Here is a 44,685-nt window from a genome sequence, read left to right as displayed (position 1 = left end):
TGGACGAGTTCGGGGGCGCCGACGACGTCCCAGGTCAGTGGGTCCTGGCCGGGGGTCCAGCGGGTGAGGCGGCGGGCGGTGGTGTCGCGTTTGGCGGCGCGCAGGGTGGCGGCCTGGGCTTTGCCGCGGCCTTCGGCGACGGCTTCGGCGAGGTTGGCGAACAGCACGGTCAGCCACAGCCACACCACGATCGCCCAGGCGAACAACGACGGGCCGGTCACCGCCAGCACGGTGGTGAACACCGCCCCGGCCTCCACGATGAACATCACCGGGTTACGCCACAACGTCACCGGATTCAGCTTGCGCACCGCGTCCGGCAGCGCCGCCACCAGGCGCCGGGGGTCGAACGGGCCGCCGCCGGATCGGCCGTTCCCTGGGGAGCGGCGCGGACGGACCGGGCTGCCGAGCGTGCGATCGGACATGTCAGGACAGCCCTTCCGCGAGCGGCCCGAGCGCCAGGGCGGGCAGGAAGGTGAGCGCGACCAGGACGATCGTCACGCCGACGACCATGCCGACGAACTGCGGCCGGTGGGTGGGCAGCGTGCCCGCCGACGCCGGCACCGGCGCCTGCCCGGCCAGCGACCCCGCCAGGGCCAGCACGAAGACGATCGGCAGGAACCGGCCGAACGCCATGCACAACCCGAGGACGGTGTCGTACCAGGGGGTGTTCACCGTGATGCCGGCGAACGCCGAGCCGTTGTTGCTGGAGGCGCTGGTGAACGCGTAGAGCACCTCCGACAGGCCGTGGGGACCGGAGTTGAGCATGCTCGCCCGCTCGGCCGGCGATCCCATCGCCAGGGCGGTGCCGACGAGCACCAGCACCGGCGTGGTCAGGAAGTACATCGAGGCCAGCTTGACCTCGCGGGAGCCGATCTTCTTGCCCAGGTACTCCGGAGTGCGGCCGACCATCAGCCCGGCCACGAACACCGTGATCACCGCCAGCACCAGCATGCCGTACAGGCCCGCGCCGACGCCGCCGGGCGCGACCTCGCCCAGCATCATGTTCAGCATCGTCATCATCCCGCCCAGCGGCGTGAACGAGTCGTGCGCCGAGTCGACGGCTCCCGTGCTGGTCAGGGTGGTCGCGGAGGCGAAGGTCGCCGAGTCCGGCACGCCGAACCTCACCTCCTTGCCCTCCAGGGCCGCGCCCACCGCCCGGGGCACGGTCGCGCCCCCGGCCAGTTCGAACGCGGTGGTCAGCGCGACGCTCGCCAGCGCGATCACGGCCATCACGGCGAGGATCGCCCGCCCCTGGCGGACCTGGCCGACCATCCGGCCGAACGTGCGCGGCAGCGCGAACGGGATCAGCAGGAGTAGCAGGATCTCGACCCAGTTCGTCCAGCTCGTGGGGTTCTCGAACGGGTGCGCGGAGTTGACGTTGAAGAAGCCGCCGCCGTTGGTGCCGAGCTCCTTGATCGCCTCCTGGCTCGCCACCGGCCCACCCGGGATGAGCTGCGCGCCGCCGGCGAGCGTGGCGATCTCGTGCGGGCCGGCCAGGTTCTGCACCACGCCGCCCGCCGCGAGGACGAGCGCGCCGGCGAAGGCGATCGGCAGCAGGACGCGCATCGTGCCGCGCACCAGGTCCACCCAGAAGTTGCCCACGTGTTCGGTGCGGCTGCGCGCGAACCCGCGCACCAGGGCCATCGCCACGGCCATCCCGACCGCCGCCGACCCGAAGTTCTGCACCGCCAGCCCGGCCATCTGCACCAGATGGCCCATCGTCGACTCACCCGAGTACGCCTGCCAGTCGGTGTTGGTGACGAAGCTGACCGCCGTGTTCCAGGCGACGTGATCGGGCACCGGTGGCCGGCCCAGGCTGAGCAGCAGCCTGTCCTGGAGACGCTGGAAGGCGTACAGGAACAGGACCGACACCGCCGAGAACGCCAGCACGGCGCGGGCGTAGCCGGTCCAGTTCTGCTCGGAGCCGGGGCGCACGCCGATCAGCCGGTACACCCCGCGCTCGGCTGCGCTGTGCCTGGACCCGGTGTAGACGCGGTACATGTAGTCGCCCAGCGGGCGGTGTGTCAGCGCGAGGGCGACGGCGAGGGAGCAGACGAACACGGCGCCCGCCGTCGCGGTGCCCATCAGAACCGCTCCGGGAACAGCAGGGCGGCGACCATGAACAGCACCAGGACGGCGGCCACCGCCAGTCCGGCGGCGTTCACGGCGTTCACAGCCGCTCCACCCCGCGCACGACCAGTCCGACGATCGCGAACACCACGATCGTCAGGGCCACGAAGCCGACGTCGGCCATCGCCACTCCTCGCAATCCCGCAAGACGCCTCCCAGGGCCCGGCAGGGGCCGCAGGACGAGACAATCGCGATGCTTGGCGTGGTTGACGCGTTTTGACGGATTCCATACGCGGTCAGGCCGAGTATTGGCGCCCGCCATACGCCTCCATCGCCGACCCGCACCTGAGCCGGTGGGCGCGGGGCCCGCCGGCTCAGGGCTTCGAGTGAGGCGCTTCGGCTCGGCCTCGTTTCAGAAGCGCCGATTCAGGAGCGTCGTTCCCAGGGCGTCGTTACCGGGGCGTCGTTCCCGGGGGTCGGTTCCGGGGCGTCGGGTTCAGAAGCCGAAGGAGCGGCCGATGATCTCCTTCATGATCTCGGTGGTGCCGCCGTAGATGGTCTGGACACGGCTGTCCATCCACGCCTTGGCCACCGGGTACTCGACCATGTAGCCGTAGCCGCCGTGCAGTTGCAGGCAGCGGTCGATGACCTTGTGCTGGAGCTCGGTCGTCCACCACTTGGCCTTGGCCGCGTCCACGACCGTGAGCTCTTTGGCGTTCAGCGCGCGGATGCACTTGTCCACGTAGTGCCGGGCGATCTCCACCTCGGTGGACAGCTCGGCGATGACGAAGCGGGTGTTCTGGAACTTGCCGATGTTCCGGCCGAACGCCTGGCGGGACTTGCAGTACTCGATGGTGGTCTCCAGCACCGCCTCCGCCGCCGCTACCGCCGCCACCGCGATCGACAGGCGTTCCTGCGGGAGGTTCACCATGAGCTGGATGAAGCCCTGACCCTCCTCCTCGCCGAGCCGGTTGGCCACAGGGACGCGGACGTTCTCGAAGAACAGCTCGGCGGTGTCCTGGGCGTGCATGCCGATCTTCTCCAGGTTGCGCCCCCGGGAGAAGCCCTCCATGCCGCGTTCGACGACCATCAGGGTGGTGCCGCGCGCCCCCGCCGCCGGGTCGGTCTTGGTGACCACGACGACCAGGTCGGAGTTGACGCCGTTGGTGATGAACGTCTTCTGGCCGTTGACGATGTAGTGGTCGCCGTCGCGGACCGCCGTCGTCTTGATGCCCTGCAGGTCGCTCCCCGCGCCCGGCTCGGTCATGCCGATGGCGGTGATCAGCTCGCCGGAGGCGAAGCCGGGGAGCCAGCGCTGCTTCTGCTCGTCGTTGGTGAGATCGACCATGTACGGCGCCATGATGTCGTTGTGCAGGCCGAACCCGAGCCCGGTCGCGCCGAACCTCATGATCTCTTCGACGATGACCGCGTTGAAGCGGAAGTCGGAGATGCCCGAGCCTCCGTACTCCTCGGGGACCGAGAAGCCGAACATGCCGAGCTCGCCGGCCTTCTTCCACACCTCTCGCGGGACGATGCCGTCCTTCTCCCACTGCTCATGGTGGGGGACGACCTCGCGCGTCATGAACTCGCGCACGGTCTCACGGAAGAGCAGATGCTCCTCCTCGAAGAGGTCTCGCTGCATTCGCTTCCTCCTTGGGGTTACCGCACCAGAATACGATTCTGGTCATCGCCGGACCCGGGGGACCCCGCACGGTCGAGGGGCGTTCCCCTACGTCACAAATCAGCCACTTTCTGCAGTGTTACTCCTGCATAAGCCCGCCGTAAGCCCGCAGAGTCATACGATCTACCTCCGGCTGCCTGTCGGCCCGGACGCGTGATCGGAGGCGATCGTGAACGGCTGGGCTCCCAAGCTCCGCAGATCCCTGGCAGCGGCGGTGCTAGGTGCCTGTGCCACCACGGTCCTACTGAGTCCCGCACCCAGTGCCGCAGACACCACCGCTTATCGGTTCCAGTACCTCTGTAGGAACGGCGCCCTTCTGCCGGGCGTTCAGCCGCAGAAGATTGAGGTCCAGGTTTCGATTCCCACTTCCGTGCGGGTGGGGGAGCGTATTCCCCTGGAATGGAAGGTTCTGACCGAATCTCCGCTTTTCTCGTCTGCCAAGTTCCCCTCGGGTGGTCGGCTCTCGATCACCGGGAGAGTCAACGTGACGGGTCTCTTGCAGGGAGACTTGGACTCGACGGGCAGCAAGGATGAGGGGGAACTCGCGCCCGGAGCCAGGTTGGAACTACCGGCCGGGCTTTCCGGCTCCGTCGCCACGTCCAAAGAGGGCAAGCTGTCCATCACACCGGGCGACCTGCTGTTCGACTTCACTCCGCCTGCGGAGAATGTCCTCGTCAACGACGCGACGAACCTGAAGCAGCCAAGCGATCGCGTACAGGGGCCGACCGAGTACTTCGGTGGCGGCTGGGTGTACTCCGGCAAGGATGTGCGTGCGGGTTGGGGAGATCTCAACGAAGACGTACATGCCACAACCGTGGTCGGTGACACGGCAGTGGTCGATTTCGTTGGCACGGGGATCGAGTTCTGGTCAGAGCGATCTGAGGATACGGGCAACATTGAGATTTATGTTGACGCCGCGCCAGGTGGTGCAACTCCACCGATCGAGGTGCATCCGTACGAGGCAGGCGTTCCGCGGACGCAACCTCTGACGCAGGAGCTCCTGTGGTCGAAGCGGGACCTGACATATGGCGATCATCGGGTCACGTTCAGGAAGTCCGCCGATGAGGGTGACCAGCAACGCTACTTGGTCATGGACCGCCTGAACCTGATCACCGGTGCCCTGCCAACTCCTCCGAAGTACTTCAGGACCACGTGTAAATACCAAGGAACAGCATTGCCGACCGTGGTTCAGGTGCTGCCGGCAGCCTCCAGCGGGTCGAACGGGGGCAACAACGGCAACAACAACGACGAGAACCAGCAGGTCAGCGATGGGGATGACTCGGCGCGCGGGGTGATCGTGCTTTCGGGGGGCGGCTCGGGGCACGGAGCGCCGACCGAGACGGCGAGTCCAACGCCCAAGGCGTCCAAGACCTCCAAGGCCCGCTCGACTCCCCAGGTGCGGGTGACCCCCAGAGGTGGTGCGCACACTGGTGAGGCCCCGGAACAGGATCCGAGGCCCGGTGCCTTCATCGCATACGGCTCCGTGCTGCTGCTCGGCAGTGTGGCGGGCGGTCTCGTGCTGAGACGCCGCCGGGGAAGGGCGGCTTGAGCGGGACGTTACCGCCGGCGCCGGACGGCGAGGAGCCTCGGCGCGGGCGGTGGAAGGGCATGCTGGCGCCGCTCCTGGTGACGGCCGGTTCCCTGGCGGGCATCGGGGCCGTGATGGCCGGCCTGCTGGCGTACCTGTCGCCTACGGAGAACGCCGCGTCCGACTCCGGGCCGACGCCGGTCGTGGCTCAGATGTTCCCGGCCGACGATGCCAACGGCGCGCCCGGCTCTGATGCAGGGCAGCAGGCCACGGCCGGGACGTCCACGATGGACGAAACCTCTACAGGAACTCCGACAGGAACCTCGACGGGTGTCTCAGCGGTGGACGCGGCGTCCACGGCGGTGGGTACGGCGACGGTCGGCCCCGGTGGAGTGAACGCGCCTCTGGTCGAGGCCGCGCCGGCCGCCTCGCCGCCGGCTCCGGTGGCCGCGCCGGTGAAGGCGTTGCGCAAGTCGGTGCCGACCCGGGTCCGCGTCCCGAGCATCGGCGTGGACGCGGCGCTCGTGTCCGTCGGGGTGGACAGGAACGGTGAGATCGAGGTGCCCCCGCTGAGCAGGCCGAAGCTGGCGGGCTGGTACCGGCTGGGACCGGCTCCGGGCGAGATGGGCCCGGCGGTGATCCTCGGCCATGTGAACACCCGCGGCGGCCCCGCGGTGTTCAGCCGCCTGCGCGAGCTGAAACGCGGCGACATGATCACGGTGGTCCGCGCGGACGGCTCGACGGCGCGGTTCACGGTGGACGGGGCCGAGCAGGCGAGCAAGAACCGGTTCCCGACCAAGCGCGTCTACGGGCACGTGGACCGCCCGAGCCTGCGCCTGATCACCTGCGGCGGCGTGTTCAACGCCAAGGCGCACAGCTACACCGACAACATCATCGTCTACGCCACCCTCTCCGCCGCCACCCGCCGCTGAGCGGCGAGGCGCCGGCGCCCGGCCCTCAGCGAGCGGCCCGCTACCAGGTGGGCGAGAGCAGGCGGTCGAGGACCGTCCGGCCGCCGGCCCGCAGGCCGTCGTGCTCGTACTCGTTGGTGATCCACGGCCGCAGGCCCTTGATCGTGCGGGCCGTGTCCAGGGACAGCTCCCGGGCGACGTACATGTCGTTGTAGTAGACCGCCGCCGAGACCGGCACGGTGTTGGCCTCCAGGCGGGCGACGTCGTACAGCGCCGGCCACGACGGGCGCTCGGCGAGCAGGTGCGCCGTCTCGCGCAGCGGCCGCAGGATGGGATCGGTGTCGAACATCCAGGGGTAGATCGTCTCCCCGGTGAACAGCAGGGGCCCGTCACCGTCGAGGGCGGCGGCGGGAGCGAATCCGGGGAACTCGTCGCGGACGCGCTGTGCCGACCAGCCGGTGGCGCCCTCGCCCTGCGCGTAGGTCGCCTCGTGGATGAGCGCGTACAGCGGGGCTCCCGCGGTCCAGGCCAGCTCGGCCTCCACCTCGACCAGGAAACCGTCCCTCAGATCATCGCCGCCGGCGAAGGGGTCCTCCAGCAGGTAGTGCAGGCGCCGGCTGCCGGTGCCGCCGCCGAGCAGGTTGCCCAGCGTCTGGAACAGTTCCACGGTCAGGGGCCGGCCGTTCGAGAGCAGCACCTCGCCGTCGCGCAGGTGCCTCGCGACGCGCACGGCGCGTTCGACGTCCTCGGGGTAGCGTTCGTAGTGCGCGGCGTTCTTGGCCTCCACCTGCGGATACAGGGCGCGGTACACCTCGTCGGCCCGGGCTCCCAGGCCGGGCAGGCCGCCGGTGACGAACGCCTCCGCCAGGCCCTGCGGGGCGAAGGACAGATAGGTCACCGTGCAGAATCCGCCGAAGCTCTGACCCAGGACGCTCCACGGCTGGTCGCCGATGAGCGTACGGCGGATCAGTTCGGCGTCCCGGACGATGGAGTCGGCGCGAAAGTGCGTCAGGTGCTCCGCCTGGACGCTCGGCGAGCCCAGGCGCGGCAGGCTGCGCCGGTCGAGCGGCGTGGAGCGGCCGGTGCCCCGCTGGTCGAGCAGCAGCACGCGGTAGTCCTCCATGGCGCGCTCCAGCCAGCCCTCCCCGCCGAGTGGACGCGGGGAGGAGAAGCCGGGACCGCCGTTCAGGTACAGCAGCCACGGCAGGTCCTCGGCCCGCCTGCCGCCCGCCCGCACCTCCCGCGCGTACACCTGGATCCGCTCGCCCTCGGGACGGTCGTGGTCCAGGGGGACGGTGAAGACGTGGTCGGCGAACACCGTGTCAGAGCGGTGGGGCGAGATCATGACGTCGATCCTATTCAGGCCGTTCGCCCTGGACGCAGGGCGTTCGGTTCGGCGTCCCCCGCTCCGCCTGAGCGGGTTCGTGTCGTGCTCCGGCGCGACCCTCTGTTCGCGGCTGAGTAGAAACTCGTTCCAATCGCATCGAACCACTCACGCGAACCGCCCGTAGCTCCGCATGAACGGCCACCGTCGTTGTGACGATGGATCGCAATTCCCCAGGGGGAGAAGGGATCGGGTACAGATGCGACGCGCACGTATCGCCTCGGTCGCCACCGTGGTTCTCAGCCTCGTCGTTCTTCAGACGACCACGGCCTGCTCCAGGATCTTCGGCGAGCCGATCGCGGGCGCCACGGATCCCGCGCCCAGCGCCGTGCCGGCAGAGGAGTTGGCGAGAGGGCTTCTCGCGTCGGCGGCGGCCGCCGAGCCCGACGCCGACGCTTCCGGCTCCTCGGCGCAGGCGACCAATGACGGCGCGGCCCCGGCGGGCGCGGCCGTTCCGACGGACGGGGCGGCGCCCACGGACGCGGCGCCTACGGACGCGGCGCCCACGGACGCGGCAGCGCAGGACGCGGCGGCGCAGGACGCGGCGGCGCAGGGGACGGTGTCGACGCCGTGGGGTCCGTTGAGTCCGGCGGACCGCGATCTGGTGGTCAAGGTACGTCTGGCCGGCCTCTGGGAGATCCCGACGGGAAGGCAGGCCGCGAAACGCGCTTTCCGGGCCGTCACCAGGAAGAACCTGGGGGAGATCGCCCGGCAGCACGAACTTCTGGACGCCGAGGTCCGGGAGGTGGCGGAGGAACTGCGTGTGCCGCTGCCCGATGAGCCCAACGACGACCAGAAGGGATGGATGGCCGAGATCTCCGCCAAGAAGGGACTCGCCTACGACCAGACGGCCGTCATGCGTCTGCGGATGGCGCACGGGAAGATCTTTCCCGCCATCGGCGCGGTCCGGGCCTCCACCCGTAACACGCTGATCCGCGGCTTCGCCGAGAGCGCGGCGAAGTTCGTGAACACCCACATGGGCCTGCTGGAGGGCACGGGCCTGGCAGGAGACCACGCCCTTCCCCCCGCCCCCACGCCGAGCCCGGCTCCTCCTCTCACGGTCCCCGAGGACGAACCCGCCCCGAGCGCGCCCCCCGCGACCTCCTTGCTCGACGGCACGAAGCAGAGCCACCACTCCACCGGCGGCTGATGACCGTCCTCGGCGCGACGACGGTCAGCGCGGACGCTCCGGCGGGCGCTCGGCGTCCGCCAGCCGCTGGCGATAATGCGGTGGGGCGCTGATCCGGGGGAGTGCGCTTCCCCCGGATCAGCGCTCACTCAGACGGCGGCCAGGCTGAACCGCTGGTTGTCGGTGTCGATCGCGAGGATCCGGACCGAGACGCGGGTGCCGACGGGCCACGATCGCCCATGGGCGAGACCGGTGAAGCCGTCGGACTCGACGAACGAACCGAACGGCACTTCCTTGGTCACCACGCCTTCGATGATGTCACCGACCTGGTGACCGGCGAGGAAGGACTGCCAGCTCATGTATGTCACCTCCTTTCGTCACGAGTGGCCGTGCGCGCTTCTCGTGACGCGGCGGGCCTCTCGCCCGCGGGGTGATCAAGCGGCGGCCGGGCGTCCGTCCTGTGTGCGGCGCGTGGCCGACCCGGCAGTCATGGATCGATGGTAGCGACTCAGGGGTGACTCCGGAACCTCGCGGCAGGCTCCGTTCCAGGACGAGCGCGAGCCCTTGACGGTCCGGGAAAAGCTCATGGACGGTCCGCGTGCGACGCCGTCATTCCCTCCGTGCCGGGGGTCGGCGCCGAATGGTTGACTGGGCCGATGCAGCCCGAGGAGATCCACCGCATCGCCACCGCGCTGGGCGGCGCGGTGGCCGGCACGTCCAACCTGGCCGGAGGGTTCTCCCACGAGACGACCCTGCTCACGCTGGCCGACCGCCAGGTCGTCGCCCGTCTCGGCGGGCCGGACCCCGCCATCGAGGCCGCCGTCATGGCCGCGGCCCGCCGTCACGTCCCGGTTCCCGAGGTGCTGCTCGTCCTGCCCGCCGAGGACGGCGACCAGGGCGCCCGCCCCGCCATGGTGCTGGAACACGTGCCCGGCACGCCGCTCGACCACGTTCTCTCCGGCGGCGAGCACGACCGGGCCGCCCTGGGTGACCTCGGCGCCGAGGTCGGACGCGTCGTGGCCGCCGTCAGCGCCGTGAGGTTCGAGCGCCCGGGCTTCTTCGCCGACGAGCACCTCACCGTCCGTCCCGGGAGCCCGTGGTCGCAGCAGCTCCCCGAGTTCGCCGAGACGTGCATGGCCGCCACCCCCGACGCCCGCCTCGACCTGGCCATCCGGCGGGACTGGGCCGACCTGTGCGCCGCCCACGCGCCCGCGCTCGCCGGCGTCGACGGGCAGGCCCGGCTGGTGCACGCCGACGTCAATCCCAAGAACATCTTGGTCACCCGTACACGATCCGGCGGCTGGCGCGTGGACGCCCTGCTGGACTGGGAGTTCGGCTACTCCGGATGCCCGTACGGCGACGCCGCCAACATGGTCCGGTTCGGCGCCGGCTATCCGGTCGGTTTCCTCGACGGCTTCCGTGCGGCCTTCGCCCGTCACCAGCCCGCCGATCTTCCGCTCGTCGAGGACTGGCTCTACCTTGGACGGGTCCTGGACATGTTCGCGCTGAGCGACCTGGTCACCCGCCCTGCCGGGCATCCCGTCGCGGACCAGGCGGCGGAGCGCGTCAGGCGCTGGGTCCGCGAAGGCGTACCCACCTCCGCCTGAGCGCGGTATCGCGGCTGCCCCCGGCATCGCGGCCGCCCCCGGTATCGCGGCCCGGAGGCTGACGGCCGGCGGACCACGTGACGAGGGACCGAAGAGATGGTCGATCGGAGTCGGGGCCACCACCTTGGCTCGGGTCGTGGGCGGGTGCGGTCACCAGGGGTCTCCGGAGGCGCCGGCGGCGAGGTGCTTCTCGTAGCTCGCCACCTTGGTGTCGATGAGGTCGAGGCAGTCGTGCAGCCGCGCGAGTTGCTCGGCGACGCGGAGCCGGTGCGCGCGGAGCAGCTCAAGCCGTTCCGCCTCGTTGCCGCTGCCGGCACGGACGAGTTCGGCCAGGCGGCCGATCGTGGCCAGGGGCATGCCGGAGGCCCGGAACTTGACGCAGTTGGCCAGCCACTCGACGTCCCAGTCGCTGTAGACCCGCCGGCCCCTGTCGTCGCGCCGCACCTCGCCGGCGAGCAGGCCTTCACGCTCGTACAGCCGCAGGGCGTGGACGCTGAGCCCGATGCGCTTCGCCACCTCGCCGATGCTCAGATCGTTCCGCATGGTGCCGAACGTATCCCGTTGACCTATACCTCGGTCCAGCATCTAGCGTTCGCGGCATGAGCAGTCACGAGACCGTCGGCGTGACCCGCCGTCCATCCGGCGCGGCCGGCACCGCTGACGACGTCCTCTCCGGAATCGATCTCAGCGGCAGGACGGCGGTGGTCACGGGCGGTCACTCCGGTCTGGGGCTGGCCGCCACCCGCGCGCTCGCCCGCGCCGGGGCCTCGGTCGTGGTCCCGGCCCGCGATCCCGAGCAGGCGCGACAGGCGCTGACCGATGTGGAGGGAGTCGAGGTCGGCCAGGTCGACCTCGCCGACCTCGCCTCCGTCCGGGCCTTCGCGGAACGCTTCCGGCGCGGCCATGACTCGCTGGACATGCTGATCGCCAACGCCGGGATCATGGCCTGTCCGCAGACCCGGGTGGGGCCCGGCTGGGAGGCGCAGTTCGCCACCAACCACCTGGGCCATTACGCGCTGACCAACCTGCTGTGGCCCGTGCTCAAGGCGGCCGGCACGGCCCGCGTCGTCGCGGTCTCCTCGGGATACGACCCCGGCTGGCGCATCCGCTGGGAGGACGTGCAGTTCGCGCACGGCTACGACAAGTGGGCGGCCTACGCCCAGTCCAAGCTCGCGAACATCCTGTTCGCGCGCCACCTCGATCGGCTGGGCGGACCGCACGGCGTCCGGGCCTTCTCGGTGAACCCGGGATGGATCCGCACCTCCCTGCAACGACACCTCACCGTCGAGGAGATGGTCGCGGCCGGCTGGATCGACGCCGACGGTGATCCGGCGCCGGGCCTGTTCACGACACCCGAGCGAGGTGCGGCGACCATGGTGTGGGCCGCTGCTTCGCCCGAGCTCGACGGGCACGGCGGTGACTACTGCGCCGGTTGCCGCATCGTCGAAGGCGGTCCGGCGGACAGGGATGAGGCGAGCGAGGAGCCGGGCGATGAGGCGGCGCGTCTCTGGGTGCTCTCGGCCGGCCTCACCGGTCTGGATCTCATCTCCTGAGCCATCGCCGCGCGGGAGAGGTCGGACAGCGGCCCGCTACCAGGTAGGCAGGAGCAGCAGGCGTCCGGGACCCGGTAACCGGCTTCGTGTCGTTGCTCGTGTTCCGCGTTCGTCGATGGCTCACGTTTGCGGAAGGGCGTGCCCGAGTTCGGCCGTCAAGTTCTGCTCGATGAGCTTCCAGGCATGCTCGGCGGCGGCCGCGTGGAAGGTGGGCGCGCTCGGGGACAGGAACGCGTGCGAGGCGCCGGGGAGCACGGCCATCTCGTACCGGACACCCTCGGCCCGCAGACGCGCCTCGATGATCGCGCGCTGCTCCTCGGTGATCAGATGGTCGTCCGCGCCGAGGATGACGACGATCCGCCCGGTGATGCCGCCGCTGAGCGCGACGGTCGGTTCGGGCCTGCTGATCGGGATGTCGGTGCCGGTCAGCCAGCCCGCGTACAGCACGACGGTGACGGTCAGGGGGAGCTGGGTGGCCGCGTAGTAGGCCAGGTGACCTCCCATGCTGAGCCCGACCATGCCGGCCGGGCCCGCGGCGCCCGCGTGCCGGCGCAGGTACTGCTCGGCAGCGCGCACGTCGTCGAGCACGCCGGCGCGGGTCAGCTCGCCCATCAGCGCGAAGCCGCGCGCACGGCCCTCCTCGTCGGCGTTCAGCTCCACCCCTGTCTCCTCCGATCGGTGGAAGAAGTCGGGGGCGATCACGGCGTACCCGAGGGCGGCGATCCGGTCGGCGACCGCGCGGATGTCCGGGGTCACTCCGAACAGTTGATGGGCCACGATGACTCCCGGGTGAGCGCCCGGTGAGCGCGGGAGGGTGAGGTAGGCGCCCATGACGCCGTCTCCGACCCGCAGCTCGACGCGCCTGCCGTGGGTCTGCTCCATGTACTCCGACATCCGCCGGTACCTGCTTCCTTGGTCCGATGCCCCCGTGCCGTTGCGCGGGACGACGCGTAGATCGTCACCCACTGCCGACATCGGCATCCAATAGGAAGACCACCCTGCCGGTATCAGAATGCTGATACGTGTGGGTGCTGTGAGCGTCTCTCTCGATCTGCTGCGGACCTTCCTCGCCGTGTACCGGTCAGGTTCGGTGACCCGCGCCGCCGGGTTGCTCGGCCTTTCGCAACCGGCCGTCACCGGGCACATCAAGGCGCTGGAGCAGGCGCTGGAACGGCCGCTGTTCGACCGCGTGGCACGCGGCATGGCCCCGACCGCCGCGGCCGACCGGCTCGCCCGCCGCGTCGCCGTCCCCCTCGACTCGCTGGAGGAGCTGGTGCTGGGCGATCCCGGCGGCCCGGCCGAGGTGTTCGGTCGCGTCGTCCACCTCGGAGGTCCGGCCGAGCTGACCTGTGCCCGCGTGCTCCCCTGCCTCGCCCCGATGATCACGTCGGGGCTGCAACTGCGCGTCACCCTCGGCCTGCCCGACAGGTTGCTGAGCGAGCTGGCCGAAGGCGCCCTCGACCTGGTCGTCTCCACCCTGCGGCCCCGCCGCCGGGGCCTGGTCGTCGAGCCGCTGTGCGACGAGGACTTCGTCCTGGTCGCGGCGGCAGGCTGGGAGGGGGAGGGGCTGGATCGGGCGCCCCTCATCGCCTACGGCGAGAACCTGCCGATCCTGCGCCGCTACTGGCGTACCGTCTTCGACACCCGTCTCACCCGCGCCCCCGCGGTGGTCGTCCCCGACCTGCGCGGCGTGCTGGCCGCCGTCGTGGCCGGAGCGGGCGTCACCGTCCTGCCCCGCTATCTGTGCGCGGACGAGCTCGCCGACGGCCGCCTCCGGTTGCTCCTCGACCCCGAGCTCGCGCCGATCAACACGTTGTTCCTGGTCTCCCGCGCCGGCACCGCGAACCCGGCCGGCACCGCCGTGCGCCGTCATCTCCTCCTCCAGGCCCGCAACTGGTGAGGGACGACTGCTTGCGGCTCGGAGACGACCCTGAGCGCGAAGCGCCGGCCGCGCCGAAGAACTCGATGTGACCGTGCATGAACTACTCAGGGCCGCCAGACCTGGTGGTCTGACGGCCCTGTTCGGCCGGTTCATCGATCAGGCCTTGTTGAAGGTCTTCTTGGCCCAGAGGTAGGAGAGTGCGGCGATGCCGGCGCACCAGGCGGTGGCGATGGCGCCGCTGTTGCCGATAGGGGTGCCGAGGAGGAGGCCGCGGACGGTCTCCATGATCGGGGTGAAGGGCTGGTACTCGGCGAACCAGCGCAGGACGGTGGGCATGGAGTCGGTGGGGACGAAGCCGCTGCCGAGGAAGGGCAGCAGGATCAGCGGCATCGGGGCGTTGCTGGCGGCCTCGGGGGTCGGGGACCGCAGGCCCAGGGCGACCGCCAGCCAGGTGACGGCCACCACGAACAGGGTGAGGATCCCGATGGCGGCCAGCCACTCGGCGGCGCCGGCGGTCGGGCGGAAGCCGATCGCCAGGGCGATGCCGATGAGGACGGCCATGCCGAGGAGCTGCTGGACGACGCTGCCGACGACGTGGCCGGTGAGCACCGACGCCCGGGAGATCCGCATGGTGCGGAAGCGGGCGATGATGCCCTCGGTCATGTCGGTGGCGACCATGACGGCGGTGCCGGTCGCGGCCGTTGCCGCCGCCATGAGCAGGATGCCGGGGACGACGTAGTTGACGTAGGCGTCACGGCCGCCGCCGAGTCCCGCGCCGAGGGTGCCGCCGAGGACGTACACGAACAGGAGCAGCAGGATGACGGGCGTGACGATCAGCTGCACGGTCATGGACGGGTAGCGGAGCAGGCGCTTGAGCTGACGCCGGATCATGGTGGAGGAGTCGCGCATGGCGAAGGTGAGGGTGCTCATCGGGTGGCTTCTTTCTTCTGGCCGGTGAGGGTGAGGAAGACGTCGTCGAGGTCGGGGGTGTGGACGCTCATGTCGGCGATGTCGATCGAGCCTTCGTCCAGGACGACGAGCAGTTCGCGGATCGCGCGGACGCCGCCGTCGCTCGGCACCTGCAAGGTGAGCGCCTCGGGGTCGGTGATCCCCGTGCCGATGAGCCGGCGAGCGGTGTCGAGCTGGTGGGTGTCGGCGAAGGTGAGCGCGATGTGGCCGCCGGGGATGCGCCGCTTGAGCTCGTCGGCGGTGCCTTCGGCGATCAGCCGTCCGTGGTCGAGCAGGGCGATGCGGTCGGCGAGCTCGTCGGCCTCCTCCAGGTACTGGGTGGTGAGGAAGATGGTGACGCCGCTCGCGACGAGTTCGCGCACGATCTGCCACATGGAGCGGCGGCTGCGCGGGTCGAGGCCGGTGGTGGGCTCGTCCAGGAAGATCAGGCGGGGGTCGCCGACCAGGGTCATCGCCAGGTCGAGCCGGCGTTGCATGCCGCCGGAGTAGGTTCCGGCCGGTTTGCGCGCCGCCTCGACCAGGTCGAAGCGGTCGAGCAGTTCGGCGGCCCTGCGCTTGCCGTCCCCGCGGGACAGGTGCTTGAGGTCGGCCATGAGGAGCAGGTTCTCCTCGCCGGTGAGCAGCTTGTCGACGGCCGAGTACTGGCCGGTGACGCCGATCGCCCCGCGCACGTCGTCGGGCCTGCGGGCCAGGTCGTGGCCGGCGACCTGGACGGTGCCGCCGTCGGCCGGGACCAGGGTGGACAGGATCTGGACGGTGGTGGTCTTGCCCGCGCCGTTCGGGCCGAGCAGGGAGAAGATCGTCGCTTCGGGGACGGTCAGGTCGACGCCGTCGAGGACGACCTTGTCGCCGTAGGACTTGCGCAGCCCGTTCGCCGCGATGGCCAGGTTGGTCATGATGGGAGCTCCTCGGAGGCCGTGGGTCACAGGCTGCGGGCGACGATGTCGCCGTAGGCGGTGGTCGCGTGGATGGTGAGCTGGGCGGCGGCACCTTCGGTGTTCATGAGGGAGTTGTGGACGCGGCCGAAGGAGGTGCCGGCGTCCAGGGAGGCCGACACTCCGGCGGCGGCGCCGACCGAAACCTCGCCAGCCTCGGTGCGCAGCACGACGGCGCCGCGCACGGCCTCGGCGACGCGGATGTCGCCCTTGCTGGTGCGGATCTCCGCCGGACCGTTGAGCCGGCCGACCGTAATGTCGCCGGCCAGGGTGGTGAGGCGGGCGCTCGCGGCCTCGTCGAGCTTGATCGAGGCGTGCGGGCCGTCGAAGGCGACGTCGCCCAGGCGGCCGACGCCCCGCAGCTCGACGCTCGCGGCCTTGACCTCGACCTGGGAACCGGCGGGCAGTTGGACGGTCACCTCGATGGAGCCGGAGTGGCCGAGGAACTGGTTCTTGGCCGAGGCCTCGATCCGCAGGACGCCGTCGCGGTACTCGACCTTGGTCTGCTCGGCCACCTTCACGTCGCGGCGGTCGGAGGCGTCCGCGGGCAGGACCTCCACCGCGGTGTCGGCCCGGTCGGCGGCGATGAACCGGACGCGCCCGGCGGGGATGTCAAGGACGGCGGAGATCGGGGCGGGGGTGTCGAAGGTCTGCATCGTGTGCTCCTGTGCTCGTTGTTTCTGACACCGGAAACGCTACGTTGCTTTCCAATTCGCTGCAAGATACTTGTTGCGAACAGAAGGTGTATCTGCAGGTAGCAGCCATAGAATCGTTGCAGTGGTCTTGCAAGGTAACGCAACAGCGGGCTTTCGCATGTTGCAATGGCTTGAGGGTGAACGCTATGGTGGAGGCATCCGGGAACACGAAGGAGATCACGATGCCGGGAGGCAGGCTCACTCAGCAGGACCGTCAGCAGATCGCGCTGGGGCTGGCCGACGGCCTCGCCTACGCGGAGATCGCCAGGGGTCTCGACCGTCCCACCTCCACGATCACGCGTGAGGTGATGCGCAACGGCGGTCCGACCGCCTACCGCGCAGAGCTGGCCCACCGCGCCACCGAGCGCCGCGCCCACCGGCGCACGCAGACCCCGCCTCCCGGGTCGCAGGCGCCCGCGCAGCCGCACGGACGCGAGGCCGAGGCCGTGCGCGAGTACGAGGAGACGCTCACCACCGTCTTCATGCAGTCGGGCCTGCCCAAGATGATGGCCCGGGTGCTGGCCTGCCTCTACACCACCGACGCCGGCAGCCTCACCACCGCGGAGCTCGTCCAGCGCCTCCAGGTCAGCCCGGCGTCCATCTCCAAGGCGATCACGTTCCTGGAGAGCCAGGACCTGGTCCGTCGCCGCCGTGACGAACGCCGCCGCGAACGGTACGTCGTCGACGACGAGCTCTGGTACCAGTCGATGATCGCCAGCGCCCAGGCCAACAACCGGGTCGTGGAGACCGCACGGCAGGGCGTCGGCGTCCTGGGCCCCGGCAGCCCGGCCGCCACCCGCCTGGAGAACATCGCCCGGTTCCTGGACTTCGTCACCGAGACCCTCATCCGCGCCGCCGACCAGGCCCGCGAGGTCCTCCACACGAAGGTCGAAGCACGCGAGCCCGACGACCGGTGAAAATCCCGCGTGCTCTGTTGCCTGACGAGAACCGATCAGTCGCCAGGCAGGATCACGGCTGGGAGGGGGAGGGTCTGGATCGGGCGCCCCTCATCGCCTACGGCGAGAACCTGCTCCAGGCCCGCACTTGGTGGGGGACGATCGCCCGCGCCGCGCCTGACGGTCCGGTGTCCTCTCGCCGGCCGGGCGGTGAGCTGGAACCCCTGCGACGGCTCGCAACCAGTCCCCGCGTGCGTCATCCGCGCGATGGCCGAGAGCGGGACCGCCGGCCGACCGGCCGCCTGGCGGCGATTCCGTCCAGCAGGCAGTCCAGGCCGAGCTCGAAGCGTGCGTCCGCGGTGAGGGGCGGCATGTCCTGGAGCCAGGAGTCGAGCGAGTCGTTCGCCATCTCGCCCGCATACGCCTGCAGATCCTGCGTCGTGCCGATGCCGAACCGCTCGAGCATCGCGATCTCTCTGCTGACGCTCATCGCGGTGCCGGTCACGTAGTTGTCCAGCAGCGATACGTAGGTGACGGCCGGTGTGAGCCCGGCGTTGTCCAGCACGGCCAGCATGAAGGCCGCCCGCCGCATGGTCGTCGGCCCGAACGGTGGCCGGCTGTCCACCAGTTCGGCGTACCAGCGATGCCGGCCGATCATCCGCCACAGACTGGAGGCGACGCCGCGCAGGTCGTCGCGCCAGTCGTCGCCCGGTTCGGCGGGGACGTCGACCTCGTCCGACACCTCGTCCAGCATCAGGTCGACCAGGCCGTCCTTGTTGAGGACGTAGCGGTACAGCGACATCGGAGTCGACACGCCGAGCGCGCCGGCGACGGCGCGCATGGTCAGCCCCGAGACCCCTTCGGTGTCGGCGAGGGCGATGCCCGCGCGCACGATCTCCGCGCGGGTCAGCGCGTGCTTGCGGCCGGGCGGCTCGGGGTGGTGCCAGATCAGCCGTTCCGGGGAAGTGCTTGGCATCCTTGGAGTGTACTACGTATAGTCTCGTGTACAACGTACATTCTGGAGGCGTCGATGCAGCTCAGAGGGATCAACTACGACACGGGGTTCGGCGGCGCGGTCGGCGACCGGTCGCGGGTCGACTTCGACCCCGATGTGGTGCGGCGCGAACTGGAGATCATCGCGACGGACCTGCACTGCGACGCGGTCCGCATCAGCGGGGACGACCCTGACCGCATCGCGCTGGCCGCGCACGCCGCCGTCGACGCGGGGCTGCGGGTGTGGTTCGCGCCGTTCCCGGCCGACCTGACGCCCGCGCAGTTGCCGGCCTACTTTGAAGGCTGTGCCACCAGGGCCGAGGAGATCCGGGCGCGCGACCCCGAGACCGTGCTCGTGCTGGGCTGTGAGATGTCGCTGTTCTGCGCCGGCTTCATGCCCGGCGCGTACCTGATGGAACGCATCCAGAACGCGATGAACCCGCAGGCATGGTCCGGCTTCTCGCCCGATGCCGACTTCGCCGAGGTGCTGCGCGGCGTCGCCGAGGTCGCGCGGGCACGCTTCGGCGGCGAGATCACCTACGCCTCGGGGGAGTGGGAGGACATCGACTGGTCGCCTTTCGACTTCGCCGCGGTCGACCTGTACCGCTCGGCGGACAACGCCGCCGACTTCGCCGAACGCGTGCGGGCCTACCGTGCCCACGGGAAGCCCCTGGTGATCACCGAGTTCGGCTGCTGCACCTACCGCGGCGCGGCCGAGGCCGGCGGAATGGGCTGGGCCATCGTCGACTACGCGGCCACACCCCGGGTGCTGAACGGCGAGTACGTCCGCGACGAGTCCGTCCAGGTGGCCTACTTCCACGAGCTGATGGACGTCTTCGAGGCCGAGGACGTGCACGGCGCCTTCTGGTTCACCTTCGCCGGCTACGAGGCCCGGTACGACCCCGACCCCAGGCGCGATCTCGACATGGCCGGCTACGGCACCGTCAAAGTCCTCAAAGAGCACAAAGGTGGCCGCTATCCCGACATGACGTGGGAGCCGAAGGAGGTCTTCGACGCCATCGCGACCCGGTACGGCGCGCGGCCCGCTTCGCCGCCGGCGGGAGCGGCCGGCGCGCGTGGTTGACCGGGCCGCGCTGGGCGTGGTCTCAGTCCCGCGGCGGCGAGGTGCCCGCGGTCGCCCGCTCGCGGACGAGCGCGGCCCTGCGCTCAAGGGCGGTGTCGCCGCTGTGGTGGAGGATCTGCGCGGCGTAGTCGCCCGCTTCGGCGGCTTCGGGCAGTTCGCCGGTCCGCAATAGTGCCGTCGCGAGGCCGAGGACCGCGATGCCCTCGGAGCGGCGATCACCAGCCATGCTCCACGCCTGGTACGCGATGCGGAACTCGCGGATCGCCGCGGTGGGCCCGCCGGCCGCCAGATGCCTGATCCCGCGGACGGTGCGGGCGCGCGCGTAGCACCGTACCAGCGCCCGGACGACGCCACCGAGCCGAAGTCGCGCTCTCCTGGTCATCGCGAGGTTCTTCCTGGTCAGCCGCAACTTGTCCCGGGCGCTGGCCTGCCGGTGGATGGCGGCCGCCCGGCGCAGCACCGAGGCGGACTCGCGGTAACGTCCGGCGTGGCGCAACGTGGTGCCGAGATCGTGCAGTGCGTCGGCCATCAGCTCGGGGGCGTCGAGGTCACGGGCGAGCCCGATCTCCTCGCGGTGCACCGTGAGCGCCTCGTCGAGGTGGTTCAAGTAGCGCAGGGCGAGGGCCAGGGCGTTGACCGCGCGGCGTTCGCCGTCTCGATCGCCGGTCTCGCGGCAGATCCGCGACGCCTCCTGGCTGGTGGCGAGCGCCGCCTCGTAGAGGTCGTCCTGTAGTTGCGCGACGGCGAGCTCGACGAGCACGACGCCTTCGTCCTCCGGCCTGCCGGCGTCTCGCAGGATGTCCGCCGACTGACGCAGCGCCGTGGCGGCCGGGCCCGGCTGACCGTCGGCCCGCAGGACCTCGCCGAGGTGGCGCAGGGCCGTGGCCATGGCATGCCGCTCGCCGAGGGTTTCGTAGACGTCGGCGGCCGACCGCAGATTGTAGGCCGCCGGCTGAAGCTCGCCGGCGAGACGGTGGGCCATGCCGAGGTTGAGAGCCGACTCGGCGAAGCCTTCCCGGTCGCCCAGATCGTTGAAGGAGCGGGCCGACGTGTAGTAGGCCCCCGCGGCCTCGCCGTACCTGTCCATGTGCCAGAGGGTGTCACCGGCGGCGCGGAGCACCTGGGCGAAGCGGTGCTGGTCGTGGATCTCCTCGCAGAGCTCGCGGTTGCCCATGTGGACGGCTATGGACTCCTCGTACCGCCCCTGCTTTTGGAGCGCTTCGCCGAGGGTGAGCGTCGCCTCGGCCTCGTGACGCCGGTCGCCGAGGTCACGGAAGATCTCGACGGCCCTCCTCGCGGCGGGCTCGGCGTCGTCGGGGTTCTCCACGTCGAGGTAGGTGTGCGCGAGGTTGTTCAGGGCGATCCCCGCGTCCGTCCACTCTTCGAGCGCGGTGAAGTCGGCCACGGCCGCGCGCAGGGTGTCGGCCGCCTCCGCGAGGCGGCCGCCGTCCCGCAGGGCGCTGCCGAGATTGCCCCGCGCCTGGGCGAGCCCGGCGGGATCCCCCAGGTCCTGGAGCAGAGCGACCCCTTGGGCGCACGCCGCGATGGCTTCCTCGCCGCGGCCGAGCCGCCGCAGGACGCTGCCGAGGTTGACCAGGCACGCGGCCTCGTTGCCCGGGTGACGGCGCTGTCTCGCGATGGCCAGGGCCCGCTCGTAGACCACCACCGCCACGTCGTCGGCCGTCCGGCCCGGCGTCTCGCGCACCGTGTCCACCGCGGCGAGCAGGCTCGTCGGCTCGCTCCGCCGGTCCCGCGGCGCCGGCCAGGCGGCTCGCGCCTCCTGGACACGGTCCAGGAGGTCCTGCGACCGGTCGAGTTCGGGCCGGTACACGGCCGGGTTGACGGCCGCGACGCGGCGCCATATCGCCACCGACTCGGTGACCAGCTCGTGCGCCTCGTCGAGGATGCCGACGTTGTGCAGCCAAAGACCGGTGTTGTGCAGCGAGACCGCCAGCCAGGGAAGGTAGGCGTCCGGGTCGTCCTGGGCGAGGCGACGGCGGATCGCCAGCGCCTCCGCGGCGGGCACGACGGCGTCCGCCGGCCGTCCGTGCGCGCCGAGACGCATGCCGAGGTTGTCGAGCGACCTGGTCAGATAGGTGAGCTCGTCGCCGAGATTGGCGGTGTCCATGTTGATGTTCGCGACCCGGAAGCCGTCGACCTCCTGGATCCGCGGCGCGGGGGCCGCGGTGAGCTGCCGCCGGATCGCGACGGCCTCCTGGGTGACGGCGAGCGCCTCGCCGTGCCGGTCGGCGAGGTCCAGGAGGTTGCCGAAGTCGTCCAGCGCGGGCGCGAGCGCGCGCAGGTACTGGTAGCTGGACTGGCTGTGCCGGCGCATGATCGCGACGGCCTCCTCCACGGCGGCGACCGCCTCCGCGGTACGGTCCGACGCGTTGAGCGCCATGCCGAGTTCGTTCAGCGCGGCGGCCAGGCTGAACAGGTGCGTCTCCGGGTCCTCGGCGCTCAACCGGCGCAGGATCCCCACCGCCTTCTCCGCCTCGCGCGCCGCCTCCGTTCGCCGGCCGGTCCGGGCGTAGGCGGTGACCAGGTCGCGATGGGCCTCGGCGAGCGCCGGCGGGTCGTCCGCCGAGGCCAGGACGCGGCCCGCGAGACGGATCGCGACCTCCGCCGCGGGGATGTCGAGGGTGACGTGCTCCTGGCGGGGGAGGTCGTCGTGCAGGGACTGCAGGACGTCGAGCACGTGCGGCCAGCGTTCGGCGGCGGCGTTCAGGAAGGTCAGGACGCGGGGCGCGTGCCCCGGGTAGGGCTCCCCGAACGGCGGCCGGAACAGGGTCTCCGGCACGTCGTTGGACCAGGGATCGGGCTGGAAGTCGGGATGGCCGTGGCCGTCGAGCGTCAGCGCGAGGAAGTCCTCCGCCAGCCGGTCCGGCATGAGCGGCTCCAGGACGTTGACCCGTTCGGAGTCGGTCGGCGGGTAGCACACGCCGTGCTCGGCCAGCGCCCGCTCGGCCGGGACCTCCGGTAACACCCGGTCCAGGATCTGGACGGCCTGCTCCCGCCGCGCCGGGCCCACCAGGGTGGCGGTGAAGACCAGGCGCGACATCACCCGGTCGGAGGTCGCGAACCAGAGCCCGGCGGAGGAGTTCTCGTGGAGCTGGCGCCAGTTCTCGTGTTCGCGGTCCAGCAGGTAGACGGTCAGCCCCAGCACGTCCTCCGGCAGGCCGCGGCCTCGCGCGCGGGCGTCCACGGCGGCCAGGGCGGCCATGTGCACGGCCAGCGTCAGCCCGAAGTCCGGATGGCTCAACGTCCGGGGCGGCCGGATGCCCTGGAGTTCCTCCGCCGTGACGGCCTCGTAGTGCGCCCCGAAGTCGTCCCTGGCCACCCTGAACATGTCGGCGCGAACGTCGCCTCCCGCCGAAAGGCTCGCCAGGGAATGGGTGGACGTCTCGATGCCGGAGCGAAGCTTGGCGATCTTTCCGCGGACGGCCGGCCACGCCTGGGCCGAACGCGCCAGCAGGAGCACGCGCACCGGCACGTCCTGCCGCAACAACCGGTTCTGGAACAGCCAGCTCAGGTAGCTCATCGGCCATCTGTCGGCGTAGTCGACGACCAGGAGGACGCCCTGACGATCCGCCAGGCGCAGATCCTGGCCGCCGGCCGTGGGCGGGTGGGCGTCGGTGCCCTGGACGGCGTCGACCACCAGCCAGCCCTGGGCGTCGCTGAGCGCGGCGAAATGCCTGGCGAGCCGGGTCTTGCCCTGGCCGCCTGGGGCGTGCAGCCAGCGGACCGCCGTCTTCGGCGCCGCCTCCCGCCACGCGAGGAGGGCCGCGACGTCGTCCTGCCTCCCGGAGAACGCGACGACCTCCGCGCGTGCGTCGAGCAGGCGGCTGGGTTGAGCGACCGGCGAACCCGGCGCGTACCCCTGCGAGGGCCGGTACCGGAACAGCAGATACACCGGGGTGCCGTTGCCGAAGATGTGGATGTCGGCGCCGATCGCACCGTAGGCGTTGCCGGCCACCGCGTGGATGTGCTGCTGGACGTCTTCAGGTCCGGGCTGGAAGTCTCCTGCGGCGGTCATCGCCGTGGCTCACCGCTGGGCCGGGGGAGGGCCGGTCACAGGAGCGTGGAAGTGGACGTCGCCACCCATCGCGCCCGCCGCGACCGATCCCGGCCCGGACGCGGTGATCGTCTGAACCCAGGTGCGCTGGGCCGCCGGCAACGCCGCCTGCGCCCGCGTCACCAGACTCCGCAGCTCGTCGGCGGCGTCGGGCCTGTCGGCCAGAAGATCCTCCAGGATCTGCTCCCATCCGCCGCGCAACCGGGTGCGCGCCTTCTCGGGGTCCTTGGCCCGCTCGATCTGGGCCGCGTTGCCGGCTAGCAGGGCCTCCGCCTCGTCGGCCTGTTCCTCGGGCCGAAAGCGCCGAACGAACTCCGCGACCTGGAGGCGGACGGTGTCCCAGGCGGATGTCGCCATCGCCGCCACGATCGTCGTCCCGGCGGTGGTGACCAGTTCCTCGAGCATCCGCGTCTCTCCGATCGTCTGCTGTCGAACGCGCGCGAGTAGTACATCGGCCGGCGGGCCGAAATCGTGACAACCGGGCGGAGCGGATCAGGCGGGTCCTGTTCGCGCTTCGCCGCTCCAGACCGGTGCCGTCATCCCGTGGGCCAGGCGGTGAGCTGGAACCAGACGGATTTGCCGTAGGGGTGGAGGTTCCAGCCCCATTTGTGGGACAGGCTCTCCACGATCGCGAGCCCCCGGCCGGAGGTCTCCATGGAGCCGGCGCTTCTCAGCTCCGGAATCGCGATGCACGAGTCGTACACGTCCACGGTCATCAGCTCGCCGTCCCGGCCGACGGCGATTCGCACGGTGGACGATGTGGCGGCCGGTGCGGCGAGATTCACCGCGCCGTGCGTGAGCGCGTTGGTGACGACCTCGGACGCCAGCAGTTCCGCGATTTCCGGCGTCTCTTCGGCCGCGCACCAGTCGAGGGCGACGTCCCGGACGAACCGTCGTGCGGAGGCGACGCATTTACGGTCGCGCGGTATCCATTTCTGCCCCAGCAGGGCCACCGGACCGCCGGGCCCGTGAGCGTATTCACATGACGTTCTGCCGGCCTCTACCGCCCCTGACATGATCTTTCTCCTCGCTGCGGAATTCGTATGCCAAGGGTGCCGAATGGTGACTACGCTCGGTAGGCGAACGGTTACCAGTCCGCCGGTTTGAAGGTCGGCGGCCGTTCCTTGAATCTTCGCGATTGGGGGCACGATGGTGGATCGGTACACACCTCAGGCCATCTGGGGCAGAGAGCTACGGCACTACCGTCAGGCGGCGGGGCTCACCCAGGCCCAGCTCTCCCAGAAGATCCATTTCAGCGAGTCGCTCATCAGCGGCGTAGAGACCGGCCAACTCCCCGCCAGCCCCGAGTTCGCCCAGTCCTGCGACACCACCCTCACCACCGACGGCGCCCTGTTTCGCCTCCTGGACTGGAGAAAGGGCCAGGTCTTCCCTGCATGGTTCGGACAGTGGCATGACAAGGAGCGAGTCGCCACTGCTCTGCATGCGTATGAGCCGATCCTGATCCCCGGCCTGCTGCAAACCCCCGAGTACGCCTTCGAGGTGCTCTGTGGTGATGAAGCAGCTGTGCGGGCTCGCATTGAGCGTCAGGAGATTCTCACGCGGGAGGATCCCCCGCCCCCTCTATATCGGTGCATCATCGACGAGGGAGTGCTGCACCGACTGATCGGCTCTCCCAAGCTCATGCGCGACCAACTTCAATACCTGGCCTCAATGGTTACATCTCGTATCAGTGTCCAGGTCGTACCGCTCGGTGGTATGAATGCTGGGCTGCTCGCTGGGTTCATGCTCGCTACTTTGCAAGGAGCAGACGAGGTAGCTTATTTGGACACCGCTGTGCGCGGAGTGGTGACCGCCGATCCGGACGACGTTGCGGCCGCCGTCCGAAAGTTCGAGGCCATTCGGATCGAAGCACTGCCGCTGCAGATGTCGATTGATCTCATCAAGAGAACAGCGGAGGAACAATGGACCTAGATCACGTCAAATGGCAGAAGTCCAGCTACACGGGTAACAACGGAGGTAACTGCGTTGAGGTCGCGCAGTCGCTGAAACTGATCGCTGTCCGAGACTCCAAGCGTCCCGATGGTCCTAGGCTGTTCTTCACGCCCGGTGAGTGGAACACCTTCATCGGGGATGTCAAGGCTGGGCGATTCGATCGGGCGTAGTCACAGGTGACTTGGTCGCCTGAGATCATGCTCGGGCGACCAAGATCTCAATTGGGCGCAACCACTTCAGTATCGCCGGTCACAACCACAACACGGCAACTCACGTTCAGTGACGGGCCCTTGAGGCGAGCGAAGGATCTTACAGCTGAAAGTTGACTGGCAGTGAGGTCTCTGACCTGCGGCGACGAGTTAACGATTCGAGAAGACCAGTCAAACCGCACCACGGCGGCACGAACCCTCCGTAGGATCAGTACCGAACTGTGACCACAGACTGGAATCCTGATACGCCCTGGTACACCGGTCGCCGCCGCCGCTGGAATGGAGAAGTACGTGCTGAAGTCGCAAGCACGCCGCCGCATCGCCACCAAGGCTGCCATAGCGGGAGTTGCCGGCACGGGCGTCCTGTTCATCGGTCTTCCCCAAATGTCGGCCATTGGGGCCACGCCCGTGACCTATAGCTGCACCGGTGGGAGCGGCGCGACAGGCAACATCTCCGTCGATGTGGTGGCCGCGAGGCCAACTCCTACTCCCAGTGAGCCCGTCGACGTCACGGTCAGCGTCGGAACCGCGCCTACGCCATTGACCGTTGGAGCTCAAGCCGTCCCTGCTGGAGAGTACGTCTGGGTCGAAGGCCAGGTCGCTGTCACACCGATGGCAGGTAACCCGATCACGGCGCAGACTCCTACTGCGACGTCGTCCATCTCGGTCTCTCCGACGGCGACTCCCAGCGCGACGCTCCCCTTGCCACTCACCGGTGGAGTGGTCACTGTCACCCCCACGGCGACCGGAACTGTCGGCGTGGCGGCTCAGAAGGTCGTGGTGAAAGTCGGCCCCACGGGTGCCAACGGTTCGCCGAGTCCGACCATCAGTTTCACTTGCACGGCTCCGCCAGCGGCCACGCCCGCAAGGCTTTCTCTGGTCGTGAAGACGGCCAGTGCTTACACGGATCCCTACAACACGCCGACTCCCACTCCCACGCCTACTCCGACTCCCACGCGGGCGACTCCCACTCCTCGGCAGACGCACACTGTGTTCGAGACGGTGACGCACTCGCCGAGGAATCCTCAGCAGGTGACCAAGAAGCCGGTGGCCGGGGCGGCGACCGGTGGGGGCGGGGACGCCGGGCCTGACGGGCGGACGTTCGTGCTGGTGGGCACCTCGCTGGTCGCGGCGGCCGGAGTGGGCGGGTTGTTCCTGCGGCGGCGTCGTCCGCAGCACAACTGATCGGAGGCGCTCGGGGTGACGATGCCTCCGGAATACCCGTACCAGGACGGTCAGGGCGTCCAGCAGCCCGGCCACCCGTACGCCCAGCAGGTCTACTACCAGTACGCCGGGCCCGGCGGCGCGTACCAGGAGCCCGAGCGGGCCGATCGCGGGCAGATGATGCGGGCCGTGCTCATCCTGGCCGCCGTCGCCGGAGTGGTGACGGTGGTGGCCGGCCTGCTGCTGATGATCAGCTCGCCGGAGGAGTACAACCTCACGGACGCGCGCACCCCCCTGAAGCTCCAGGCGCAGCCTCCGGCCGGGGCGTTCGCCCCCTCGGTCGGCCCGGGCGGTCCCGGGCAGCCGTTGACACAGGCGGACCCGACCGCGCCGCCTCCCGCTCCGCCGCTGCCGGCGGCCCCGGCGATGCAGCCGTCCACGCCCAGGCGCCTGATCATCAAGAAGCTCGGCATCAACGCGCCCATCCAGTCGGTGGGCACGGACAAGAAGGGCGCCATCCAGACGCCGCCGATCAACAACCCGAACCTGGTCGGCTGGTACCGGTACGGGCCGACGCCGGGTCAGGCGGGCCCCGCCGTGATGCTGGGCCACAAGGACACGGTGTCGCGCAGCGCCGTGTTCGCCCGGCTGCGTGAGCTCCAGTACGGGGACACGATCGAGGTCACCCGCATGGACGGCACGGTCGCGATCTTCACCGTCGGCGGCATCGAGCAGGCCGCGAAGGAGACCTTCCCCACCAACCGCGTGTACGGGAACGCCGACGCGGCGGAACTGCGGCTGATCACCTGCGGCGGAAGCTACAACCACATCACCGGCCACTATGTGGACAACGTCATCGTGTACGCCAGGATGACCAGCACGCGCAAGGCGTCTTCGCGCGGCTGACCTGCGCGTCCGTCCGCTCCGGGCCACGGCCGAGGAGGGCGGGCGGTGACCTGGCCCTCCCGTCCACGGAGGATTATTCTGTTGTAACCTCGGATAGACCGAACATTGCTCGGTTTCATGTGGTGGGACGGAACCCAGGAGGCACTGTGGCAGAGGCGTACATCGTCGGGGCGGTCCGTACCCCGGTCGGCAAGAAGAAGGGCGGCCTGTCCACCGTCCACCCCGTCGACCTGGCCGCCCACACCCTCAAGGCCCTGGTCGAGCGCACGGGCGTGGATCCCTCCGCCGTCGAAGACGTGATCATGGGCTGCGTCATGCAGTTCGGCCCGCAGAGCATGGACATCGCCCGCAACGCGTGGCTGTCGGCCGGCCTGCCCGAGAGCGTCGCGGGCGTCACGATCGACCGGCAGTGCGGCTCCTCGCAGCAGTCGATCCACTTCGCCGCCCAGGGCGTCATGTCCGGCACCCAGGACCTGGTCGTCGCCGCCGGCGTCGAGTCCATGAGCATCGTCCCCATGGGGTCGAGCATCACCGCCGCGCTGGAGAAGGGCATGCCCTTCCCGTTCGGCGAGATGTGGGTCGAGCGGTACGGCAAGCAGGAGATCTCGCAGTTCCGCGGCGCCGAGCTGATGTGCGAGAAGTGGGGCCTCAAGCGCGACGAGCTCGAACGGTACGCCTACGAGAGCCACCAGCGCGCCGCCAAGGCCATCGCCAACGGCCACTTCAAGGACCAGATCGTCCCGATCAACGGCGTCGAGGACGACGAGGGGCCGCGGCCGGACACCACGCTGGAGAAGATGGCGGGGCTCAAGACGCTGCGCGACGGCGGCCAGATCACCGCGGCCACCTCCTCGCAGATCTCCGACGGCTCGGGCGCGGTGCTCGTCGCCTCCGAGCAGGCGGTCAGGGACCACGGCCTGACGCCCCGGGCGCGCATCACGACGCTGGCGCTCACCGGCGACGACCCGGTCTACATGCTCACCGCGCCGATCCCGGCGACGCGCAGGGCGCTGGAGAAGGCCGGCCTGTCGATCGACGACATCGACGTCATCGAGATCAACGAGGCGTTCGCCCCGGTGCCGCTGGCGTGGCTCAAGGAGATCGGCGCCGACCCGGCCAGGACGAACCCCAACGGCGGCGCCATCGCCCTCGGCCACCCGCTCGGCGGCACCGGCGCCATCCTGATGACCAAGCTGCTGCACGAGCTGGAGCGCACGGGCGGGCGCTACGGCCTGCAGACCATGTGCGAGGGCGGCGGCCAGGCCAACGTCACCATCATCGAACGGCTCTGAGCGCACCCGCGCGAGACGACGGCGGTGTGCCGCTTCCGGTGACACGGACGCGGGACACCGCCGTTTCGGGTTTCTCCGGGGAAGACGCATCGGCTTCCACATCCGGCACGGCGCTGGTACGGCCCGGCCCCCGTGGCCGGGCCGTACCAGGTGGTCTCAGGCCGGGATCAACTGCCACTGCTGGTTGACGCCGCCGTTGGCCGTCCATTGCACGACCTGGGCGCCGTCGGAGGTCGACGCGCCGTACACGTCCGCCAGCAGCCCGCTGCCGTAGTTGACGATCGTGTAATAGCCGTCGCCGGTGGACCGCAGGTACCACAGTTGGTTGGTGCCGCCGTTGGCGGTCCACTGCTGCAGTTGCAGCCCCTGGGTCGTGCTGCCGCCGTTGACGTCGAGGACCTTGCCGGTGGGGACGTAGCGCAGGGTGTACGCGCCGCCCTGACCGCTGGTGACGGTCCATGCGGCGGAGCCGGTCTGCTGCACGGCCTTGGCGCCGTCGGCGGACGAGTTACCGGCCACGGCGAGCGGCTTGCCGCTGTTGCGGTTGACGATGCGGTAGGTCGCGCCGGACACCGGGCCGCTAGAACCGGATCCGAGGTTGAAGTACTCGATCGCGTCGGTGAACGTCGTGGCGCCCGACTTGGTGGTCGTCAGCACCAGGTACACCCGTGAGCCGCTCGCCGGTGTGGTGAAGGTGACCGGTTGGGTGACCCGCGAGCCGAGCGGGATGTTCAGCGTGGTCTGCCCCGACGCGATCACGGTGCCGTCGGGGCGGTCGAGCCGTGCGGACCAGGAGAATGCGACGGAGGTGTCGCGCAGGTCGTCGTTGAAGACGGTGATGTCGCGGGTCACGGAGGCGTTGGAGGCGTAGGTGTTCACGGCCTGCGGCAGCGGAAAGGTCCCGTTGGAGTCGGAGGCCCCGGACGCCGACCAGTAGGGAAGGTCGATCGCGGCGACCGGGTTGAACGCGGCTTGGACGCGCTGGACCTGGGGGTTGCTCCACGGGTCGGACAGGTTGTCCGCGCCGTAGAGCGGATGGCCGCCTTCCTCGGGCACGAAGTCCGTGGTGCGCACGCCGGGCACGAAACCGGCCCATGCCGACAGCAGGGTGTACGGGCGCAGGTCGGCGGCGTCCTTGCCGCGCTTGGCGGCCGTCGCCGTGGCGAACCACATGAAGCCCTGCTTGGTGTTGCACTTGTTCCAGACGTACTCGCCCTCACCGTCGGGCCGGCCCGTCACGGTGGCCACCCGCTCGCCGTACTGTCCGACGCCGTCGAGGTAGTGCGCGAAGACCGCGAAGTTGGCGTACCTCATGTTCGGGTACCGACTGGGCGAGTCGGCGCCGGGCGCGGCGTCGAGGCTGACCGGGCGGGTGCCGTCGTTGCCGTTCATCGCCGCGTAGAGATCCTGCTCGAACTGCTCGGAGTCATTGCCGAAGGTCGGTTCGTTGGCCTGGCTCCAGCGGATGACGGCGGGATGGTCGCGGTCCCGCAGCGTGAGTGCGCGGGCGTGGGCCACCATGTTGTCGTGCCCCGCGACGAAGTCCTGCGCGCTGCCGCGGATGCCGGTCTCGTCGATGATCATCAGACCCATCTCGTCGGCCACGTCGAGCATGTAGGGGCTGGCCGGTTCCTGGTGGATGCGCGCCACGTTGTAGTTGAGCCGCTGGTAGTTGTCCACGGCCTGCGGCCAGCCGCCGTTGCCCGCCGAAGGCGGGAGGAAGCCGGGCAAGGTGTCGTAGGCGTCGCCCTTGCCTCCGTTATTGACCCGGTCGTAGTCCGCACCCTGCAGATTGTCACCGCGGAAGTTCACCCGGACGCCGTTGATGTAGTAGTACTCACCGCTCTGGGTGGTCTCCCGGAACCCGAACCGGTAGGTCGCGTCACTCGTCCGGCCGTCGTCGGCCGCCGCGTGAACCTTGAGGCGGTGAAGCTGGGCTCGGTACCCCGACCGATAGGGGACGTTCGGCCACCAGTAGGAGGTGGTGCCGAGGTTCCACGCGACGGAGTCGACCGTGACCTTGGCCGTCGACCGCGCCCCCACGGTCACGGTGCGGGCCGGCGGCGCCGGGTAACTGAAGGTCCCGCCACCGTCCGACGACAACTCGCCGGTCACCGTCACCGATCGGGCGCTGCTCGAGGTGTTGGTCACCCACACGTCGTAGCCGAGTGTCTGGTTCGCCACCGACGTGCGGATGAAGGTGTCACTGACGTACACGGCCGGATACACCCGCAGGAAGGCGGAGCGGTAGATGCCCTGAGGGACCGCCTCGGACCAGTCGGCGGCCACGGGTACGACGTACTTGCCGTTCGCCGAGTTCTTCAGCGCGCCGCGGCCCTTCACGTCAACGGTGATCGTGTGAGTGGTCCCCGGGGCGGCGTAGGCGCTGATGTCGAACTTCGACGGGGTGAAGGCCGTGGTCTGCGTCGCGACCACCCGGCCGTCCACCGACAAGGTCGCCTGGTGGTTCACGGCGCCGAACTCGATCCACGCCGACTGCGGCTGTCCCGAGTCCGGCACCGTCACCGTCCGCGAGTACACCGCCTGGGACACATCGGTGAACCCCTGCTTGTACCAGCCGCCTCCGGGCACCTTGATCGATGTCGTCGACCGGCCCGCCGGGGTGAAGCTCCACGTCCCGGCGAGATCGACCGAGGCGACCGCGGCATTGCCCGCGGTGAAGCCGTCGATGTCCCCGGGGGCGGCGGCGACCGTCGCGCCGGGCTCCGACGGCGCGGACCGCTGTGCCGCCACAGCCGGCTGAGCTCCCATCATCGCGACCAGGAGCCCCGCCATCACGGCCGGCCACCTGCCCGCCGGACGTCGAGGACGGGAGGAGGGATCGCTCCGCTTCATGGGTGATCCTTTCGGGGGGATGTCCGTGCGGCGCAGCTCTCGGTCCGCCCGCCGCCCGCGACGCCACATGGCCGCGGCGTGGTAGGACATCACACGTAATACCTAAGATTCCTCCCGTCAAGGCTTATGGTCGCACTTAGATGGGATGTCTCCGGTCGTGTGGCTTCACCATGGCGACCTCAGATGCCGCAACCCCGGCATGATGCAACTTTCAGATCGCATCGGATGCCCCGACATGGGATGTATCCGCGAGTTCGCGATTGGCGCGGTTGAGACGGCGGTGTCCCGCCCCCGGGAAGGTGAGGGCGGGACACCGCCGTTTTCCGGGGCTCCGGGAAGGGGAGACCCCGGCGAGCCGCCGCCTGGCGGCGTCAGCGGCCCTTCGGCTGTCGCCGGGGCGGCGTGACGCGCCGTACGGGCGCCGGCGGCACCGGAATCCGGCGTGGGGCCGGAGGCAGGTGCCGTTCGGGCTGCGAGGAGCCCGGCTGGGCGTCCGGCAGGATCAGCGGCGGAGGAAAGATCGGCTGATGAAGGTCCGGCGTCACGGGCGGCAGGTCGCTCGCCGTGAGCAGGATCTTCGAGGTCGTGGCGGCCTTGCCGCTCTTGGGGTGGCCATTGCGCGCGGGCATGCACGTCTCCTTACGAATGACGACGCGGCAGGGATTCATGCCGGTCGGAGCCTCAGCCGCCGCGTCAGGATGGACGGGACCAGAGAGCTGAGTGCGGAGCGATCAGGCAACGTGCCCGATCGGCGCCGTCAGTAAGGAAAAATGCGCATACCTCGACAGTACGGACCCGCCGTACGCCCCACAACCGATTTATGACCTGGCACGCAGCGTCCGGGGAGTCAGCCCGGTGGCTCCGATCACAGCCACGAGGCGGCCTGGTGCGATGACGGCGCCCGAGGATCACCGTCCGGCGATCGCGAGGGAATGAAGTCCCGGCACCCTTGACCGCCGGGCTGACGGCAGGGCGCACGGTGGCGAACCACCGTGCGCCCCTTGGGCTTCACATCAGCCGGGAAGCAGAACCTGGCTGCGGAAGATGTAGTGGTCCGAACACGGGTGGTTGTCGTCGCCGCACGTGCCGACGTCGGTCAGGTGCTGGGCCCGACCGGGAGGCACGTAGAGGTGCCATCGACTGGCGAACACGTAGTCGATCTTCTGCGGCAAGTTGCCGCTCAGTTTGTTGCCCCAGTGCGTGGGGTTGCCACTCTGGCGGGGGACGCATGAGCCGTTCTCGCCGCAGTCGCGTTCCTGGTCGACCTCGTTGAACTCGCCGGTGCCCGCGGGGTCGGCGTAGATCGTGCCGAGGGCGCCGTTGGAGGGTGGCACCCGGATGTTGAAGTCGCCGGCCAGGATCAAGGGCATCGTTCTCGCCTCGGGACCGAAGACGCGCGCCATCTCGCGGACCTGCTTCTCCGCGACCTCGTACGGGTTGGGCGCGGTGTCGTCGTCCTGCTGCAGGTGCGTGGAGCACGCCTTGAGGTCGCGCCCGGCGCCCGGCAGCCGGGCGACCACGCAGGCCACGCTGCGGTCGACGCCCAGGAGGGCCTCGCCCGGTTGGGCGATGCGCTCCTCCAGTTCGTCGTCGGCGTTGAAGACCCATCCCTGGTGGCTGACCATCGACCCCTTCACCAGCACGGCGTTCCCCGCTGACACCCGCGTGTCCGGTGAGACGGTACAGTCCGGCACGATGAAGTTGCTGGCGTGGTAGTAGCCCGACATCTCGTACCCGATCTCACGGAGTCGGACGTTGAGGTGGTCGAACTGGCGCAGGCAGACCTCGTTCAGCGAGATGACGTCCGGGTTGCGGACCTGCACCTCCTGCACCAACCGCTCCACGACGTCGTAGCGGCCCTTGTTCTTGTTCCCTCCGGCGAGATTCCAATGCAGCACGTCGACCGACGTCAGTGTGTCGCTGGGAACGGGGACGAAGGCGACGGCGTCGAAGGCGATGTCCTGGGTGCCGTCGCCGTCCGGGGTGACAGAGGACAGCTGGACGTCGGGCTGGTTGTTGAACCTGAACGTCCCGAGCGAGGCCCAGCGGTTGCCGTTGCCAGGTTGGCTCAGCGTGCTGACCCGTTCGCCGTTCGCGGTGCGGACGACGTACCGGGCCTTGGTGGTGTGGGCGCCGTGGTCGGGCAGCGCGACGAGCACCTTCCACAGTCCGGTGATCGACTGGTTGAGTCGCCACGTGGCGTCGACGCGCAACCTGCCGCCTTCGTCCTGTGCCGTGCGGGTGTGGGTGAACCAGAAGTGTCCCCCGAACCCGCCGCCGATCTGGTGGGTGTCGGCCTTACCGGGATAGTTGCCGTTCGAGTCGGGATGGAACTGGAACGTGAACGTGCCCTGGTTGGTCCAGGTCCTGTCGCAGTTAGGCCGGATCGACGGCGTCCCGTCCGGCAGGTCGTCGATGATCTTGGCGCCGGACGGCAGCCCGCTGAGCGAGCAGTTCGGCGGGTACGCTGTGCCGTCGTCCTGGTAGGCGTAGCCGGGGTCGAAGCGCAGCAGTTCGTTGCCGCAGGTTTCGGGACAGTCGCTCTTCCACGTGGAGGGTTGGTGGTACCAGCACCTGAGGTCGCGCTGGCCGGCCGCGTTCTTGTGATCGCACGGCCCGGCCGGCTCGCCGATCACGTCGGGATCGGTGGGCGGGTAGGTGGCGCCCGGGACGCAGTTGTTGCTGGCGTCGCAGAACTGGTGCGGGGGCGGCTTGACTTCCGAGCGGTTCTTGGGGGCGGTGGTCTCGTCGCCGTTCCACCACGCGGGGCGGTAACCGGACACCAGGACGTCGGGCGACTCGAGCACCTCGACCGGATGACCGGCCCAGCCCAGCACCTTCTCCGGATACGGCCAGTGCTGCGGGTGCGCCGCGTCCTGGTAGGTGCGGTCGAGGAAGGCGTCGCGGTTGGCGGGGTACTTGGGGTTGTCCGGGTTGTTGGCCCACCCGACACCCCACGCGCCGCCGTTCTGCCCCGCCTGGGACTGCGGGTAGAACCCGGAGTTGTACGCCCACACCGCGAAGAACCAGTTTTCGATTTTGGAGACGTCACCGTTGTTGACCACCAGGCCCGCCGAGCGGGTCTGATTCCACTTGTCCTGCAGGATCCGCAACCCAGCGGCCACGTTCGCCGCGAAGTCCAACGCGACGGCGCGCTGGGTCTGGTACGGCATCGCGGTCTCGCCGGGCTTCTCCTTCCCCGCGAGCCGCATGCCGTCGGTGACCTGGGTGACGCCGTAGCCGCAGTCGGCGTCCGACCAGCGAATGGTCCAGTCGTCAGAGGTGTCCGCGTCGTAGATGTCGAGCCCGTAGTAGTTGCCGATCAACGGGTTCGCGGTCACTCCGGGCACCGCGAAGCGCGCCGCCTGCCACAGGTTGGACTCCTGCGCGGCGATTCCGAGCATGATCTGCGCGGGCACCGCGCCGCCGCCGACCAGCGCCCGCGGCGGGAACAGGCCCTGCGGGGTGTAGGCCGGCATGCCGAGGTTCTTCCAGTTCGCCGGCCGTGACACGTTCAGTACCCCGCGCACGGCCTGGTCGACCGCCCATTCGACCTGGCGCGGCTTGGGCTGCATCACCTGGTTGCGCGGGTCGTTGCGGGGCACCGAGCAGTACCGCTCGGCGAAGTCGGCCGGGTCGGTCGGACTCGCCAGCAGAGCGGCCTGCCGTCGACTCTCGCCGACCGGCGCGGCGCCGGCCTCGGGCGTCACGGTGAACGCGGTGGCGGTCCTGGTCTTCGTCGCGGTCGCCTTGACCGCCAGCCGCTGCGGCCCGGGCAGGCCGGCCACCGCCGGGCCGGTCGCCGGACTCGTCGTCGGCAGCACGGAGGTGACCACGAGCTCACCATCGAGGGAGGGCCGCGATCCGGGGGGCGCGTCCAGCCCCGAAACGCCGCGCGAGCCCGTCGCGAACGCCCCGGCACCCAGCACGAACACCCGGCCACCCCGCCCGGAGGTGACGTCGAGCCCGGTCAGCGAATTCGAGGCGAGCGTGGCGGGGACGGCACGCCCCTTCGCCGGCACGGACACCCGGCGGGCCCGCGCCCGGTCGGCGCCCGACCGCTCAAGGTAGACCACGCCGCCGGCGGCGTCGGCGGCCACGTCGAACGCCACGCCCTGTGTCGCGGCGAGCACCCGTCGCGATCCGTCGCCGGCGACCCGGACGAGTGCGCCGCTGTCGGCCGCGACGATCCCGTCCGCCACCGGCACCGCCGACGTCAACTGGCCGGGGACCTCGATCCGCGCGTCGATCCGGGCCTTCTCCGCGTCCACCCGGATCAGCCGCGTGCGGCCCAGGTCGGTGTCCCCGCCCTGTGTCAGCACGGTCTGCTCACCCGCGCCGCACGCCGGCGTGAAGTACGCGAGGCTCGATCGCACCGGCAGCCGGGTGACGTCGCCGGTGGTCAGGTCCACCACCGCAGTGAAGCCGCCCCGATCGAACAGCCGCTCGTCGTTGGTGAAGGTCCGTGGCGCGTACACGACGACGGCGCGCCGGCCGGAGGCCGTCACGCACATGTTCCCGATCCACCGGTCGGTCTCCACGCCCGGTTCGCTAAGCGTGGAGACGGTCTTCCAGGCGTATCCCGTCATGGCGTCGGCGGCCAGGATGTGGAAACCGCCGGCATCCCCTGTCGCCAGCAACGCCCGGTCGGTGGAGTCCCGCCATCGTTCGCCCAGAACCCGGGCCCGGTCGGCTGCCGGTACGGCGGCGGGTGCGGTCGCCGCCACCGGTCGTGCACGCACGTCTTCCTCCGGGCTCGGGCCTGGGACCGCGGCGAGGGCCACGGGCTGCACGCCGAGCAGGCCTGCGAGCAGGCCGACCATCGTCATACCTCTCGATAATCTCGCTCTCATGCCCGCAATGTGCTCGATTGCAAGCGGAACGAAAACAGGTTTGCGGCACAACGCAAACCGCCGCTTTCCCGTCATACTGGACGTGATGTCGCATAGGACGGGGACGCATTGCTACGAATACACTTCACCACCGATGACCTCGCGCGAACCAGCCTGAGCTCGATGGTCGACCCGTTATGGGAGGTTCTGTTAAGCCACTTCTTACTGGGTGACCGCAACAGGCCGGTGTACTTCCAGCCGTGGCTGGCGCGGCTCCGCAGGCGCTCCGACCTGCTGGCCATGATGCGGCCGGCGGGGACGCTCCTCTCCGCCCTCGCCCCGCCTGGCCCTTACTTTCCCGACTTCCTCACCCCACCCGAGTCGGCGGCCGGGCTCGACGCCGGCATCGACGCCGTGAGCGCCACTGGCCGGCGACGGCTGGGGGATGAGCTGAACCTGCTGCACCAGACCAACCAGCGCCGCGGCCGCGCCACTCCGGGCTGGCTCGCCGGTCTCACCGACTCGCAGAGCGGCGCGCTGATCTCCCTGACGACCGCGCTGCGCGATTATCACCGGGCCGTGGTGGGTTCCCACGACGACCTGATCCGCGCGAGCGTCGAGGCCGACGTCGCGCTGCGGGTGAGAGTGCTGCTCGCCGGCGGCGTCGAGGCGCTGTTCCGCAGCTTCGAGCCGCTGATGCGCTGGCGCCGGCCGGTACTGGAGGTGCGCTACGACGTCGAGCAGGACCTGTACCTGCAGGGGCGGGGTCTGCGGCTCGTGCCGTCGTTCTTCTGCCACGGGTCGGCCGTGTCGCTCGCCGACCAGGACCTGCCGCCGGTCCTCGTCTACCCGATCACGCCGGAACACCGCTGGGACACGATCACCGCTGTCGATCCGGGCCCACTGTCCGAACTCATGGGCGCGACCCGCGCCGCCGTGCTCGTCGCGCTGCGGCACAGCGCCTCCACGACAGAACTGGCCGCGACTCTGTACACGTCACTGGCGTCGATGAGCCGCCACACCAAGACGCTCCGGCAGGCGGGGCTGATCACCAGTGAACGGCGCGGGCCCGCCATCCTGCACACCCTCACCCCGTTGGGCTGGAGGCTCCTGGACGGCGCCAAGGTCCGGGCCTGACCCTTGCACCGCGACGTCAAGGTCTTGTCCGGCGCCCCGGCACCTCACACAGGATGCGGCTACGAAACTCACACGATCAGTACGGCGACATCAGCACGCATCGGCGCCACTGCTCACGGAGGCGGGGGCTCGTACACGGGCGACAGGTCGGGGAGCACCACGCGGACGAGCGTGCCCTGGCCGGGGAGCGAGCGCAGCGTCGCCTGGCCGCCGTGGGCGGTGGCGATGGCCTGCACGATGGCCAGGCCCAGCCCGCTGCCCTCGCTGCGGGCCGAGTGGTGGAACCGGTCGAAGGCGAGCGCAGCGTGCTCCGGAGACATCCCAGGACCGTCGTCGCCTACCTCCAGCACCGCGGGGGGCGTCAGCCGTACGGTTGCGACCGTCCCGGGCGGGGTGTGCGCGCGGACGTTCGCCAGCAGGTTGACCAGCACCTGGCGGATCCGCGCCTCATCCACGACGGCGACCAGCCGGCCCGGCGCCTCGACGGTCACCGGGTGGTCGGGGTCCAGCGCGGTGAAGTCGTCGGCCACCTCGGCGGCGACCGCGGTCAGGTCCACCGGCGCCATGGTCAGCGGCGCGCCCTTGTCCAGGCGGGCCAGTTCCAGCAACTCGGAGACCAGCCGGGTCATGCGCGCCGCCTCGTCCTCGATGCGGCGCATCACCTGCGGCACCTCCTCCGCGGGGATGGCGCCCTGCCGATACAGCTCGGCGTACCCGTGGATGGTGGTCAGCGGGTTGCGCAACTCGTGCGAGGCGTCGGCGGCGAAGCGCCGCACCCGCTCCTCCGAGGCCCAGCGCGCCGCGAACGCGTCCTGGATGCGGGTCAGCATGAGGTTGATGGTCGAGCCGAGCCGCCCGGCCTCCGACCGGCCCTCGGGCATGCGCGCCGACAGGTCGCCGCCCTCGGCGACGAGCTGCGCCGTCGTGGCCATGCGGGACAACGGCGCGAGCCCCCTGCCGATCAGTGACCTGCCGAGCAGGGCGAGCAGCGCGATCAGCACGACCCCGGTGACCAGCTCGGTCACCACCAGGCGGCGGACCGCGTCCTCAACCTCGTCCAGCGGCACGGCGACGACCACGACCCGGTTGCCGACCGTCATCCGCGCCGCCGCGGCGCGCAGCCGGTCGGTCAGGGCGAACGGACGGCCACTGTCGGCCAACCGCTGCAACCGGGCCCCGCCCATCCGTTCCAGCATCTCGGGGACGTGCACCGCCTCCGGGTCGTCGCCGGCCAGCAGCCGCCCCCGGTCGGTGGTGAGGTTCAGCAGGGCCACCGCGGAGGTCGGACTGGCGTTGACCAGCGCGATGTTGGACGCCCGCACCAGGCGGGCGGCCGAGGCCGTGGCGGCGGCGGCGAGCGTCGCGTCCGTGCGGTCGAGCAGGTGGCCGCGCAGCACCAGCACACTGACGACCGACAGCGCCGCCAGCCCCACCGCGGTCACCGACAGCAGCCCGGCGAGGAGCCGTCCCCGCAGCGTCTCGGCCCGCCACCTCACCGGCCGGCGGGAGGAGGAGGCTTCGCGGGCGGGCGCCGGGCGCGGGCTCACCGGCTCAGCCGTCGGAGGCCGGACGCAGCGCGTAGCCCACGCCCCGCTGGGTGTGGATCAGCGGCGGGCCCAGCGGGTCGAGCTTGCGCCGCAGGTAGGAGACGTAGGTCTCCACCACCTGCGACTGGGTGCCGAACCCCCACACGTTCTCCAGCAACTGCGCCTTGGTGAGCACCTGGCCGGGGTGGCGCATCAGGAACGCGAGGAGGCGGAACTCGGTGGGGGACAGCTCGACCAGCGTGCCACCCCGCCGGACCTCCCAGCGCGCCTCGTCCAGCTCCACATCGGCCACGGTCAGGACGGCGTGCTCGGCCGTCAGGGACCCGGACCCGGACCCGCCGCGGCCGCCGCCCCGCCGCAACACCGCGCGCGCCCGGGCCACCAGCGCCTCCACCGAGAACGGCTTGGTGACGTAGTCGTCGCCGCCCAGCGTGAGACCGTGAACGGTGTCGGCCGGGGCGTCGCGCGCCGTCAGGAAGATGACCGGGACGTCATCGCCCTCGGCGCGCAACCGCCGGCACAGCTCGAAACCATCCAGATCGGGCAGCATCACGTCCAGCACGAGCAGGTCGGGCATGCCGGAGCGGGCGATCTCCAGCGCCTCGTGACCCCGGGCCGCGCTGACCACCTCGAACCCGTGGAAGCGCAGCGCCATGCCCACCAGGTCGCGGATGTTGCGCTCGTCGTCCACGACGAGGACCCGGGGCTTGTTCGTCTGGTCGCTCATCCGTCCTTCGGTCACTCCTGCGTCGGTCCGTCCTCGGTCCTTGGCCGGCCGGTGTGTGGTCGGGCGGACCTCGGCAGGTCCGTCCCCGGCCGGTCCGTCCGTGGTCGGGCGGTCCTTGGTCGGTCAGTTTCTGGTCTTCTTGGGCACCACCACTCCCTGCGCCGTCCGGGCGTCGCCGTCGGGCCGGCCCAGGACGAAGACGCCGTCACCCGACGTCAGAGCGGAGGAAGCGGACTTCGCGCCATTCTTGCGAACTTTAGTATCCGTGGTCAGCGCCCACGTCCAGCTCGTCCCGTCGGCGCTCTTGACGGTGACCGAGCTCGCGGACGCCGCGGTGACCTCGCCCCGCTGCCAGGCGTAGGTGGCGTAGCCGCCACCGCGGGCGCGGACGGTGGCCTCGCCGTGCACGCCGATCAGGCCGCGGCGCAGGGCGGCGCGGAGCCGGGGGTGGTCCTTCGGGTCCTTGGCCAGGCCGGCGGCCTCGTCCGCGGCCGAGTCGGCCGACAGCAGCTCGTAGGGGACGCCCGTGCGCGCCTCGCTCGTCTGCGCGCCGCCCGCCTGCGCGTTGCCCGCCTGCCGCGCGAGGGCGACGCCGCCGAGCGCTCCGACCGACAGCGCGCCGGCCACCGCTCCGGCGACCAGTGTTCCGGTGAGATTCCTCATGATCCCAAGGACACCGGACACGGCTAGGAGAACGGCGAGGAATCCCTGGGATATCCCGGTGAACGGACACCGCCGCCACCGGGACCGGCGGGCTACTTCTGCGGGACGCGGGCCACGCAGAAGACCGTCTGGCCGAACGGCGGGCGGATGAAACGCTCGATGAAACGGGTCGTCGGCACCACGGTGCGGTCGTAGATCTTGACCAGCCGCGGGTCGGGATAGCCGACGCCGCCGCGTCGCACGGCCGCCCACCAGGCCAGGCCGCCGAGGAAGTTGATCGGCTTGAGCACCTCGGCCTTCAGCCCGGCCTCGGCGACCGTCTTGCCCAGCGTCGCCGGGGTGTACCGGGTGATGTGGCCGACCTTGCGGTCGAAGTCTCCATAAAGCTGCATGTAGCCGGGCACCCAGATGACGATGCGGCCGCCCGGCTGGGTGACCCTGGCCAGCGACCGCAGGGCCTCGACGTCCTCCTCGATGTGCTCAAGGACGTTCATCAGGACCACGGTGTCCACCGGGTCGGCGAGGGGGATGTCGGTGGGCAGGCCGAACTGCAGCACCTCGATGTCGTCGCGCCCGTCGAACCGCTTGCCGAGCTGCTCGACGCAGTAGGGGTCGAAGTCGCTGACGACCAGACGGTCGAGGCGGGGGAGGAACTGCTCGGCGAAGTGGCCGAGGCCCGAACCGATCTCGAGCATGGACCTGCCGACGTGCGGGGCGACCATGTCGAACTCGTACTGCCGGTAGTTCTTCGCCTCGTCGCCACCGAGGTGGTTCTCCAAGGCCTCGTCACCGGCCGCAGGTTGCACCACGCGGTCATACCCAGACATGCGTCCCGCCCAGCTTCGCTCACGGAAAACCGCGGCCCCGAACGAGGCCACGGCTACGGATGTGGATCGAGTCTAGCCGCCCTGATCCGCGCCGGTCCCAACTTCCCGCCGAGCGCGACCGGAAACACTTGACGCGAGTCTTCCCATCCCTTTGCGCGCAGACCTCCAGGAAACTACCTTTTGTCGCGCAAGGATCTTCCAAGGAGCCCGCGACGGACGACGACGAGGCGATAACCCGGTCCCTGGCCGGCGATCTCGCCGCCTACGAGGTGCTGGTCGCGCGCTACAGCGCGGTGGCGCATCGTACGGCTGCGCTCCTCGGCGCCGGCCAGGAAGCCGAGGACGTCGTCCAGGAGGCGTTCGTCAAGGCGTTCCGCCACCTCGCGACCTTCCGCCGCGACGCCGCGTTCAGGCCGTGGCTGCTGCGCATCGTCGCGAACGAGACCCACACGATGACCCGGTCGCGCGGGCGCAGGGCCGAGCTCGTGCTCAAGGCCGGCGCGGAGCCCGACCTGCGCGTCCCCGACGACCCCGAGGGCGCCGCCATCGCCACCGACCGCCGGGCCAGGCTGCTGGAGGCCGTGCGCACGCTGCCCGACAGGGAACGCCAGGCCGTGGTCTGCCGGTACTTCCTACAGCTCTCGGAAGCGGAGACGGCGGAGGTCCTCGGCTGGCCGGTCGGCTCGGTGAAGTCCCGTACCTTCCGAGGACTGGCACGGCTGCGGAAGGAGGTGGGCGGTGAACTCTCCTGACGGTCCGAACGACAGCACGGACGACATTCCGAACGGCGACCCGGGCGGCGGCGCGAACGACGGCACAAGCGGCGGTCCGAGCGGCGGCGCGAACGACGGCACAAGCGACGGCACAAGCGGCGGCGCGGGCGGCGGTCTGGAGGCCGAGCTCCTGGCGCTCGGCGAAGCGCTGGACATCCCCGCCCCCCCTCCCGCCGACGTGGCCCGCTCCGTCCGCACCCGCCTCGAAGGGCTGACCACCGAGGAACCGGCCGCCCCTCCCGGCCGGTCGCCGGAAACTCGCCGGCCGGCCCGCAGGCCCCGGTGGCGGTGGGTGGCCGCCGGTGTCGCCGTCGTCGTGGCGGCGCTGCTCGGGCTGACCCCTCAGGGGCAGGCCGCCGTCGCGCACGTCCTGAGGCTGGCCGGTGTGGAGATCCACGTCGGCGAGCCCGGGCCGCTGCCGTCCGGAGTGCCGTCCCCGCTGCCCGGCGAGCGGCGGGTGACCCTCGACCGGGCCCGCGAGCTGGTCGCCTTCCCCGTCAGGGTGCCCGCCGAGCTGGGCGAGCCGGACGACGTCCGCGTGAGCGACGACGGCCGGGTGCTGTCGCTCTTCTGGCCCGGGACACGGCTGGACGCCTACGACGGCACGCTCGAGGTGGTCTGGCGCAAGGACCTCCCCGGGCCGTTCCCCGAACAGGTCACCGTAGGCGCCTCGCCCGGCTGGTGGGTCTCCGGCCCCCACGGGCTCACCTACATGCCCCGCGCCGGTGCCGGCTCCGAGCCGGTGCAACGCCGTGCCGCCTCCACCCTCATCTGGCAACAGGGCCAGACCGGCTATCGCCTGGAAGGCCCCGCGACCTCGGCCCAAGCCCTGAGAATCGCCGCCTCCCTCCACTGACCCATTTACCGCGAGCCGCTTTTGGGATCGTCCGTAATCGGGTCAATGGATGACCGATATTGCGCGGTAAGTGCGGGCGGGTGATATCTCGATCAGGTGCCCGGAGGCGGCGGGGGGAGGTCGGGGCCGCTGGTGCTGGGGGGTGAGGTGGGGCTGCCGGTCCGGGAGGACGGCGGGGGAGGGGGAGCCGTGGGGCCCGTCTGCGAGGGAGGGCTCTTCCTCGGCTTGGACGTGCGGGTCGGCTTGGCCGTCCGGGACGGCGCGGCGGTCGTGGTCGGGGCCTGAGGCCTCGCGGTCGGCCGTGCGGACGTCGCCGGAGGCGGGGGCAGGTCCGTCCCCCGGGGACGGGGAGTGGCCGTGGCCCGCTTGCGCGTCGGTGTGTGGTCGGCGGTGGGCGGCGGCGGGGGCGACTCCACGCCCATGAAGGGAGCGGACGTGGACGCTCTCGAGGTCGGCCGGCCGGAGGGCGTCTGGATCGCCGCCGGCGTGTCGGACCCCCCTCCGGAGGACTCCGGCCAGGCGAACCAGATGCCCGACCCGGCGGCCACCAGCAGCGTCAGCCCGACCACGATGGGGCCGCGCCGGTCGTTGCCGAGCCATCGGCGGATCGGCCCATCGTCTCCGTCGTCCAGCTCCATCGAGGTCTCCCACGTGCGCCATCGGTCCGCGCGGGGACCGCTTCCAGCGGAATTCTTGGCATACGGCGGACGACGTCGCGGTGAAGAAGGTTCATCCCAGTTGTCTCGCACGATGCTCAGTCTCCGGGGGCGGGGTTCCTCGTCGGTCACCCGACGCACATCGCGGCGGTCGTCCCTGCGTGTGCATTCAGGTGTGGGTTAAGACCGCAACGCAGTCAACAGAGTATAGAAGTTTGTTATGTGATGAAAGTGATATGAGCAGCTGGGGCGTCCTCCCGTATATTTCTGACTGCTTTGCCAGTACCAGATTTTCCATTTGCATCTATGTCAGGAGAGCGATCCCCGTGCTGAGGAGGGATGACCCCGCTGCGCTGGAGCGGCTCTGCCGCGAGTATGGAGATCATCTCTACGACTACTGCCAGTCGTTGCTCGACGATGAGGACGCCCTCTCGGCGACGGTCGGAGCGTTGTACGGAGCCGTGGCGCACACCGACCGGCTCTACGACGCGACGCGGCTGCGCGCGTGGCTGTACTCGCTGGCCCGCGCCGAGTGCCAGGCACGCCTGGCCGGGGTGGCCCACAAGGGCTCCTACGCCCGGCAGGGACGCGGCGGGTCGCCCGAGCTGGGCGTGGAGGTGCTCGCCTGCCTGGAGCCGCGTGAGCGGGAGATCCTTGATCTGATGCTTCGTCATGGGTTGAAGTCCGACGAGGTGGCCCGGGTGCTGGACATCTCGGTGGAGTCGGTGGAGTCGGCGGCGCGTGCGGGGCGGCGTCATGCCGAGCAGTGGCTGGCGGCGGTCATGGACGCCCGGGGCGCAGAGCCGCGGTGTTCGGTGCTGCCGGGGCTGGTGAGGTCGTGGGCGGAGTCGCCGACGCGGCTGCTGCGCGCGCACATCACCCGGCACATCCGCTC

The 44,685-nt window shown here is 70.3% G+C and carries 39 protein-coding genes and 1 pseudogene; 17 read left to right on the top strand and 23 right to left on the bottom strand.

Annotated features, from left to right (window positions below):
- The 4 genes and pseudogenes from ABZU32_RS37115 to ABZU32_RS37100 all read right to left on the bottom strand — a co-directional run.
- Positions 1 to 422 (bottom strand): annotated as a pseudogene (locus ABZU32_RS37115) (potassium-transporting ATPase subunit B); the annotation flags it as partial.
- 1 nt (position 423) lies between these two features.
- Positions 424 to 2,085 carry a potassium-transporting ATPase subunit KdpA gene (kdpA, locus tag ABZU32_RS37110; RefSeq protein WP_354930458.1) on the bottom strand — a complete coding sequence of 554 codons (1,662 nt, stop codon included), beginning with the start codon at positions 2,083 to 2,085 and terminating at the stop codon, positions 424 to 426.
- Positions 2,085 to 2,174 carry a potassium-transporting ATPase subunit F gene (locus ABZU32_RS37105; RefSeq protein WP_354853450.1) on the bottom strand — a complete coding sequence of 30 codons (90 nt, stop codon included), beginning with the start codon at positions 2,172 to 2,174 and terminating at the stop codon, positions 2,085 to 2,087. The genes kdpA and ABZU32_RS37105 overlap by 1 nt, the downstream gene beginning before the upstream one ends.
- Before the next feature lie 392 nt (positions 2,175 to 2,566).
- Positions 2,567 to 3,712, bottom strand: a complete 1,146-nt coding sequence (locus tag ABZU32_RS37100) for an acyl-CoA dehydrogenase family protein (RefSeq protein WP_354853447.1) — start codon at positions 3,710 to 3,712, stop codon at positions 2,567 to 2,569.
- 208 nt (positions 3,713 to 3,920) lie between these two features.
- Here ABZU32_RS37100 and ABZU32_RS37095 point away from each other — a divergent pair, with 208 nt between their 5' ends.
- Positions 3,921 to 5,300 carry a hypothetical protein gene (locus tag ABZU32_RS37095; RefSeq protein ID WP_354930455.1) on the top strand — a complete coding sequence of 460 codons (1,380 nt, stop codon included), beginning with the start codon at positions 3,921 to 3,923 and terminating at the stop codon, positions 5,298 to 5,300.
- Positions 5,297 to 6,211 carry a class F sortase gene (locus ABZU32_RS37090; protein WP_354930452.1) on the top strand — a complete coding sequence of 305 codons (915 nt, stop codon included), beginning with the start codon at positions 5,297 to 5,299 and terminating at the stop codon, positions 6,209 to 6,211. The genes ABZU32_RS37095 and ABZU32_RS37090 overlap by 4 nt, the downstream gene beginning before the upstream one ends.
- Before the next feature lie 40 nt (positions 6,212 to 6,251).
- Here ABZU32_RS37090 and ABZU32_RS37085 read toward each other — a convergent pair whose 3' ends face one another.
- Complete coding sequence (locus ABZU32_RS37085; protein WP_354930449.1) at positions 6,252 to 7,535, bottom strand: alpha/beta fold hydrolase; 1,284 nt, start codon at positions 7,533 to 7,535, stop codon at positions 6,252 to 6,254.
- A gap of 238 nt (positions 7,536 to 7,773) precedes the next feature.
- Between ABZU32_RS37085 and ABZU32_RS37080 the strand changes: the two genes are divergently transcribed.
- On the top strand, positions 7,774 to 8,724 hold the full coding sequence (locus tag ABZU32_RS37080) for a DUF4142 domain-containing protein (RefSeq protein ID WP_354930446.1): 951 nt from the start codon (positions 7,774 to 7,776) through the stop codon (positions 8,722 to 8,724).
- Between the two features lie 128 nt (positions 8,725 to 8,852).
- On the opposite strand, the gene ABZU32_RS37075 is transcribed toward ABZU32_RS37080, so the two are convergent.
- Positions 8,853 to 9,062: a S1 RNA-binding domain-containing protein gene (locus tag ABZU32_RS37075; protein ID WP_354930443.1), complete on the bottom strand. Its 210-nt coding sequence runs from the start codon at positions 9,060 to 9,062 to the stop codon at positions 8,853 to 8,855.
- Between the two features lie 297 nt (positions 9,063 to 9,359).
- On the opposite strand from ABZU32_RS37075, the gene ABZU32_RS37070 reads away from it, so the two are divergent.
- Entirely contained in the window at positions 9,360 to 10,310 is a 951-nt protein-coding gene (locus tag ABZU32_RS37070; RefSeq protein WP_354930440.1) for a phosphotransferase, read from the top strand.
- A 150-nt stretch (positions 10,311 to 10,460) separates the two neighbouring features.
- On the opposite strand, the gene ABZU32_RS37065 is transcribed toward ABZU32_RS37070, so the two are convergent.
- Positions 10,461 to 10,853, bottom strand: coding sequence for a MerR family transcriptional regulator (locus ABZU32_RS37065; RefSeq protein WP_354930437.1), 393 nt, complete (start codon positions 10,851 to 10,853; stop codon positions 10,461 to 10,463).
- A gap of 56 nt (positions 10,854 to 10,909) precedes the next feature.
- Between ABZU32_RS37065 and ABZU32_RS37060 the strand changes: the two genes are divergently transcribed.
- Positions 10,910 to 11,863 carry an SDR family NAD(P)-dependent oxidoreductase gene (locus ABZU32_RS37060; RefSeq protein ID WP_354930434.1) on the top strand — a complete coding sequence of 318 codons (954 nt, stop codon included), beginning with the start codon at positions 10,910 to 10,912 and terminating at the stop codon, positions 11,861 to 11,863.
- Between the two features lie 120 nt (positions 11,864 to 11,983).
- Here the strand turns inward: ABZU32_RS37060 and ABZU32_RS37055 are convergent, their stop codons facing one another.
- On the bottom strand, positions 11,984 to 12,838 hold the full coding sequence (locus ABZU32_RS37055) for a dienelactone hydrolase family protein (protein WP_354930431.1): 855 nt from the start codon (positions 12,836 to 12,838) through the stop codon (positions 11,984 to 11,986).
- A gap of 58 nt (positions 12,839 to 12,896) precedes the next feature.
- Between ABZU32_RS37055 and ABZU32_RS37050 the strand changes: the two genes are divergently transcribed.
- On the top strand, positions 12,897 to 13,763 hold the full coding sequence (locus ABZU32_RS37050) for a LysR family transcriptional regulator (RefSeq protein WP_354930428.1): 867 nt from the start codon (positions 12,897 to 12,899) through the stop codon (positions 13,761 to 13,763).
- Positions 13,764 to 13,901: 138 nt separating this feature from the next.
- Here the strand turns inward: ABZU32_RS37050 and ABZU32_RS37045 are convergent, their stop codons facing one another.
- The 3 genes from ABZU32_RS37045 to ABZU32_RS37035 are packed head-to-tail and all read right to left on the bottom strand — an operon-like array spanning position 13,902 to position 16,305.
- On the bottom strand, positions 13,902 to 14,675 hold the full coding sequence (locus ABZU32_RS37045; protein ID WP_354930425.1) for an ABC transporter permease: 774 nt from the start codon (positions 14,673 to 14,675) through the stop codon (positions 13,902 to 13,904).
- Entirely contained in the window at positions 14,672 to 15,610 is a 939-nt protein-coding gene (locus ABZU32_RS37040; protein ID WP_354930422.1) for an ATP-binding cassette domain-containing protein, read from the bottom strand. The genes ABZU32_RS37045 and ABZU32_RS37040 overlap by 4 nt, the downstream gene beginning before the upstream one ends.
- Positions 15,611 to 15,636: 26 nt before the next feature.
- Positions 15,637 to 16,305, bottom strand: a complete 669-nt coding sequence (locus ABZU32_RS37035) for a DUF4097 family beta strand repeat-containing protein (protein WP_354930419.1) — start codon at positions 16,303 to 16,305, stop codon at positions 15,637 to 15,639.
- A gap of 221 nt (positions 16,306 to 16,526) precedes the next feature.
- Here ABZU32_RS37035 and ABZU32_RS37030 point away from each other — a divergent pair, with 221 nt between their 5' ends.
- Positions 16,527 to 17,261 (top strand): helix-turn-helix domain-containing protein, encoded by a 735-nt coding sequence (locus ABZU32_RS37030; protein WP_354930416.1) that lies wholly within the window; start codon positions 16,527 to 16,529, stop codon positions 17,259 to 17,261.
- 235 nt (positions 17,262 to 17,496) lie between these two features.
- Here ABZU32_RS37030 and ABZU32_RS37025 read toward each other — a convergent pair whose 3' ends face one another.
- Positions 17,497 to 18,216 carry a TetR/AcrR family transcriptional regulator gene (locus ABZU32_RS37025; RefSeq protein ID WP_354930413.1) on the bottom strand — a complete coding sequence of 240 codons (720 nt, stop codon included), beginning with the start codon at positions 18,214 to 18,216 and terminating at the stop codon, positions 17,497 to 17,499.
- 54 nt (positions 18,217 to 18,270) lie between these two features.
- On the opposite strand from ABZU32_RS37025, the gene ABZU32_RS37020 reads away from it, so the two are divergent.
- Entirely contained in the window at positions 18,271 to 19,317 is a 1,047-nt protein-coding gene (locus tag ABZU32_RS37020) for a hypothetical protein (protein WP_354930410.1), read from the top strand.
- A gap of 22 nt (positions 19,318 to 19,339) precedes the next feature.
- On the opposite strand, the gene ABZU32_RS37015 is transcribed toward ABZU32_RS37020, so the two are convergent.
- The 3 genes from ABZU32_RS37015 to ABZU32_RS37005 all read right to left on the bottom strand — a co-directional run bounded on the left by ABZU32_RS37015 (position 19,340) and on the right by ABZU32_RS37005 (position 24,408).
- Positions 19,340 to 23,353: a tetratricopeptide repeat protein gene (locus tag ABZU32_RS37015; RefSeq protein WP_354930407.1), complete on the bottom strand. Its 4,014-nt coding sequence runs from the start codon at positions 23,351 to 23,353 to the stop codon at positions 19,340 to 19,342.
- A 9-nt stretch (positions 23,354 to 23,362) separates the two neighbouring features.
- On the bottom strand, positions 23,363 to 23,797 hold the full coding sequence (locus ABZU32_RS37010) for a hypothetical protein (protein ID WP_354930404.1): 435 nt from the start codon (positions 23,795 to 23,797) through the stop codon (positions 23,363 to 23,365).
- A 131-nt stretch (positions 23,798 to 23,928) separates the two neighbouring features.
- Positions 23,929 to 24,408, bottom strand: coding sequence for an ATP-binding protein (locus ABZU32_RS37005; RefSeq protein WP_354930401.1), 480 nt, complete (start codon positions 24,406 to 24,408; stop codon positions 23,929 to 23,931).
- A 133-nt stretch (positions 24,409 to 24,541) separates the two neighbouring features.
- Between ABZU32_RS37005 and ABZU32_RS37000 the strand changes: the two genes are divergently transcribed.
- The 5 genes from ABZU32_RS37000 (at position 24,542) to ABZU32_RS36980 (ending at position 28,916) form a co-directional block, all read left to right on the top strand.
- Positions 24,542 to 25,324 (top strand): helix-turn-helix transcriptional regulator, encoded by a 783-nt coding sequence (locus ABZU32_RS37000; RefSeq protein WP_354930398.1) that lies wholly within the window; start codon positions 24,542 to 24,544, stop codon positions 25,322 to 25,324.
- Positions 25,315 to 25,515 (top strand): DUF397 domain-containing protein, encoded by a 201-nt coding sequence (locus tag ABZU32_RS36995; protein WP_354930395.1) that lies wholly within the window; start codon positions 25,315 to 25,317, stop codon positions 25,513 to 25,515. Before ABZU32_RS37000 ends, ABZU32_RS36995 begins: the two co-directional genes overlap by 10 nt.
- 1,071 nt (positions 25,516 to 26,586) lie before the next feature.
- Positions 26,587 to 26,739 (top strand): hypothetical protein, encoded by a 153-nt coding sequence (locus ABZU32_RS36990; protein ID WP_354853392.1) that lies wholly within the window; start codon positions 26,587 to 26,589, stop codon positions 26,737 to 26,739.
- Between the two features lie 21 nt (positions 26,740 to 26,760).
- Positions 26,761 to 27,624, top strand: coding sequence for a class F sortase (locus tag ABZU32_RS36985; protein WP_354853458.1), 864 nt, complete (start codon positions 26,761 to 26,763; stop codon positions 27,622 to 27,624).
- A 146-nt stretch (positions 27,625 to 27,770) separates the two neighbouring features.
- Complete coding sequence (locus tag ABZU32_RS36980; protein ID WP_354930392.1) at positions 27,771 to 28,916, top strand: acetyl-CoA C-acetyltransferase; 1,146 nt, start codon at positions 27,771 to 27,773, stop codon at positions 28,914 to 28,916.
- A gap of 156 nt (positions 28,917 to 29,072) precedes the next feature.
- Here ABZU32_RS36980 and ABZU32_RS36975 read toward each other — a convergent pair whose 3' ends face one another.
- From ABZU32_RS36975 to ABZU32_RS36965, 3 genes are all read right to left on the bottom strand, one after another.
- Positions 29,073 to 31,772, bottom strand: coding sequence for an RICIN domain-containing protein (locus tag ABZU32_RS36975; protein ID WP_354930389.1), 2,700 nt, complete (start codon positions 31,770 to 31,772; stop codon positions 29,073 to 29,075).
- Between the two features lie 371 nt (positions 31,773 to 32,143).
- Complete coding sequence (locus ABZU32_RS36970) at positions 32,144 to 32,401, bottom strand: hypothetical protein (RefSeq protein WP_354930386.1); 258 nt, start codon at positions 32,399 to 32,401, stop codon at positions 32,144 to 32,146.
- 384 nt (positions 32,402 to 32,785) lie between these two features.
- Entirely contained in the window at positions 32,786 to 36,601 is a 3,816-nt protein-coding gene (locus ABZU32_RS36965; RefSeq protein ID WP_354930383.1) for an endonuclease/exonuclease/phosphatase family protein, read from the bottom strand.
- 186 nt (positions 36,602 to 36,787) lie between these two features.
- On the opposite strand from ABZU32_RS36965, the gene ABZU32_RS36960 reads away from it, so the two are divergent.
- Entirely contained in the window at positions 36,788 to 37,741 is a 954-nt protein-coding gene (locus ABZU32_RS36960) for a transcriptional regulator (protein WP_354930380.1), read from the top strand.
- 113 nt (positions 37,742 to 37,854) lie between these two features.
- Here ABZU32_RS36960 and ABZU32_RS36955 read toward each other — a convergent pair whose 3' ends face one another.
- The 4 genes from ABZU32_RS36955 to ABZU32_RS36940 form a co-directional block, all read right to left on the bottom strand.
- Entirely contained in the window at positions 37,855 to 39,288 is a 1,434-nt protein-coding gene (locus ABZU32_RS36955; protein WP_354930377.1) for a HAMP domain-containing sensor histidine kinase, read from the bottom strand.
- A 4-nt stretch (positions 39,289 to 39,292) separates the two neighbouring features.
- On the bottom strand, positions 39,293 to 40,015 hold the full coding sequence (locus ABZU32_RS36950) for a response regulator transcription factor (protein ID WP_354930374.1): 723 nt from the start codon (positions 40,013 to 40,015) through the stop codon (positions 39,293 to 39,295).
- A 123-nt stretch (positions 40,016 to 40,138) separates the two neighbouring features.
- Complete coding sequence (locus ABZU32_RS36945) at positions 40,139 to 40,678, bottom strand: hypothetical protein (protein WP_354930371.1); 540 nt, start codon at positions 40,676 to 40,678, stop codon at positions 40,139 to 40,141.
- Between the two features lie 92 nt (positions 40,679 to 40,770).
- Positions 40,771 to 41,487 carry a class I SAM-dependent methyltransferase gene (locus ABZU32_RS36940; protein WP_354853368.1) on the bottom strand — a complete coding sequence of 239 codons (717 nt, stop codon included), beginning with the start codon at positions 41,485 to 41,487 and terminating at the stop codon, positions 40,771 to 40,773.
- Positions 41,488 to 41,633: 146 nt separating this feature from the next.
- Between ABZU32_RS36940 and ABZU32_RS36935 the strand changes: the two genes are divergently transcribed.
- Together ABZU32_RS36935 and ABZU32_RS36930 are read left to right on the top strand one after the other, a co-directional pair.
- A complete protein-coding gene (locus ABZU32_RS36935) occupies positions 41,634 to 42,257 on the top strand; it encodes an RNA polymerase sigma factor (protein ID WP_354930368.1) in 624 nt (207 codons plus the stop codon).
- Positions 42,244 to 43,134: a hypothetical protein gene (locus ABZU32_RS36930; protein ID WP_354930365.1), complete on the top strand. Its 891-nt coding sequence runs from the start codon at positions 42,244 to 42,246 to the stop codon at positions 43,132 to 43,134. The genes ABZU32_RS36935 and ABZU32_RS36930 overlap by 14 nt, the downstream gene beginning before the upstream one ends.
- Positions 43,135 to 43,226: 92 nt before the next feature.
- Here ABZU32_RS36930 and ABZU32_RS36925 read toward each other — a convergent pair whose 3' ends face one another.
- Complete coding sequence (locus tag ABZU32_RS36925) at positions 43,227 to 43,772, bottom strand: hypothetical protein (RefSeq protein ID WP_354930362.1); 546 nt, start codon at positions 43,770 to 43,772, stop codon at positions 43,227 to 43,229.
- Positions 43,773 to 44,116: 344 nt separating this feature from the next.
- On the opposite strand from ABZU32_RS36925, the gene ABZU32_RS36920 reads away from it, so the two are divergent.
- On the top strand, positions 44,117 to 44,685 hold a 569-nt coding region (locus ABZU32_RS36920), incomplete at its 3' end, for a sigma factor-like helix-turn-helix DNA-binding protein (protein WP_354930359.1).

Source organism: Sphaerisporangium sp. NPDC005288 (assembly GCF_040607475.1).
GTDB lineage: Bacteria > Actinomycetota > Actinomycetes > Streptosporangiales > Streptosporangiaceae > Sphaerisporangium > Sphaerisporangium rhizosphaerae.
The sequence above is the reverse complement of the archived record's forward strand: the minus strand, read 5'-3'. Positions and strand labels throughout refer to the sequence as shown.

Coding starts and splice junctions, on each gene's coding strand:
- ABZU32_RS36995 (WP_354930395.1), top strand. CDS start 25,315: ATGGACCTAGATCACGTCAAATGGCAGAAGTCCAGCTACACGGGTAAC.
- ABZU32_RS37045 (WP_354930425.1), bottom strand. CDS start 14,675: ATGAGCACCCTCACCTTCGCCATGCGCGACTCCTCCACCATGATCCGG.
- ABZU32_RS37020 (WP_354930410.1), top strand. CDS start 18,271: ATGCAGCTCAGAGGGATCAACTACGACACGGGGTTCGGCGGCGCGGTC.
- ABZU32_RS37035 (WP_354930419.1), bottom strand. CDS start 16,305: ATGCAGACCTTCGACACCCCCGCCCCGATCTCCGCCGTCCTTGACATC.
- ABZU32_RS37075 (WP_354930443.1), bottom strand. CDS start 9,062: ATGAGCTGGCAGTCCTTCCTCGCCGGTCACCAGGTCGGTGACATCATC.
- ABZU32_RS37085 (WP_354930449.1), bottom strand. CDS start 7,535: ATGATCTCGCCCCACCGCTCTGACACGGTGTTCGCCGACCACGTCTTC.
- ABZU32_RS37065 (WP_354930437.1), bottom strand. CDS start 10,853: ATGCGGAACGATCTGAGCATCGGCGAGGTGGCGAAGCGCATCGGGCTC.
- ABZU32_RS37080 (WP_354930446.1), top strand. CDS start 7,774: ATGCGACGCGCACGTATCGCCTCGGTCGCCACCGTGGTTCTCAGCCTC.
- ABZU32_RS37025 (WP_354930413.1), bottom strand. CDS start 18,216: ATGCCAAGCACTTCCCCGGAACGGCTGATCTGGCACCACCCCGAGCCG.
- ABZU32_RS37010 (WP_354930404.1), bottom strand. CDS start 23,797: ATGCTCGAGGAACTGGTCACCACCGCCGGGACGACGATCGTGGCGGCG.
- ABZU32_RS37055 (WP_354930431.1), bottom strand. CDS start 12,838: ATGTCGGCAGTGGGTGACGATCTACGCGTCGTCCCGCGCAACGGCACG.
- ABZU32_RS37060 (WP_354930434.1), top strand. CDS start 10,910: ATGAGCAGTCACGAGACCGTCGGCGTGACCCGCCGTCCATCCGGCGCG.
- ABZU32_RS36970 (WP_354930386.1), bottom strand. CDS start 32,401: ATGCCCGCGCGCAATGGCCACCCCAAGAGCGGCAAGGCCGCCACGACC.
- ABZU32_RS36975 (WP_354930389.1), bottom strand. CDS start 31,772: ATGAAGCGGAGCGATCCCTCCTCCCGTCCTCGACGTCCGGCGGGCAGG.
- ABZU32_RS36945 (WP_354930371.1), bottom strand. CDS start 40,678: ATGAGGAATCTCACCGGAACACTGGTCGCCGGAGCGGTGGCCGGCGCG.
- ABZU32_RS36960 (WP_354930380.1), top strand. CDS start 36,788: ATGGTCGACCCGTTATGGGAGGTTCTGTTAAGCCACTTCTTACTGGGT.
- ABZU32_RS37005 (WP_354930401.1), bottom strand. CDS start 24,408: ATGTCAGGGGCGGTAGAGGCCGGCAGAACGTCATGTGAATACGCTCAC.
- ABZU32_RS37100 (WP_354853447.1), bottom strand. CDS start 3,712: ATGCAGCGAGACCTCTTCGAGGAGGAGCATCTGCTCTTCCGTGAGACC.
- ABZU32_RS36950 (WP_354930374.1), bottom strand. CDS start 40,015: ATGAGCGACCAGACGAACAAGCCCCGGGTCCTCGTCGTGGACGACGAG.
- ABZU32_RS37040 (WP_354930422.1), bottom strand. CDS start 15,610: ATGACCAACCTGGCCATCGCGGCGAACGGGCTGCGCAAGTCCTACGGC.
- ABZU32_RS37030 (WP_354930416.1), top strand. CDS start 16,527: ATGCCGGGAGGCAGGCTCACTCAGCAGGACCGTCAGCAGATCGCGCTG.
- ABZU32_RS36985 (WP_354853458.1), top strand. CDS start 26,761: ATGCCTCCGGAATACCCGTACCAGGACGGTCAGGGCGTCCAGCAGCCC.
- ABZU32_RS36965 (WP_354930383.1), bottom strand. CDS start 36,601: ATGACGATGGTCGGCCTGCTCGCAGGCCTGCTCGGCGTGCAGCCCGTG.
- ABZU32_RS37070 (WP_354930440.1), top strand. CDS start 9,360: ATGCAGCCCGAGGAGATCCACCGCATCGCCACCGCGCTGGGCGGCGCG.
- ABZU32_RS37015 (WP_354930407.1), bottom strand. CDS start 23,353: ATGACCGCCGCAGGAGACTTCCAGCCCGGACCTGAAGACGTCCAGCAG.
- ABZU32_RS37000 (WP_354930398.1), top strand. CDS start 24,542: ATGGTGGATCGGTACACACCTCAGGCCATCTGGGGCAGAGAGCTACGG.
- ABZU32_RS36925 (WP_354930362.1), bottom strand. CDS start 43,772: ATGGAGCTGGACGACGGAGACGATGGGCCGATCCGCCGATGGCTCGGC.
- kdpA (WP_354930458.1), bottom strand. CDS start 2,085: ATGGGCACCGCGACGGCGGGCGCCGTGTTCGTCTGCTCCCTCGCCGTC.